Consider the following 57,671-nt stretch of genomic DNA (forward strand, 5'->3'; position numbering starts at 1 on the left):
TAGCTTTGGCGATGAGCATATGTTGGTTGAAAAGTACCTCACTCGCCCTCGCCATGTTGAGATACAAGTTTTCTGTGACACCCATGGTAATGGTGTGTATTTATTTGAACGTGACTGCTCAGTACAGCGACGTCACCAAAAGGTGATAGAAGAAGCACCTGCGCCTAATTTTCCTTCCAATATTCGCCAGCAAATGGGTGAAGCGGCATTGCAAGCAGCCAAAGCGATTAATTATGTAGGTGCAGGAACCGTTGAGTTCTTGTATGACGAAGACGGCTCGTTCTATTTCATGGAAATGAATACTCGATTGCAAGTAGAGCACCCTGTGACGGAAATGATTACCGGTGAAGATTTGGTTCGCTGGCAGCTTGATGTAGCAGAAGGTAAAACGCTACCCAAAACCCAATCAGAATTAACGTTAACGGGACACGCATTCGAAGCCCGCATTTACGCCGAAGATCCCAACAATGATTTTCTGCCCGCCAGCGGCACGCTCTCGCTTATCAAGACACCCATGTTATCAACCTCGACTTCCTATCAAAATAGTCAGTCGCTTAACGAGACGCTTAACGAGACACCCACGTTATCTAGTCAAAATTCAGCGAGTAAAGTGCGTATTGATACCGGCGTGCAGCAAGGTGATGACATCAGTGTTTATTACGATCCGATGATATCTAAACTTGTCGTTTGGGGTGAAAATAGAGAGGCTGCGTTAAAACAACTAGTTAGTGCGCTTAAGCAGTATCATATTGACGGCGTGACCACGAATATAGATTTTCTTATCGACGTGGCTTCAAGTACACCTTTCAGTAAAGCTGAACTCACCACAACGTTTATTGATAAATACGCTGACATTTTGTTCAACAACCAGAGCCAATCAGTAGATGTCGAGCTTCCTGCAATAGCACTTTTGTCTGTACTTTCACGCAATCAAGGTACAGCGAAGATTTATTCACTACCATCACCTTGGGGAATTATAGGCTCATGGCGCCCCAACATGGGATATCAAGAGTCCCTGTCCGTTATGGTGAATGATGAAGTTCACTCACTCACAATAAGACATATTGCCGAATCAGGTAATACTTTGAATCAAAAGGCCATTTCTCTTAAGGTAAATACAGATAGCGAAGATATTGAGGTAACGGGTCATATTGTTGGTGATAAGTTAATTGCTTCTGTAGAGGGTGTAAGGCGTACATATCATTTCTCGAACAATGAAGGGCAATTTGGCTTGTTTGGACAAGATTCGCACTGTCACTTTAAGGTCTTAGCACCTGATATGGGAGATGACGACGACAGCCATAATGCTGCAAGCTTAGATGCGCCCATGAATGGTACCGTAGTGGCTCATTTGGTTGCGGTTGGTGCTAGCGTAAAAAAAGATGCACCGTTACTTATTATGGAAGCCATGAAAATGGAGCACAGTATTACTGCGCCTTGCGACGGTGTAGTGCGTGGCTATTTTTATCAACCTGGTGAATTGGTAGATGGCGGCTCAGTGCTGATTGATTTCGATTCTGACTCAAAAGGTGAATGAGTGTGGAAAAATCTATGAAGACACCCACCATAAATTCGGCCACTAAGCCAACGACTCACTTTCCTTCGAAAGTGAGTATCGTGGAGGTTGGTGCCCGTGACGGGCTACAAAATGAAAAGGCGGTTCTTAGCGCGAAGGACAAAATACGCCTCGTCAATTTGCTCAGTGCCAGTGGTTTGAAACGTATTGAAGCTGGCAGCTTTGTTTCTCCCAAGTGGGTTCCCCAAATGGCAGATTCTGACGAAGTTTTCGAAGGAATTAGTCGGGTAAAAGAGGTTGTTTATTCAGCCTTAACCCCTAACCTAAAAGGGTTTGAAGCTGCGTTAGCTGTGGGCGTAGACGAAGTTGCTATATTTGGCGCTGCGTCTGAGTCTTTTTCCCAAAAGAATATAAACTGCTCAATCAGTGAAAGCTTAAAACGCTTCGAGCCTGTCATTGCAGCTGCAAATACGCATAAAATTCCAGTTAGAGGCTACGTGTCTTGTGTGATGGGCTGCCCTTATGAAGGACAAATCGCCAGCGAGTCGGTAGCGCTAGTTTCAAAGGCGTTACATGACATGGGCTGCTACGAAATTTCACTTGGCGATACCATTGGAACCGGCACTCCTGCATCTACGGCTCGTTTACTCGAACACGTTTGCCAGCATGTACCTGGTGCCGACTTAGCCGTTCATTTTCACGACACTTATGGCCAAGCACTAGTCAATATCTACACCGCATTACAATACGGCATATTGAATATAGACAGCGCGGTTGCAGGGCTTGGTGGCTGCCCATATGCTAAAGGTGCTAGCGGAAATGTGGCGACGGAAGACGTTCTATATATGCTAAATGGACTCGGAATTGAAACTGACGTGAGTATGGATAGGCTGCTTGTTGCTACTGAATTCATCTCTTCTGTTTTGGACAGAAAACCAGTGTCTAAAGTAGCTAATGCATTGCTTGCCAAGAAAAACTAATTTCAGGTTTTGTAGGGCTAGGTGCTAACAAAATGCTAACTAGACGCTGTTAACTAGACACCCATCATTTAGGTGAGGGAGCTAAAGAGAACTATCAAGACCCCCATAGTAAAAGTCCACTAACCAGACACTCACAATAAAATAGAAAGTTAATTCGATTAATTCACGCCTAAAATACAGGTTCATGAATGGTTATTGATTGCTACCATGGTTCTATATGAAATTACTGGATGTTAACCGTGCCGCAATCAAGACGCAGCCAAATTAACCTTGCTGATACACCCTATTATCACTGTGTTTCACGCTGCGTCAGACAATGCTACCTATGCGGTGTTGATCAACACTCAGGAAAGAGCTTTGAACATCGAAGAGGCTGGGTCGAGCGTCGCTTACTAGAGTTAGCTTCGGTGTACTCCATTGATATTTGCGCCTATGCGGTAATGAGCAATCACGTTCATGTGGTACTACACGTTGATAAAAAAAGTGCCAATGCCTGGAGCATAGATCAAGTGCTAACCCAATGGCACCGTATCCATAAAGGCACCCTGCTTACCCAAAGGTATCTTAAGGGTGAGCGCCTCTCTGATGCCGAAATAAAAACAGTAGCCGATACCGCTGAAGTTTACCGCCGTCGCCTGTATGACATTAGTTGGTTTATGCGAAACCTCAATGAATTCATTGCTAGGGCAGCTAATACGGAGGACGAATGCACAGGGCGATTTTGGGAAGGTAGATTTAAATCTCAAGCTTTATTGAATGATAGCGCCCTACTTTCCTGTATGGCCTACGTAGATCTAAACCCCGTTAGAGCCAATATAGCGACAACCCCTGAAAACTCTAGGTACACCAGTATTTACTCACGTTTACAGGCACTGAAAGGCAATTCGAAGATCTCTGCCTTACTACCCTTTTCAGGTGAACGTAATCAACGCGATATTAAAGAAATACCTATTAGACTGACTGATTACCTTGTACTCGTTGATACAACGGGAAGAATCATTCGTGATGACAAACCTGGTTATATTAATAGCAATTACGCCCCAATACTATCTCGGTTAGGGATAAGTCAGGTTCACTGGCAGACACTTACAACCCGCTTTGAAAAGTTGTTTAGTTATGCGGCAGGCTGTGAAACTACAATGAGGGGATTTAAGCAAAATACCAACAGGCAGCGCGCAAGGGGGATAAAAAACGCAAAATTACTTTCCAGCGCCTGTTAATACCCATCTTCTGTTTACGGGTATGAGTTAGGTGGCAAAAAAACCTTATTCATTAACCTATATTTATCTTAAAAAGCCGATACCTAGTCCTTTCTTAGCCATAATACTGCGGCTTTATAATCCACTTTTCAGACCACCTAAGTAGCCTTATCCCAACCAAAATATTTGCAGAGCAAAGCGCCTGGTAAATTTCTAGTTCTGCGCGGCTAATAGAGCTATTAAGACACCCATCGTATCTAATTGAGAGTTATCGAGGCACCCACCATATCTACTTGAGTAAGAATGAGACTCATGTCTATATTAGGGTGGGTGTCCCTCGAATCTCTCGAATCTTTTTGTTTCTCTTACTACTTCAGTTAAAATTTAAATATGGGTGTCTTCGTAAAATCAGTTAAAATTTAAATATGGGTGTCTTCGTAAAATCAGATAGCCTTATAAATTAAAACTACCCTAATCCCGTTCTTATGATGGATGTCCCGTTAATTCTATACTTACTATGATGGGTGTCTTGATAACTCGAGTCTCGTGATAACTAGTAACAACTCTCGACTCAAGCAGGTTCCCGATTACCGCTTAGCGCCAACCATGCCTCGTTAGCTTCCCAGGTAGTTAACCATTGAGAAACTTTATTAGCCGGCATAGGCTTGGCTATGCCATAGCCTTGCGCTAACTCACAACCCAAGCGGACAAGGGCAACGCCATGCTCAACCGACTCTACGCCTTCCGCAATTACTTCTCGTTTAAATGTCTTTGCCAATCCAACCACACCTTCAACAATCGCTAAGTCATCGGTGTCGTCTAACATATCTCGCACGAAGCTCTGGTCAATTTTGATTAAGTAAGCTGGCAAACGTTTCAGATAAGTAAGTGATGAGTAACCAGTACCAAAGTCATCTAAAGCAAAGCTCACCCCTAAATCGTGACACGCATTCATTGTCGAAGATACTTGGAAGGTATCTTGCAACGCACTGGTTTCCAGAATTTCTAGCTCTAAATAACCTGGGTCTACGTCAGGGTGAGCCGCTAACAGTGTTTCTAACCGAGAGGTAAAGTTGTCCTGCTGCAATTGATGTGCGCTAATATTCACACTTACGGGTAATAAAATACCGAGTTTCTGCCAGTGCGAAATTTGTGTTAAAGCGGCATCAATAACCCACTCTCCCACTTGCAAGCTGATACAGTGACCTTCAATAATAGGCAAAAATTCTAGCGGAGGAATTAGACCACTTTCGGGATGCTCCCAGCGAATCAAAGCTTCTACGCCAATGACTTCACCGGAACTCATATTCACCTTAGGCTGGTAGTGTAAGACAAATTCATTTCGATCCAAGGCAACACGCACATTATCAATGCTTTTATTATAAGTGTTAATCGCGTTATCTTGCTCTAAGTCGAACTGATGAAATCGGTTCTTACCTCCTTGCTTTGCAACGTACATGGCTTGGTCCGCATGCCGTATCAACTGATCAGCATCTACGTTATCTTGAGGAAAGACAGTGACTCCAATACTCGCTGATACTTGCATCACCGCATCGGCAACATTGACGGGTGCAGAGGCAGATTTAAGAAGTCGATTTAAAACGTGCTCACAGTCACTGAACTCATTCAGGTTAACCATGATTATAATGAATTCGTCACCACCAATGCGCGCAATTGTGTCACCCGCTCTCAAGCTAGCTTTTAAGCCATTTGAGACCTCAACCAAAAACTGATCACCGATATTGTGTCCGTAGTTATCGTTAATCGCTTTAAAACCATCTAAATCCATAAATGCGACAGCTAAGGAATTTTGTTGTAACTGACTGTGCTTAATGGCTTGATTGAGGCGCTTAGCAAGCAAAACTCTGTTAGGTAAGTTGGTAAGCAGGTCATAATGAGCTATCCGTTCTAACTTGCCTTCATTGAGCTTAATTTCTGATATATCGGTTGAAAGCGACACATAGTGTTGAACCTGTCCCTCCTCGTCTTTAACTGCACTAATTGTGACCATTTCAGGATAAATTTCACCGTCCTTACGACGATTCCAAATCTCCCCTCTCCAGTTTCCATCAGTGTTCAGCGTATCCCACATGTTTTTATAAAACTGTGCAGCGTGACGGCCCGACTGAAGAATTCTAGGGTTTTTCCCCAGCACTTCCAATTTGCTGTAGCCGGTGATACGGCACAGCGTATCATTCACTTCAATAATCGTGGCTGAGGCGTCGGTAATAATTATGCCTTCGTTCGCATGAGTGAATACGCTGGCTGCACGCTTTAATGTCTCTTCGGAACGATTTTTTTCGATAGCGATACTCGCTAAACTGGCAGTCTGCTCAATTAGCGCAAGATCAGCATCAGAAGGGTAATTAATACTAGAGTGATAAATAGCGAAAGTGCCAAGCACTGCGCCCTGTGTAGAACGAATGGGTTCAGACCAACAGGCACCTAAATTAGCCCGTTCAGCTAACGCTTTAAAATTTTTCCAGTAAGGATGAGTTTGAATATCTGCAACGATGACACGTTCGTTAGTAAACGCCGCTGTGCCGCAAGAACCTACGCCACTACCTATTTCAACGCCATCGATAGCGTCGACATAAAAATTTGGAAGGCTTGCTCCAGTTTCACTGCGTAAATGACTCCCAGACTCGTCGAGAAGTAAGATACTGCACATCATTTCCGGATTATTAAGCTCAACCACACTGACAATGGCATTCAAAACCACCTTTAGAGGTTCTCCGTTGGTAATGAGCTCTAAAACTTCACTACGAGTAGTTTCTCTTAACTCATTCTGCCTGCGTTTTGTCACATCACGAATTACACCAACAATAAAGCGCCTGTTGTTACGGTCGATAAATCGGCTTAATTTAACCAGTACTACACTTGCTTTATTGCCTTTTCCTTTCAGGGCTTGCTCTATAACTTTATCTTCCCCAGTTTCTAACACTTGCTTGTCGCTCTGCGCTAGCTTCACCAATTCTTGTGGGTAGATTTTATCGGAGAAAGTTTTTCCAATAAGCTTTTTTCGAGAAACGTTCACAAGCTCACAAAAAGCATTGTTAGCAACTAAAAGCTTACCCTCTCCGTCTTTAATAAATACGGGGTCAACTGATATATCTAAAAACGCGTTAAGATAACCCTCTAATTCCTCAGGATCCTTAACTGGCAAGCCTACCGATTCATTTTGTAGTTGGTGTTTATAAGACATACTTGAAACCAAACTTGATTACTAAAGCCATGTTCGCCCAATATCGACTGAGATATAAACTGGGCTCCAGAAATGCAATCACAGTAATTCGCAAAGCGCTTAACCCCCTCTTCTCTTATTTTTCTTCTGGTAATATAAGCGTAGTACAAATAGCCACGGTCAGCATTGCTGCCATAATATACACCACTGAAAAGTCGATAAACGACGATACAATTGCGTACAACCCACCAAACCCAATCAAGATCAGACCTATAGCTGTGTTTGAAAAACCAACTAATTCAGTCCGGTCTTGACCATCTTTAATATCTAGGCTGTAAGTTTTACGCCCTGTTCGTACGCCGGCATGAGCTATTGAAAGAATAAAAAACAAACCTGCAGACAGCCACAAACTTTCAGGCTCCATAGCAAGTAAGCCAGCACAAGCAATTAACGCCAAGACTCCTGACAACTGAAGGGTGAATCGAGCACTCTTATCTGCAATCTTTCCCCATAGAAACGAAGAAAGCATTGACGCTAGGGCTTGTGCAGCAAGATAAAAAGGAAGCAAAGATTTCGCGTTTTGCGAACTTTCCAACATGAAATATGGCGCGACTAGCGCAGAGTGAACAAACAGCCCCCGAACAAAAACGAATCGATATACTGTGTTGTCAAAACGCCAGTTAAACAACGACTTATTTTGAGACTCTTCTATTTCAACATGGGTTTTTATCGAAAACATTAAAAGTAGCGTGATACAAAATGCAAGTGCTGATGAAGCTAGCAAAATGAAGATTGAATAGCCTTCAAGCTCTTTTTCAAAATACACAAGAGGAACTGCAGCGCATAATGTCATCACACCCGACGCAGTAGATGCTAAACCGACTAACTTGCCTCGTTCACCTTTTTGACTAACATCCGCTTCCATGTCTTTTACGGTAAGCGAACTAGCAGAGCGGCCTAAACTTAGAAACACCAGTGATGCGAGTATAATCAACCCCGCCACAGAACCTTCGGTGACAAGTGCGGCAGCTAACATTGTACATATTGCCGAGATTTGTATGGCCATACCTAGCCGCCAAACATGGTGCCTAGCGCTCTTTTTGCGTAAATACACACCAATTAACGCTTGGGGCAACAATGCGCCAGATTCGCGAATTGGCACAAGCCACATCACCATCCAGCTAGGAGCTCCTAAGGAAATGAGTAGTGCAGGTAATGTGGTTTTTGCAGATGCTAGTAAGTCGGCTAATTTATTAAAAGCTAGACCCACTATTAGGCGGCGTTTATTTCCCGACATGCTCTTTCCCAACATGAATTAACACAATTACGATTGTTGCTATCCAACAAACCAACCGCTGATTACTTTAGCGTTACTTAACGGACTTTGTACGAAATAAACCCAAAACTCGATCACGCTGTGTTCAATGGCAATATATCTTACTAACACACTGAATAACCCTAACAATTAGGCCAATTTAAAATACAAATCTAAACGTGTCAGCCTTAGGACAGACTTAGCGAGACACCCATCATAAACTAACTATTTCACAACTCACTTAACTACAACCATCAGTGTTACTTAGAACTTCACCTTATCTGCTTCACGCTAACATGGGTGTCTCTGTAAAAACATTATCGAGTGAACGATAACGTGGGTGTCCTGGTAACACGCTCAAAATCATGGGTGTCTCGTTTACTCTTGTGAGCCGACCTAATCATGGGTGTCTTCATAACGCCAATAACACCATCTAGCTGCACTTTAAATTCCATTCATCTGATTTCTATCGTCCAAAATGAAAAAAGCCAAGTACGCTTTGGAAAATTTCCATATCAGCAAACTCAGCTTAGTCAGAAGTTAAAATCATTTGACACTTTTGCGCTGCGCAAAAGCTTATCGAGGTTACTAGCCTTTATTCTCTACAACCGTTTTTAAGTTTTCTAATCCCATTTCGAAATCTGGGCCTATCATGCCGTCCATCATCAGTACAAAGTAGCGACTGATGATGTTGTTACCTACGTCACCTGAGTCAACCCAGGTTACTTTAGTAGCCTCGCCCGCAGGTGAAATTACCAATGAGCCTGTTGAACCCATTTCCCATTCTGGAAAAGCCAATGAGTAAACCACCTTTTTATTGTGTTCTAAGTCGGTAATTTTCATTTCCCCATTGCCTTCCGTCACGCTTCTCCACGATGACATCATTCCAATAGCTCTATCTGGCCCAGAGTAATCGATTTCCATACTAGGGTCGCGTTGGAACCACACCCCCCAGTTTTGCCATGCCCGCAAATCGACAACATCAGGATAAATCTCTTCAGGCTGCGCATTAATCAAAATACTTCTTTCTACTTTGTATTGCTGTGGAAGGAACAGCCCAACCACGACTACCAAAGCAATCAGTACGCCCACACCTAAAACTATCTTCTTTAAAACTGCCATCTAAAACTCCATGATAATCACATAGGATTAGAAATATATAACAATTATTTAACAAATGGCACTGGTGATTGACAAAACTCTCCGCTTAAATAGTGAATTACCATTTCGCGCACATAGTCTGCTTCCACATTAGACACCCAAGAAATTTGGCTTCCTGAGTTTGCGCAAAGATAGGTTTGACCGGCATTCGGTGTGGTAGTGCTTACCGCAACCTGACCGGTTTCAATACGTAGCTTGTTATCTGGCAAGGCTAAAACGCAGGTAGAAAGAATGTCCCATAAAAAATACGTAAATTCATAAGATGGGATAGACGTTACCGTAGACGCCCAGAATTGACCAGACAGGTCTGAAACCGGCGTATTTGCTGCAGCAAGTTGCTGCAAAAAATCCCAACTAACTGGCAAATCGTTGGTGGCATCTAAAGGTACTAATAGCAGATTTACGCCACTATCTACCAATGCTTTAGTCGCCCTAGGATCCCAATAAGCATTCCATTCGGCTGAACCGTCATGATCGTGCATCGCCACATTACCTTTGACCTTTACGGCCCCTCCCATCCACACCACTTTTTGTACCTTATCTACAAGATCTGGACTTTGTGTTAACGCGGCGGCTAAGTTTGTAGCCGGGCCTGTCATTAATACAGTGACAGGCTCGGCTGCACGAGTTAATGCGCTTTGCATCCAATCATGTGCGGCCTTGGTTTCTACCTTCACTTCATCATGAGACGTACGCAGCATCGTAGGTGTAGCGTGGCACATTTTAGGTTGAGCACGCCATTCAGGCGGAAATGGGTTGGGGCCTGTTAATTGCCCTACACTCACAGGAATATGGGAATTGCCCGTTAATGTAAGAATTTTGCGAGTACTCAATAAAGCATCATCAGGGTAGCAGTCGGCCGGCGTAATAGTTACACCTACCACATTTATATTAGGCAAACGCAGCAAAAGTATTAGCGATAACAAATCGTCAATACCACCATCGTGGTCAAAAATAACTGGGGTAGTAGAAGACATAAAAAATCCCTTAAGAAAAAATAACGTTTTTTTTACATAGTTCATTAAAACGCCATGGCATTATATTTATTCTTGTGTAATATGAAGTTAGGTTATCACAAAACCTAATTTCCAGGGCAATATTCTACTTACAAAGCCCTAGTGCAATCGGTATGAATTACGGTTTTACACATTCATCGACACCGCAAAATTGTGTCTTAAAAAATGGAGAACGAGGACATGGCAGATCAGAGTTCACGCTATATTAGTAATCTGACTCGCGATACCTACGCACTGATATTAGCTGGAGGACGAGGGTCGCGCTTACATGAATTAACAACATGGCGCGCAAAGCCAGCGCTCTATTTTGGTGGTAAGTTTAGAATTATCGATTTTCCGCTATCTAATTGTATTAATTCAGGCATTAGACGCGTTGGCGTAGTAACCCAGTATAAGTCTCATTCGTTAATAAGACATTTAGTTCGCGGCTGGGGGCATTTCAAGAAGGAACTCGGTGAGTCAGTAGAAATATTACCCGCATCTCAACGATTTTCAGATAGTTGGTATGAAGGTACCGCCGATGCGGTATTCCAAAATATCGACATTATTCGAGACGAACTCCCCAAATACGTAATGATATTATCTGGCGACCACATCTATCGCATGGATTACGGTACTATGCTGGCTCGTCATGTTGAAAGTGGCGCCAAAATGACCGTGTCATGTATGTCGGTTCCTATCGAAGAAGCTGCGGGGTCGTTTGGCGTTATGTCGGTAGACGAAAATTACCGTATTAACGGCTTTGCTGAAAAACCTGAACACCCTGCTCCGTTACCTGGCGACGATACTCGTTGTTTAGCATCTATGGGCAACTATGTTTTCGATACAGAATTTCTTTTCGAACAATTACGAAGAGACGCTGAAACCTCTGGCTCACAGCGTGATTTTGGTAAAGACATTATTCCGTCCATTATTAAAGACAACCCGGTGTATGCGTTTGAATTTGAAAACTCTGAAGGTGGAGATGCCTACTGGCGCGATGTAGGTACCATTGATTCATTTTGGGAAGCCAATATGGAAATGGTGGCGCCGGTGCCACAACTTAATCTGTACGATCAAAAGTGGCCCATCTGGACCTACCAAGAACAGTTGCCCCCTGCAAAATTTGTATGGGAAGACCACGACAGGCGCGGTGAAGCGATTAATTCGGTTGTCTCTGGCGGCTGTATTATTTCGGGTTCAACCCTTCGCGGCACAATTTGCTTCTCGAACGTAAGGGTGCACTCGTACGGGCTTATAGAAGATGCGGTAATTTTGCCAGATGTGGAAATTATGCGTCACTGTAAGTTAAGAAAAGTACTGCTTGATAGAGGCTGTGTTATTCCAGAAGGCACCGTCATTGGTTACAACCATGATGATGACAGAGCTCGAGGATTCCGTGTTTCTGAAAAAGGCGTGGTGTTAGTGACAAGAGAAATGCTAGGCCAACCTGTTGGCGGCCTATCCCCTACCTAAAGCTAGCTATTCCATTTTGAAATAGTGGTTGAAATGAGTTCAGCCACTGCTTCAGGATGTTCTAGAGGGAACATATGCCCACCTTTAAATTCAGTATGATCAATAGCGTTATGCTGAATTAATCTTTCGTACATAGTCGGTCTGCACACCGCGCCATCTTTAGCGGTTACCAGCAATGCTGGGCACTTCAACTTGCCTTTATATTTACCTAGATTATGCGGCACATTGCGAAATAACGACGCTTCTACCTCGGCCTTAAATGTTAAAGATGTCAGCTCACCTTTAGTGTGTGTTACATGCTTAACATAATCACGAATACATCGTTTATCCATATTACGAAACAGCGCCTTTCCTTGAAAATACGCTTCCATATCAGTATGAGATGGCCATTGAGTATTTCGCGTTTCAGCTAACTTCGCTGGCGTTAGTTTATTGATTAACGGTGTCTTTTTCGCGAACCGAAAAAAGTAGCTCATAGGCCCCATCACTAACGGAGGGTCAAGCATAATAAGCCCACGGAACAAACTAGGTTCTTCGCAGGCTGCCATGTAAGAAATTACCGCACCGAAGGAATGCCCTACCGCATAAACGCCTCTACTGTCTGTGTTTTCGGCTTTTACGTGTTTTATAAGCTCATTAACTTGATTGCGCCAGTTAGCATTTACGGGTAACTGAGGATCGTGACCAAACCTGTCCACATGAATACGGTGAAAGTGCTCGGGTAATGAAGAAAAAAGCGCATTATAACTACCAGCAGGAAATCCATTTGCATGGGCAAAGTGAAAACTAATATCGGTTTTCGACAATGAAATACTCCTTCACGAAAAACAGCATCAAAGCTAAATGTAGCAATGGCAAAGAGGGGAAAAATAAGGGCTGGTAAACCAGCCCTTAATTACAACAACATGTTAATTATGAACGAGATAGTACTACAGCCCTCTCGACTCCGCCATCTCCCAATCTTTAACAATCTTAGTACTGGTCCATAAGAACACAATAATAGAAAGCGCGTATGGCACAATCAAATACAGTAAAGACTGACGAAGCGCTTCAACTTCACCCATTGAAGGCACTAATGCTTGGCTAATAATACCAGTAATCGTTGGCCCGCCACCCAATGCAATAATATTCAAAACAAAGAAGAATAATGCAGTAGACATAGCACGAACGTTAATAGGTGCAAGGGTTTGCGCCATGGCAAAGCTTGGGCCTAAATACGAACCACTGGTAAACAGTAAGAAGGTCATTAGCCCTACAGATAGCCATAAGTCGTTAACCTGAAGCGAGAAATACAACGCTGGTACACCAATAATGAGCGCAATAGCAGGTAACAAGGCATACGCTTTCTTGTTTTGTTTACCCCATCTATCAGCGATATAGCCGCCAAGCCACACGCCTAATGCATAAGCAGAACCATTGATAATACCGAACGCAATGAGCAACTGCGTGATATCTAACCCTGCAAAGGCACGTACATAGTAATCGATGATCCAAGTCGAAATGGCATAGTTACCGAACGAGCCAAAAGAAATACCCAACGCCATTCCCCACCACGTGGGTATCTTCAATAAAGTTTTAAGTGAAGCTGACACACTAGCCTTTTCAGTGTCATCAGTTTTTACTGACTCCGTACGTTTCGGCTCTTTTACCGTAAACTTCAGCAATAACGCTAATATTACGCCCGGTAAGCCCACACTTATCATTACGGTGCGCCAATCAGCGGAACCGCCTTGAAGGAAAAATGCAGAAGCAAAGAATGCCAACATTACACCAAACGGAATACCTAAAGAGTAAATAGCCAATGCGCCTGCACGCTTTTCTTTAGGAAACAGGTCGGAAATAATACTGTGTGAAGGTGGGCTGCCTCCAGCTTCACCAATGCCCACACCAATTCTGGCAAGCGCCAGTTGCGTGTAGTTCATGGCAAGCCCTGAGGCGGCGGTAAAGCCACTCCATAGGGTGAGCGAGATAGCAATGATATTCACGCGACTATACCGATCTGCAAGCCACGCAATAGGAATGCCCACCACGGTGTAAAGAATGGCGAAATAAACGCCCTTTAATAAGCCTAACTGCGCATCATCTAAACCCAAATCAGCTTTAATGAAGGGAGAAAGGATGCCTATGATTTGTCTATCTATAAAATTAAATGCATAAACCAGCGTAAGTATCACTAACACATAATTTCTGTAGGCGCGGGAAGTATCCGCTTTCTCTACTGGTGCCGTTTGAACCTGACTATGGGCCATATCATTCCCTTTAAATTCAATGAAAACTTAGTCTACGCGGCAGGTTAAAAGATTGACAACTTATTGTTACTTATTTGTAAATATAAAAAGGAATGTTAGCCTAGGCTTTCTGTTAGCTTGAGCTTAAGGTAGGATATCAACACCTTTACTCATCAGACCAGACAAACAGCATGACGGTAGACGAGCTTTTAACGCTTTCTTCTTTAGAGGCACTTTCTGACAATGAATGGAAAGTAGATAACCTTATTATTCCCAGTACTTGGGCGCAAGGGCGTACAGCATTCGGCGGTATTTCAGCAGGCATGGCGTACAGCGCTATTCGCCAAAAAGTCAGTGAGGAACGCGTGCTGCGTTCATTTACCACTAACTTTGTTGGGCCGCTCTCGCCAGACACCCCATTTTCAATTGAAGTAACCTTGTTGCGTGAAGGCAAAAACGTATCTCAATATACCGCTCATATAAAACAAAATGGGAAAAGCTGCGTGTTTGTGCAGGCGTGCTTTGGTATTGGTAGAAAGTCAGGCATTAAGGTTGAGAACAAAGATACCCACGATATGGCAGTGCCAACTAAAGGCAAGTTTATACCGCAGATTCCAAAGGTTACGCCCAAGTTTTTACGCCATTTCGATTTAGCTATTGATCAAGGGGGTATCCCCTTTACCCGTAAAAAGACCAGCGTTTACCACGGACATATGCGCTTTAAAAAGCCACCAGCGAAAATCACCGACGCACATATCATTACCATGATTGATGCTTGGCCGCCTACGCTATTACAAATGATGAAATTGCCTGCCCCGGCAAGTACTGTTAGTTGGAACTTAGAATTTATCCACCCACATAAGCAAGTTGCCCCCACAGACTGGTTTGCATACCAAGCACATACTCGTCAGGCAGAAGATGGCTATGGTCACACTGAGGCGACTATTTGGGATAAAGACAATGAAGTTATCGCGATCAGTCGTCAAACCGTGGCAATTTTTGATTAATTTGACTGTGAGTGTTGGACTAGAAGATTAGCTAGAAAGGCACTTTGGAATAAATTCTGAAATGAAGGGGCGTACTGCTTAAAGCAGAACGCCCTTTTTTCATTAATAAAGCATAAAGGCGTTTGGATTGAACAGGGAGATAACTGAAATACACTGCAGGTTAGTGATATCTAATGCATCTTCTAAGTCGTCACGATTAAGCGACAGGCTTTCATGCAATTCAGGCTTTAGGTTATTGTAGCTAGGGTAAATTTCTGAATTTACGTTGTCTAGCGCCAAAACGTATGACAACTGAAGTATTTGCTCTTCATATTCTGAAGTGTTGCTACTATCGCCGTGTATTTTTGCAATGGGATTATAAATGCTTTCAGGAATACCCCACTCTTTAATGATGCCCGCAGACACGTTCGTAAAAGTATAACCCAACACACCGGCTTGTAATTCAGCTGGGCTTACTCTTGCGTTAAACGCCTGACAACGTTTTGCGCTATCTGGCAACATGGCCACCACCACCAGCTCACCAATATTATGCAGTAAACCCGCAACAAATAAGCGTTCAGGCTCTCTGATATTTCGCATTTCAGCAAAGTATTTTGCTAGAAGGCCGCAAGAAACACTTTGCTCCCAAAATTTATCTAAGTCGATAACTTGGCCATCGACCTCTTTAAACGCTTGGCTAACACCAAATGCAAGTGCTAGGTCGTACGTAGAGCGCGTACCTACTACTTGTAGCGCTTTAGTGATGGTATCTATTTTATTAGGAAAACGGTACAACGCCGAATTTGCTACTCTTAACAGCTGTGTAGCTAACGATGGGTCAAAAGAAATGATGTCGGCAATGTCGTCTATATTAGATGCGCCGTCATCCATGCAAGCTTTTAAACGCGTTACCGAGTCGGGCAGCACAAACAACGTGCTCGCATTACTAATAATATCTTGTAGGGTCATTTAGGTATACGCTCCTGATATAACCTACTCTATTTAGAAGAGTGGCGTTTAGCAATCACGCCAAGAAATAAAAACTGTAACTATCAAACAAGATTAGCTTTTTCGCTGATAGCTACATTATAGCGCGATTATTTAGCCTAGCTAATCGGAATTCATTATCTTTCGTATAGTATGCAATAAATTAACATACATTTAATGCAGCCCTAATAGGGGTACCCCCCAATATTTGGGTAATTTTTCAAAAATTCCTGTTGATAATAGAGTTTCATTTTCTTTATTTCCCGCTGTGCTACTATTTCGCGCTTTACACATTCAAGCACAGGTAACTATGTTACAGAGAATGTTACAAGGCATGTCAAAAGGCATAATGCAGGTAGTAGTCATTGGCTATGTGTGGCCTGAACCCAACTCCTCCGCCGCTGGCCAAAATATGCTGGCTCTGATTAATCAGTTTCTTAGCCTCGGCCATAGCGTGACTTTTATGACCGCAGCCGCTGACAGTGTTCATAAAGCTGACCTAAGTAATTTGGGCGTAAGCAGCGAAGCGGTAGCACTTAATTGCAGTAGCTTTAATGAGCGCATCGCTCAACTGCAGCCTGATGTGGTTGTTTTCGACCGTTACATGACCGAAGAGCAATTTTCGTGGCGAGTAAAAGACGCCTGCCCTCGTGCTATTCGTATATTAAACACCGAAGATTTACACAGTTTGCGACAAGCTAGGCACGACGCCGTTAAAACACAAGACAATGCACTGCGAGCAAACAAAGAGACCGTGACCTCTCCTCTTTTAACGAACATTGCCAGCGCTGCGAAAGAGGCTGATTACAATACGCCTTTGGCACAACGGGAAATTGCCGCTATTTTACGTTGCGATCTTACGTTGGTCATTTCTCGCACCGAGTATGCTCTGCTGACGAACCATTATCAGGTGCCAGCCAAACAACTTTATTACCATCCGCTCAATGTAGCGACAGTAGATGGCGGGATACCTAATTTTGAAAAACGTACCGACATTGTCACTATTGGCAATTTTCGTCATGCGCCAAATTGGGATTCAGTGCTACAGCTAAAGCAAACCGTATGGCCTGCTATTAAAAAGGCACTCCCTCAGGCTAATTTACATATTTATGGTGCCTACCCGCCAAAAAAAGCAACGCAGTTGCACAACCCAAAGAGTGGATTTTACTTAGATGGCTGGGCCGACAATGCACACGATGTTATTGCTAACGCGCGGCTGCTTATTGCGCCTCTGCGCTTTGGTGCAGGTATTAAAGGCAAAATACTAGAAGCTATGCGATGTGAAACCCCTACCCTTACTACATGGGTAGGCGCTGAAGGTATTGCTGATGTAAATTCATCCGCCGCGCGGTTAACGTCAAATACTTCACTTCATATCACGGAAGAAGCAGCAAATAGCCCTACTCAGCCTGCATGGGGCGGCGCGATTTGCGACACCGCAGAAGATTTTGCCGAGCACGCGGTTAGGCTTTACAACAATGAAGAGGAATGGGCGTTAGCAAGTAAGTTAGGCGTAGCGTTGTTCAACACTTTTGAAGATGACAAAGAAAGCGAAACCTTGGCGGAGCGAGTGTCCATCATGGCTAGCGATGTAGAGGCCCATCGCAAGCACCTGTTTCTACAAGGGCTACTATGGCATCAGACCTTGAATGCGAGCAAGTACATGTCGCAGTGGATTGAAGCTAAAAACCAACACTTATAGCGTATTTAAGCGTCGCAAAACACTTAAGATACCATTGCCCCTAGACTGACTTAAATGACGCTGCAAATTGCACGCGTTCATGTATTGCTCAAAGTCGTAAGCCTTTCTTTGTTCATCGGAAAGGCTATTCGCTTTTTCTAACAGTACCGCCAATACACCGCGAATAATCTTACTGGGTGAATAAGCTGCAATAACAAGGTCGCCAGTGCCTTGTGAAGGCGTACATGCTACCCACACTTTACTTTCACAACCAGGTACCAATGCATCTTCAGTGCGTGACGACTCTGGTAAAGCAATCAATTGCTTACCAGCGAGCATGATGGCGCGAGTTGCGCCATCCCAACCTTTAGCCGCAGCCACAGTTTGCCCCAGCATTAACAGATGCGTAGAGTCTGTCATCGCTTAGATTCTGTCATCGCATAAGCTACAGCGGTGGATGTCATAACTAGGCATTTGTAAAACAGAGCCCAACAGTTAAGCACTTGCATCTGCGCTAAATTCTGCGCTTAGCTCTTCTGCTGTCATGACTAGGTTTTCGGCATCAGCAGAGGTAGGAAACATAACCAACTCCACACCATTTTTAGTTAAGCCTGGTAACCACGTTTCAGTAAACTCATCAAATGGCACTGCCACACACGTACCTGTAATTTGATTATCGTCTAACCAAGCTTGCGCTAAGTTATTGTGAGGAAATACTGGCAGTCGAGTACTATCGTTGTCTTCCAGCATGACAAAGCCTTCTGTACCTTGAATCAACCAAATTTCTTTCGCTTTGGGTACGTAGCTGATCACTAGCATTTGTCGGTCTTCAGCAGACAAACTTTTAGCTTGCGCTAGCACAGTGTCGTTCAGGGTGGCAGTTACAGTATCTGGAAACACAAAAATTTACCTTATTATTTAGGAGGCACCGATAAGAGGCGCCAAGTATACCCTTTGCATGCTGCCGCGCCAAATACCAGAGACGATTTAATCTTATAAAGACAGTGAACATTCAAGTTGAAAACATGGCCCGCGACTAATATTATTGCACGCTATATTATGTAACCTTAGCTTCTGTTTTACGCTTTGGTTGCAAAACGCACTCCACATGCTCCTTGTCAGTTAGCAATCTGCATTTCTTGGTAGTACCGTTCATCCGCCTTTTATTAATAAAAACGCAAAGTTTAGAGCTTCATGCAAAACCTATTTAGTGACCTAAAAGAAAAAACGCATAACAAACATGTCGAATTAGAGCACAGTGCACCCTTTGCACTTTTTCATAACATGATGGGTAATAGCGCCAGTGAAACCCAACACGAACATCGAGAAAATTATCATAATGTGCTCTGCGTTATGCGAGAGTTCCACCAGCATTGCATGTGGGTTATCAACGATGCAGTTAAGAAGTATCCCGCGCTTGTGCCCTTATCGCAGCAGTTCGAAGCCCAAGCAGTTTTAATTGCCCTTGATAACGACTTAACGGTATTGAACTCAAATAGCGCAAAGTGCATAACTGAATTACAAAACGTTGACGTGCCAAGTTTTGAAACCGCACTGTCTGCCGCTATTTCAGCGATGTATGTGTGGCTAGGATCGTCTATGGGCGCTAATATTATTAGCCGCAGGCTAAGTAAAACAGACTACGATTTTCCTACTCATTACTATCAATCGATGGCAATACAAGCCAAAGCGTGGCCCGAATTTAAGCAAGAAGTTGCGCGTTTATTACCCATAATAATTGAAGCCAGCAAAGCAGAAACTTACATTGGCGAAACGCTAAGCGATGCTATTATTAACGATGCTAATCTTTGGTTTGAGCATCTTATTTTATTAGGAAAAAGCACAAGTTTGCCACCACAGACATTAAGTTAAACCCAGCATTCTGTTAGAATTCCTTTAATCCGTATTTTAAGAAGCTCTTATGAAAGTAATCTCATTTAATATCAATGGCATTCGTGCCCGTCTTCACCAACTTCAAGCATTAATAGATGCGCATGAGCCGGATATTATTGGCTTGCAAGAAATTAAAGTTCACAACGAACAATTTCCGGTAGAAGCAGTTGAAGCGATGGGATACCACGTTTATTTTCATGGCCAAAAAAGTCACTACGGCGTGGCATTTTTAGCGAAAAAAGAGCCTGAGTCTGTGCTTATGGGCTTCCCTACCGATGAAGAAGATGCACAGCGTCGCATGATCATCCTGAAAACCACTGACAACGACGGCCAGCCTGTAACCGTATTAAATGGTTACTTCCCACAAGGCGAAAACGAAAAGCACGAAACCAAATATCCAGCAAAACGTAAGTTTTATAAAGATTTGATGACTTATCTGGACACCCACCATACTCCTGATGAGAATGTCATCGTAATGGGTGATGTGAACATCTCGCATACCGATTCAGATATTGGTATTGGCGAAGAAAACAAAAAGCGCTGGTTGCGTACCGGTAAATGCAGTTTTCTACCCGAAGAAAGAGAATGGCTCAACACATTGATGGATTGGGGTTTTGAAGACAGCTTTAGAACGTTAAATCCAGATACAACCGACAGGTATTCGTGGTTCGATTATCGTTCAAAAGGGTTTAATGATAATCGTGGCCTTCGTATTGATCTTATTTTGGCAACTGCACCTATTCATAAACGACTGAATGATGCCGGAATAGATTATGAACTTCGCGGTATTGAAAAGCCGTCGGATCATGCACCAATTTGGGCTACTTACAGTAAATAGTAAATAATAAATGTTCCGTAATTATCAATCGGAGTGTATGTGACAACGCTACAGTGGCTTGGCCTAACTTTATATTGTTTAACCCTAGTTGGGGTTATTAAACAAATTTCTGTTGTAGGCCTAATGGGTGACAAACACCAACAGCACCTGCTGTTTGGTAGTGCTGCTGCGTTGTTCGCGTTCTGGATCTTCAAAGTGGGTATTTTTGAAGGGCTAGATGTTCACTTTGTTGGCTTAAGTGTGGTTACACTTATGCTCGGGTTTAGATACGCAATTCTAGCTGGAACCCTCGCTCTGCTGGGCGCTACCGCCGCTGGTTTTGCGCAGTGGCAAACCTTAGGAATTAATGGCGTATTAGGGGTAATGCTTCCTGTCGCGGTAACCTACTTCGTTTATTTATTGTCGTTTCATCACCTGCCTCGCCAACTTTTCGTTTATATTTTTGTGTGCGCTTTCTTTCCAGGCGCACTTAGCATCGCCCTTAAAACAGGCGCTCTTGCCGGTTATTATTTTGTTGAAGGCATTTACACGTGGGATGTTATTTACGACAACTTCGTACTGCTTATTCCACTATTAGTATTTCCAGAAGCCCTGCTTAACGGTATGGCAATTACGCTACTCGTCATCTATCAGCCCACCTGGGTTTACACCTTCCACGACAAATTTTATTTCGACAATTAAATAAAACCATAAACAAGACACCCATGTTTATCTCACCCTTAATATTATCGAGACACCCATCTTTAGAACCTTGGTAATTTGAAAGAGATTTACATGGACACCCATGCTAACCAACACCCAACTGATGTTAATTACAGACCACCTTATTATTACTAATCATAAGCTTACTAATATTACACTCGTAACTTTTTGGCATTATCATTATAAAGACACCCACGTTTGCAATCTTAAAAATTACCAGGACACCCACCCTATATTGATAAGCATAAAGATGGGCGCCTCATTGATTCTGGTGTTGAATAAACATGGGTGTCTTGATAAGAGAATGCCGAAATAACATGGGTGTATTGATAAGAGAATACCGAAATAACATGGGTGTCCTGATAAGAGGATACCGAAATAACATGGGTGTCTTGATAATTACGGGCACAAAAAAACCGCCTGGTTGGCGGTTTTTTTATGGGTGTCTTTGTAAAAAGCTAGCGCGTAGCCTTACTTTTTATCGAACAAGATATCCATAACATCGGCAAGTTCACCTTTGCCTTCGCGAATTTCTTCTTCGCTTAAACCAGCGATTTCATGTGGGAATACTAACCACTCGTCACTTTCGTTCACATAGTAGTCAGGCACGATGTCGGTCGTGTTGTTCTGAGGCTTGTACCAAGGGCATGCAATACGAATGTCTTTTGGCATGTTTAAACGCATCAATTTGCGAATTTGCTGAATAAGCGCATCAACACTGCGGCCTGAATCAAAAACATCATCAACAATAAGTAGCTTATGTTCTGCGTCAGCGTTTTCTACTAGGTAGTGCAAACCGTGAACACGAATTTCTTTAGATTGCTTATTAATGCCATAGTAAGAAGAAGTACGTACCGCAATGTGGTCGGTAGAATAGTCTTTAAACTCAAAATATTCTTGTACCGCTATGCCGATAGGTGCTCCACCGCGCCAAATACCAATGATGAAATCGGGGCGAAACCCGTCATCATACACCTTTGCTGCTAAACGAAAGGAATCCTGAAGCAACGCTTGCGAGGTGATAAAATTCTTGTTCATGACGTCTCACTGGCCGAAATTTAAAGACCGCGATTATAGTGAATTTCGCCGCAATTTGCACGGCAATTTCACTAACTTATTCGTTTTGAAGTGCTTGCGAAGGTTGCGTTTTCATGGCACGCCTAGCAGGGTAAATACTCGCCACAATACAAAGCAACAGTGAAAATAGCGTGACAGAAACTATTTGCAGCCAGTGCATATCAATGGGTAACCCCTGCCCGTCTGACGACAACGCAATAGGCACATTAAGCAAACTCATGACAGGGTTTAACAGTAAAGTAATAACCACACCTGCAACTAATCCAATACCCGCGCCTTTAACACCATTAAACAGCCCGTTTAAAACAAATACCGTCATAATGGTGCTAGGTAACATGCCTTGGGTTTGTAATACCGCAATATCGCCCTGCTTTTCCGACACCACCATCACCAAAGACGAAACTAAATTAAACGCGGCTACGGCAATAATTAACAACAGCATTAAGAACATCATGTTCTTTTCCATTTTTACTGCATCGAACAAGGGGCCTTGTCGCTCACGCCATGTTCGTACCGTCAAATCCGCGTCAACAATAGGCTTCAGTGTGTCTTGATACAAAAAAGCATCATCTAAAAATAACCTGGTAGCTGTGTTCTTGCCCGATACATCTCGCAATAGCCGGTTCACATCATCAAGCTGCATATAAATAACTTTGTCATCCATTTGCGAGCCCATATCGAACACACCTGAAATAGTCACCAACCGTTGGCTTGGCATACGGCCAAATGGGGTGTACACGCTGGCACCCGCCACCATTACTCGAAGTTTGTCGCCGGCCCGCACATTTAATTGCATAGAAAGGGCACGGCCAATAATAGCGTTGTAACTACCTGCCGTGAGGCTATCAAAACTACCCTGCTGCATCTCGTGAGCTACCATGGTGTGCTGCGTCATGCTATCGGCTTGCACGCCATGTAACTGTACACCACGTAAGTCTGAGCGAGACTGCACTACCGCTTCGGCTTCTCGAAACGGCATGCTTGCCACCACATTGGGCAAACTCATTGCAAAGCTTTCTTCAACAGGCGCATTAATTTCAATATGCGGCACTATGCCCAAAATGCGTTGTTTTAATTGAGCCTCAAAGCCGTTCATTACCGAAAGCACAATAATGAGCGCCGTTAGGCCAAGAGCAATACCGGCTACCGAAAAGCGATTGATAAAGGAAACAAAGCTATTTTGGCTAGACGACTGTGCCGGGCCAGATTTCGCATACCGATAAGCAATAAATGCGGGAAGAGGGAAATACATAATGCGCGCTTAGTCCAAAGGTGTGATGACGGGGCAATCTCAAAATAGTAAAGTGCGTATACTACGTGTAAGCTACTGGCCGTACAAGATAAGTGGCGGGAGATATGATGGAAAACCTAAGCCTAGAAGAAAAAAAAGCCCAGTTCGATGAGTATTTCTCTATTCAACACAGCGTTAATATTAACGTGAAACCACTGGCTGAAGGTGAATCCGTGCCTTCTGAAGCGGGTTTAGAGCAAGCCATGCCCTACGCATTTCGCGTGGCCAGCGAAATGGCTAGCATTGAAGCCCAAGCACTTCGCCCGTTACGCCATTTAAGCGATCACGCTGAATCCTTGGCTGAATATCTAAATCACCAAGCCCGCAAAATAGATTTGATGATGTCATTTATTTTGCACCAACAAGATGAACCAGATCATCGTTTTAGCACAATAAAGCTCGGGGGCGGTGGCGTTATTATTAAAAGCCCAACCACCATGGACATTGGCAGCCAAGCTGAACTGAAATTATTTCTTGATACCGAAGCGGCCGCCATCTTTTGCTATGGGGAAGTTATTACTTGCGAGAATGTCGAGGATAGCTACCATATAGCTTTTGTTTTCAATAGCATCCGAGAGCAAGATCAAGAATTGCTTGTTCGTGCCAGCTTGCATCTGCAAACGCAGCAACTTAAAAAGCGCGCGCAAGATAAGGCTTCGGGAGCCTAACGCTAAAATAAAAGCTAGAAAATAGAAGTCAGAAGACCAAAGCCAGAAAACAAAAGCCCAGCAACACATTTAAATTGAATAAGTAGTTTATAGGACGACATGACAGCAACTCTTTTATCTTTGCCTTTGCCGACCCAGAAAAAATCTGCCTCTGTACAAGACCACAAACATTGGGGTCAGTTACAAGGCAGCAGCGCTGCACTGTGCATTACGCAAGCACAAGCCCAATACAATGGCCCTATTGTGCTGGTGACAGCCGACACACCCTCGGCGCTAAAACTAGAAAAAGAGTTGGCGTTTTTCATGCCTGGTGGCCAAGCAGGTGAATCCAATGTACCTATTACCGTATTCCCCGATTGGGAAACCCTGCCCTACGATTCGTTTTCACCGCACCAAGATATTGTTTCGCAGCGCTTAGAAACCTTATTTCGCTTTACCCAGCAGGTAAACGGTATTTTCATTGTGCCGGTAAACACGTTAATGCAACGGTTGGCACCTACCGATTACCTCGCAAAATACTTGTTGATGCTGAATAAGGGAGACACCCTTGATAGAGACCAATTCAGACGCAACTTAGAGCAAGCTGGCTATTTACACGTTAGTCAGGTTATGAGCCACAGTGAATTTTCAGTGCGTGGCAGTATTATCGACCTATTCCCTATGGGTAGCGATAAGCCGTTTCGAATTGATTTGTTCGATGACGAAGTAGACTCTATTCGTTTTTTCGATACTGAAACCCAGCGTTCGGGCGATGCGGTAGAAAAAATAAAGCTGCTACCTGCTCGTGAATTCCCCACTGACAAAGAATCTATTACGCTTTTCCGTCAGCGCTTTTTAGAAAAGTTTGATGCAAACAACGCCTCAGAGTCGGTGTTTTCACAAGTGACTAAAGGCACCATGCCAAGCGGTGTGGAATACTACTTACCGCTGTTTTTTGATAAAACCGCCACGCTGTTCGATTACTTGCACCCTAAAAGCGTATTGTTATTACACGGCGATGTGCAAGAGGCCAGCGAGTTTTTCTGGGCCGATATTCAAGAGCGTTACGAACAGCACAGATACAACCCCGCTAGGCCTTTGCTGCCACCTGAAGATTTATTTCTACCTATCAATATCCTATTCGGTGAAATTAAACAGTGGCCGCGGGTAACCCTTTCAAAAGAAATCATTGAAGAAAAGCCGGGTAGCTTTAATTTAGGTTGTGACAAGCTTGACGACATTGCCATTAACACCCAAAAGAAAGTACCTGCAGAGCAATTAATTGCCACGGTAAACAATGCCAAAAAGCGCGGCGCTAAAGTGCTCTTTTGCGCAGAAACCCAAGGTCGCCGTGAAGGGCTGCTAACCGTACTGCAAAAGGCGGGCATTAAGCCCAAAGCCGCTGAATCATTTAACACCTTTATTAGTGCCAGCGACAACATAGGCATTACGGTGGGCATGGTTGAAAATAGCTTTAACTGGCGAAGTGATAGTGGCGAGTTGTTGTTTATTACCGAAACCGAGCTATTAGGCCATAAGGTTAGCCAGCGTAGGCTTCGCGATAAACGCACGGCTACCGACGAAAGCGCCATTATTCGTAATTTGGCCGAGCTTACTACTGGCCAACCCGTAGTGCACTTAGATCATGGTGTGGGCCGTTACATTGGCATGCAAACCCTTGATGCTGGCGGCGTGACCACGGAATACTTGTGCATTGAATACGCTAAACAAGCCAAATTATATGTGCCTGTAGCCTCGCTTCACCTAATTTCGAGGTACACGGGCGGCGATGCCGATCATGCTCCGCTTAATTCTCTAGGCTCTGATGCATGGAGCAAAGCAAAACAAAAAGCGGCTGAAAAAGTACGCGACGTAGCCGCTGAATTACTTGATGTATACGCACGCCGTGCCGCCAAGCCAGGTTTTGCCTACAATATTGATTGGGACGACTACCAAAAATTCTCCGACAGCTTCCCGTTTGAAGAAACGCCCGATCAAGCGCAAGCTATTGCGGCGGTTATTCATGACATGGGTAGCCCACAAGCCATGGACAGATTGGTATGTGGTGATGTAGGTTTTGGTAAAACTGAAGTGGCCATGCGCGCAGCGTTTTTAGCCGCGAACCAAGGCAAACAAGTGGCTATTTTGGTGCCCACTACCCTACTTGCTCAACAGCATCATGAAAACTTTAAAGATCGCTTTGCCGCATGGCCGTTTGAAATTGAAGTGATGAGCCGATTTGTTAGCGCCAAAGGTCAGAAAGAAACCATGCAGCGCCTAAGCGAAGGCAAAGTAGATATTGTAGTCGGTACGCATAAGCTATTGTCGAACGACATTAAATTTAGCGATTTGGGCTTAGTAATAATAGACGAAGAGCACCGCTTCGGAGTTCGCCAGAAAGAGAAGCTAAAATCGCTTCGTGCTGATGTAGATATTCTTACTCTTACTGCCACGCCAATTCCTCGTACGTTGAACATGGCCATGTCGGGCATGCGCGATTTATCGATTATTGCTACCGCGCCAGCAAGACGTTTATCAATTAAAACCTTTGTACAACAACGCAATAAAGCCACGATACGTGAAGCGATAATGCGGGAAATTCTACGTGGTGGGCAGGTGTATTTCCTTCACAACGAAGTAGATAGCATTGCCAGAACCGCCGAAGAAATTGCCGAAATTGTACCTGAAGCGCGCATTGCCATGGGCCACGGCCAAATGCGCGAGCGTGAACTTGAAAATGTAATGAGCGACTTCTACCACCAGCGCTACAACGTGTTGGTGTGTACCACCATTATTGAAACTGGTATTGATGTACCCAGTGCTAATACCATCATAATGGACAGGGCCGATCATTTAGGCTTAGCCCAATTACACCAATTACGTGGGCGTGTGGGGCGTTCGCATCATCAAGCTTATGCGTATTTGTTAACACCGCATCCTAAGCGTATGACTAAAGATGCCGCTAAGCGACTAGACGCCATTTCTAAACTTGAAGATTTAGGCGCAGGTTTTGCGCTAGCCACCCACGACCTTGAAATTCGTGGTGCAGGTGAACTACTGGGCGATGACCAATCTGGCCAAATTGCCAGCATTGGCTTTAGCCTTTACATGGACATGCTAGATAGAGCGGTAACATCACTAAAAGAAGGTAAAGAGCCTTCGCTAGACGATGCCATGGCAGGCCACACCGAAGTAGAGCTTCGCATTCCTGCCCTACTGCCCGATGATTATATTGCCGATGTTAATACCAGGCTGTCGCTATATAAACGTTTAGCCAGCTGTAAAAACCAAGACGATATAGACGAATTCCAAGTAGAATGTATCGACCGTTTTGGTTTGCTACCAGAACCCGCTAAAAACTTAGTTGAAGTAGCTGAAATAAAAATAAAAGCAGAAGCTATTGGCGTGCTTAAAGTAGACTTGTCAGCACAAGGCGGTACCATAGAGTTTACAGATACCACCAAGGTTGACCCTGGCTATATTATTCAGCTTGTGCAAACTAAGCCAAATACCTTCAAATTTGAAGGCAGCCAAAAACTACGATTAGTAAAACAGACTGATACTGCAAAAGCGCGCATTGCGTTTATTAGCGATATCATTGCCGACCTTGCAAAGGAGTCGCGATAACATGAGGTTTTTTCGTTGGAGCCCACTACTTGCTGTATTGGCTTCTACCCCGTTGTTGGCAGATGACGACTGGTGGTTTGATGTTGAAGTTATTGTTTTTGACAGAAAGGTGGCAATGTCTGCTCTTGAAGAGCAGTTTGATTTAGCCGACTCTTTAGCCATACCCGCCACAGATGCCGATGTAATAGGTGCGGTTATAACCCCAGATATCAGCATGCTTAAACAAGGCATTGCAGTTTGTGGTGAGACCAACACCCTAAAATGGCCTGAATTTGATTACTTTGCGAGTACCACTAGCGAAGTGAATACGCAATCTGGCCAATTAAATGGCCAATTAGCTGGGCAAGCAACGGGTATTAAGCCAGACACAGCTTATACAAACCAAACCCAAACCACTCAAACTAACTTCGCCGATGAGCTAAACGCACTGTCATCGAAGGGCTCTCAGTCATTCACGGATGCTCAAGCATTAACGGATGACTTATCAAATGATGGCTTATCGCCAGAAGAAATAGCCGCTCATTGGGTCGCGTTTTTAGGGTTAGATGAAACTGAAACTATTAGCGTACCGAACCAGCCGTATTGTGTGGAGCATAAGCCTTGGTTGAGTTATTACGACAGTAAATGGCATATTCATCGACCAGACAACCGCTTACCAGCCCCAAAAGAGCTACCAATTACGCCTGAAGGCAGCGACTGGCCTTTGGCCAGCCATGCCCATTTATTGACGAAGGACGCACAAGAAATGTCGTCGTTGTCGCGTCAAATTAGGCAAAATCGCGACCTAACGCGCTTGCTACACGTTACTTGGCGTCAGCCGGTAAAATTCGGTAAAGACAAAGCCTTTAATGTACGTCTTTTTGCCGGTAACAACTTTTCCGATGAGTTCGATCAAGACGGCGTTCAGCGCCCACCCGAGCCACCTTTGCGCTTTGGTAACTCCGCGTCAATCTCTGACAGCTCTGGCTCAAACCGCTTTGATGAAAACAGCTATCAGAATTTGGAAGACAAAATCCAGCGTCTTGATGCTAGCTCTGGTTCTGGAAACTCTGGTTCTGGAAACTCTAGTTCTGGAAACTTAAGTTATACTCGCTCAGCAGGCGAATTAGATGAAAGCCAAGGTTACACCCAACAGCTTTCATCAAATACCGCTACTACAGACACCATGACCAGTGATTTCTTTTATGATTTAGATGCACGGCTTGCTAGCCCCTCACCTATTTTGTTTGAAGATTTACTGGCGTTAGATAACGCCGATGTGGTGGATGATGCAGATGAAAGCAATATAAGCGCCGCATTTCGTGCGCCTATTTGGAAAGTAGACGGCAACATGAAAGTATTTTTGAAATACATAAACCGCGTGCCCTATTTGCATATTGATAGCGAGCTTTTTTATCGCCAACCTATTCCTATTAATGGGCAAACCGCTACTAGCTTAGCCCCCTCTATTAGCAGTACGGACAATAGCGTAATCAGCGATGCTAATGCTAACAATGCTACCGCCAATGCTTCGCCGGAATATCAATTAGTATCGTTACCCTTTAGTGAGCAACGACGCGTTATCAGTAATCAGCTTCATTACTTTGATCACCCTTTGTTTGGCATGGTAGTGCAAATTCGCCGTTACAAACGCCCTAGCGCGCCCGAAGAGTAAGCTTCAGAAAACATTTCTGAGAGTAAAAAACTAAGGACTACATACCAGCATGAAAATTTATACCCGCTCGGGTGACAAAGGCAGTACCCAAATATATGCCGACAAGCCAGTAAGAGTTGAAAAGGATGATGCAGTAGTACAAAGCTACGGTGATATTGATGAACTTAACAGCCACTTGGGTTTGTTGGCTGCGATGGTAGCGGTGCATTTAAAAGAAGATCTTTACGCTATTCAACGTAACTTGTTTCAAGCAGGCTTTGCTATTTCAGCCAGTTCTACCCTAACGCAAGACGATATTACTAAGCTTGAAAGTGATATTGATAAGATGACAGCCACTTTAGGCCCGCAAACGACATTTGTACTACCGGGTGGCAGTAAAGCCGCTGCGCAAAGCCATGTATGCCGTGCCGTTTGCCGACGCGCAGAACGTGCGGTTATCGTACTGACTAAACATTACGATGTACCCGCTGTAGTACCCGCTTATTTAAACAGGTTGTCTGACTACTTGTTCACCTTCGCCCGCTTTTTAAATGCCGAAGCCGGGTTCGACGAAGTAGCCGTGTAAACACGGCTAACGCTTCACGTTTTTCACGTTTTTCACGTTTTTCACGTTTTTCACGTTTTTCACGTCTGGGATATTAGCGCCAATTAAACGCTAAACAATGGCTAAATAACGCTTATCTGTTCAGATAAGAAAACTAGGTGCGTGTTAATAGCACCCCAGCGGTAACCACAAACGCCACAATAATATTTAGCACTATGCCCTCCCGCACCATGGTTTTCACCGTAAGCTCACCACTGCTATACACAATTGCATTTACCGGCGTTGCTACTGGCATCATAAACGCGCAGCTAGCGCTAATGGCAGCAGGCATCATGAGAATAAGCGGATCGACATCTATTGCCACGGCCGCGCTGGCTAAAATAGGCATTAGTAACGTGGCAGTGGCCGTATTTGAAGTAATTTCGGTTACAAAGCTTACTGATAAACACAGCACTAACACCAATAAGAACAAAGGTAACACCGCTAACCCCGTCAAGCCTTGGCCTAATAACTCGCTTAATCCCGACGCCGAAAAAGCTTGCGCTAAGCAAATCCCCCCAGCAAACACCAACAACATACCCCATGGAATTTGCTGCGCGGTATTCCAATCAAGCAAGTAACCTTGTTTGCTACCCGTAGCAGTAGGTTCGCGCTCGCCATTTGGAATAACACACATTAGCACTACCCCTGCCAAGGCAATGGTGCTGTCGCCCACAAAATCCATACCGAACCATGCTGTCCAATATGGCCTAAATACCCACGCCATCGCCACAAAAGTAAACACACCCAGCACACGGGCCTCTGCACTTCGCCAAGGGCCAACATCGGGTAACCCGCCTGTTTTCTCGCCTTTTAAATGCCGAGTTAACCACAGCGCCATTAACGGCAATGCCACCAACACAATAGGCACACCCGTTTTCATCCAGTTGATAAAACTAATTTCTGTGCCTGTGGTGTGCTGATACACACTCATAAAAATGATATTCGGTGGTGTGCCAATAGGCGTACCCACGCCGCCCACACTGGCCGCATAAGCAATACCCAGTAACACTGCCACACCCAGTTTGGGCGAGTTAGACGCATGAATAATGGCAAGAGCGATAGGAAGAAGCATAAGCGTGGTGGCAGTATTTGAAATCCACATACTTAAAATAGCAGAGGTAAACATAAAGCCAAAAACCAGCCTGCGTGCACTGTTAGCGCCCGTTAACTGAATAAGGTACACCGCTAACCGCTTATGTACCCCCGATTTCTCTAGCGACTTAGACAACATAAACGCCCCCATCAGTAACAAGATAACGTGGTTACCTAGCGCCGATGCTGCGTCTTGATAGCTAATAACCCCCGCCATAGGAAAGGCGAAGAAGGGAATGAGTGCGGGCAGCGCTATGTGCAGCGCTTCGGTAACCCACAACATGGCCACCAGCACGGTAATGGCCGCACTAATGGCCATAATATGTGACAGGCCTACAAACAACAGCACTCCATACAGAGCAACTGCGCTAACCAAGGATATTATTATTAGTTTCGGTTTAACCGATTCCATAGCGCGACAACACCTTTAATGCGTTTTTATAAGCTGCACTGGCATGCACAGCTGGTTTGCGCCCATAAAGTGAGGTTAAAGCCTCGAAAGAATTCGTTGAATGAGGCAACGCATCTACAATAGATTCTGCCCCTTTCGGGTTGTTACATGCCAATACCATATGGCAACCTGCCGACAACGCAGCCATAGCACGGTCGACATAATTTCCGGCAACACTGGCACCATGCATAGATAGGTCGTCAGAGAACACTGCACCGTTAAAACCCAAGTCTTGCTTTAATATTTTTTGTAACCAATGCTCGGAAAAACCGGCTGGCTTGCTATCAACTTGAGAATAAATAACGTGCGCTGGCATTACACCATCTAGCAACTGTTTAGAAATTAATCTTTCAAAAACAACCATATCAGTTTGTTTAATTTCTTCAAGCGCTCTTTCGTCTATAGGTAATGCCACATGAGAATCTGGCGCCACACTGCCATGCCCTGGAAAATGCTTACCAATGGCAGGCATATCGGCCACCTGCAACCCTTCTATTAGCGCGGTGGCTAAGGGAATAACCTTTTCTGCGGTTTCGGCAAATGCTCTATCGCCAATAACTTTCGATACACCATTAATATCAAGCACGGGCGCAAAACTAAAATCGATGCCTATCTGCTTTAGTTCATGCGCCATAATTGTGCCGCAAGCCTTAGCCAATGCTAGCGTGGCGTCGTTTACGTTAGCTTGGTTAGTATTATCCATTGCGGTGCGGTCGTACTCTTTACCTGCCGCATGCGCGTCTACCAACGCGGTTAATTCACCCATAGCAGGCAATGCAGTAAAGCCATTACGAAAGCGTTGTACTCTGCCCCCTTCGTGATCTACCGCTATTAACAAGGGCTTATTCGCACTTTCTCGAATTTCTTTTACCAACTGAGTAAGCTGTTCGCCATCGTAATAATTACGGCTAAATAGTATGACCCCGCCCACTACAGGATGGGCTAGTTTTTCTCTCTCTTCAGGCAATAAACGCTCTGCCTGACAATCTAGCATTAACGGGCCCATCGTGTTTCTCGCAAACGTGTCATAAAACATCACTTCAAATTTGTAGATAGTGTGGTTAGGATAGAGAAAAAAATGGAGTAATACACGTGTTAAATTGGATTAAGTGGTTGGTTTTAGGTGCAATTGCATTAGTCGTTTTAGCACTAGGTGGTGTGTATATGGCGTTGCACTTAAGTTTACCCACATTAGACGGTAACCACGCCACGTCTCGCATTACCGCGCCCGCTACCCTTGCCCGCGACAATATGGGCCATGCAGTAGTAAATGCACAAGATAAATTCGACGCCGCTTATGCCCTAGGCTTTGCCCACGGCCAAGACCGTTTCTTTCAAATGGATTTACAACGACGCAGTGCGTCGGGCCGCTTAGCAGAATGGGTAGGCGATGTGGCGCTAGAGATTGATAAAAACGCCCGCTTCCACCAGTTCTCAACACGGGCTGTAAAAGTTTTCGACAGCCTACCATTAACCCATAAGCAACTGCTGGTTAGTTACTCTCATGGTGTAAATGCTGCGCTTGACGAATATACCGTACCGCCTTTTGAATACATTGCAGCAGGGTTAACACTAACGCCTTGGCAGCCCACCGACAGTATTTTGGTGGCCTACAGCATGTATTTAGATTTACAAGGCGGGCAAATTGAAATTGATTTGGCGCGCACGGCACTAAAAGAAACCTACGGCACGCCCTTATATAACTTCATCACCCAGCCTAGCCGTTATCAAGCGGCATTAGATGGCAGTGAGTTAGCGCTTTACCACGCCGACGTACCGGCTTACCCCATATTGCCAGAGAATACATTACCCAAGCCTGCTTCTACTGAGTCTAATTCGACAGAGCCAAGCCCTTCTGAGTCTAATTCAACGGAGCCAAGTCCTTCTGAGCCAAGCCCTTCTGGGCAGGCCCCAACACCTAGTGGCGATATTGATGATTCGGTGCCACCTATAACAGCAGAAATATCACTACAAACCTACAACGCAGAAGAACTGCCTGACATAGGCAGTAATAACTGGGCAGTTACCGGTAACCTTACCGCTACTGGAAGTGGTTTGCTGGCTAACGATATGCACCTAGGTTTGCGCGTGCCTATTATTTGGTATCGCACTCAACTGAATTACAAAGACACAACACAAGCCACCTCAAACGAAGGTCAAAGCTTTGGTTTGTCGAGCACCAACGCATCGGTTACAAACGTGTCGGTAACTGGCGTATCACTTCCTGGCTTGCCTGGCGTAATCGTTGGTACTAATAACAAAGTGGCTTGGGGCTTCACCAATGCCAACTTAGATAACCTTGATTGGATAGCACTTGCCGACGACACACCTACCCAAATGGTAGATGAAGTCATAGTAAGCAAAGAGGTATCGCATACCTACACCTTAGAGCTTAGCGAGTATGGCCCCGTTAAACACGTTAACGGTAAACGTTACGCATTAAATTGGGTGGCACATCATCCTTTTGCGGTAAACCTTGCCATTGTTGATTTGGGTACAGCCAACAACGTTGATGATGCTATTGCCGTTGGCAAAGACATTGCTATACCTACCCAAAACATGGTGATAGTTGATGATTCTGGCAGCGCAGCATGGTTACCCGGCGGCGCAGTAATGAACAGAGAACAGGCTTCATTTACCGCCATTGACGAAAACACCATTACCCAAACTGCCCCCACTCGCGCCACCAACCTTCCAGTAGTGAAAAACCCAAGCAGTAACAGAATATGGACAGCCAATGCACGGGTGATTTCCGCCGATGATGTAGCAAGGTTAGGTGATGGCGGCTATGCCCTTGGCGCTAGAGGCCAGCAAATAAGAGAGCGTTTATTCGAAAAAGACACATTCAACGAAAACGACTTTTACGCCATTCAGCTAGACAACCATGCGCAATTTTTGCTTCCATGGCAGCAGTTGTTGTCAGGCCTGTTACTTAACGACAACATTGAATTTAAAGCCGATCTTGCCTATTTGCGTAAATGGGGCGAATGCGCGTGCGAAGACTCTGTAGGTTACACTCTGGTAAAACATTTCCGCAAAGAAGTGGTAAGCCAGCTATTTGGAAACATACTCAATAGCATTGATAGCCAAGGCGTACAGAGCCGTTCGTTACTGCGCGGTATAGAGCCTGCGGTATGGCAACTTATTCATACCCAACCCGACAGTTGGCTACCAGAAGGCACCACCTCTTTTGATGACCTACTTGTAGATGCCTATAGGAAAGCCAAACATTCGCTGTTAGATAAATACTCGCCAGTTGAAGCTAATATGGAAGACTTACGTTGGGGCAGCGTCAATGCACTTACTGTGAAGCATCCGTTTTCAAAACAAATTCCCTTTGTGGGGCATAAGTTAAATATGGACACGGTAGAAGGGTTTGGCGATACCTATATGCCAGCGGTACAGTCTGCTACTTTTGGGGCTTCTGAACGCTTTTTTGTAAGTCCAGGTCATTTAGATGATGCTATTTTAACGCTGCCGGGAGCACAGTCTGGCCATCCACTGTCGCCATTTTTTAAAACGGGGTTTAGTGATTACGCCACACAAGCGGCCACCCCATTATTACCGGGCAAACGTGTTCATTTACGCCAATGGTATCCGAAGGACGAAGGGTAAGAAGATAACGAAGAAGGAAAAAGGATAACACCATGACCCCAGCAGTTACCCTATTAAAGAAAAAGCGCATTGCACATACTATTTTAAAATACGATCACGACAGCAATGCGCCCTCTTATGGCCTAGAAGCAGCAGATAAACTAAACCTTGAACCACGTTCGGTATTTAAAACGCTGGTTGTGTGCGATGAAACCAATAAGCTAGCTGTGGCGCTAGTGCCCGTAAACACAACGCTGAGCGAAAAAAAGCTGGCAAAGATATTAGGTGTTAAAAAAATCACTATGGCCCCTAGCGAGACCGTGGTTGCCACTACCGGATATTTATTAGGTGGAGTAAGCCCATTAGGGCAGAAAAAACGCTTGGTAACTGTGTTGCACGAAAGCGCGTTAGCTTTCGACGTAATTTATGTTAGTGCAGGTAAACGGGGGTTAGAGCTAGAAATAGCGCCGCAACACATTATTAGCTTAACGCAAGCCAAAGCCGCAGAGATTGCGGCGGGGTAACAAAGTAAGGTTATCGTTAACCTTACTTTAAACCTTAATTTTCAAAGTTACTTTTAGCCTTCTTTTAGCTTTGTATTTACTTATTTAGGCTCGTCTATGGTGAGCGACAGCGAGTCACCCTCGGCACGTGCTAACCAGCGTTGCTTCGCTTCATTCAATGCCGCTTCACTGGGCGGCGTTGTGCCCGATATAGCAGAGGCCATTTGAACAATAATAGCATCACGCTTTTCAAGCAACGCTTCTGTACGTTCGTATAAATCGTAGGCTTCAGGGTATTCTTCTTTTAAATTACCCATATCTTTCAACGCGTAATAACGCGCTTCAAACGCTTCGTTAAACAGCTGACGTTTAGCGTTAAACACCACGTAATCGTGAGCTTGTTGCGAACCTAAGTATTCAATATGTGTTTGCGCTAAATAGCCTGCTTTGGCAACCACTTGCGCTTGTTCCATCCACGTATTAATGGCTTCTTCGTCGCCATTTTTAACGGCCTCTTTAACCCCAGCTTGTAAATCACTGGCGTGCAGAATTTCCATTAAGGTAATAACAGGAACTTGTGCCGACGCTTGATCGCGCTGATTAGTATCTTCCGCTAAATAAACAAACCAACCTGCAACGGCAAAAACAATACACATGAAAACAGCAACAATAATGAGAAGCGCTTTAACCACACTTTCCTCCAGACATAATGAAAAGAAACGCAGCAACAAGGTTACTGGTTTTTAAAAAGGCAATACAAAAAAGAGCGAGTTGCCCCGCTCTTTCATAAGTATTGTAACGACCGGTAGATTACTGGTCGATAGGTGAAGAGTTTTCTACGCGACTCTTCAATTTCTGACCCGGGCGGAAAGTTACCACCCGACGCGCTTTAATAGGAATGTCTTCACCGGTTTTAGGGTTCCGGCCCGGACGTTCATTTTTATCACGCAAGTCGAAGTTGCCAAAACCTGACAGTTTTACTTGCTCACCAGCTTCTAAAGCGCCTTTTATCTCTTCGAAAAAAAGCTCTACCAGATCTTTAGCATCACGTTTGTTAATGCCTAACTTTTCGAATAGGTGTTCAGCCATCTCGGCTTTGGTCAATGCCATAGTTTACTCTCTTAACGCGGCCTCAAACTCAGATTCCAGACCTTTAACCACAGTATCTACAGCCTGCTGAATTTCAGCTTCTTCCAAGGTTTTTTCCGGATCTTGTAAGTGAAGTGACAATGCAAGGCTCTTGTAACCAGGTTCAATTCCCTTGCCTTTGTACACGTCAAACAAGTTTAAGCCAACTAGTTGATTTACGCCAATTTCTTCTATGTAAGAAAGAATATTTCCTACACTCACTTCATCTTTAACCGTAATAGCAATATCACGGCGGTTCGATGGGAAGCGGGATACAGGCGCAGCAGACGGTAATTTGCGTGCAGTTACAGCTTCAACTTCAAGCTCGAACACAAAAACGCGACCATTAACACCCAATACCTTCGTAAACTGCGGGTGTATAGCACCAATATAGCCAACTTCTTCATCATTAAGCAAAATTTTTGCAGTCATACCCGGATGCAACGCACTATGTTGGGCACTTACAAAACTAAACTCACCCGTTTTACCGGTTAGCGCTAGTAAAGCCTCTACATCTGCCTTTGCATCGAAGAAATCAACTGGGTTGTCGCCTAAATCCCAGTGCTCTTCGTTACGACGCCCTGCTACTACACCACCAATAACCTGCTGTTGCAATACACCATTAGGCGTATCTTGTTGAGGTATAAAGCGTAATCCTGTTTCAAAAAGACGTACTCTGCCCTGTTGACGCTTTTGGTTGTAAGCTGTTGCACCTAATAGGCCAGGCCACAAGCTAACGCGCATCACAGACATGTCTGATGAAATAGGATGCGGCAATACCATGCTCTTCGCATCGGGAAATAGCGCGCTTTGAATTTTAGGGTCGACGAACGAGTATGTAATCGCTTCATTATAGCCACGGCTTAATAATAACGACTTCATCGAGTTAACCGACAACACAGCTTCTTGTGAAGGCAACATAGATAACGCAGCCGTTGGCGCAACATGTGGAATGTTGTTATAGCCATACACACGCGCTACTTCTTCTATCAAGTCTTCTTCAATGGCAATGTCAAAACGATAACTTGGCGCCTTCGCTTCCCAACCTTCATTGGTTTGGACAACGTTTAAGCCAAGACGTTCAAGAATTTCAAGTACTTGAGCGTCGTCTATGGTTATACCCAACACGCGGGCTAAACGATCACGTCGAAGTAAAACACTGGCTTGTTTAGGAAGTTTGTCTTCTTCACACGCTTCAGCCACTGGGCCTGCTTCACCACCGCATATCTCTAAAATAAGGGCTGTTGCGCGCTCCATGGCGTTACGCTGAAGTTGTGAATCTACGCCACGCTCATAGCGGTGCGACGCATCAGTATGCAAACCGTACTGACGTGCGCGGCCCATAATGGCATCGCGGCTGAAAAACGCACTTTCTAGCAAGATATCTTTGGTTTCTGTATTTACACCTGAATGTAAACCACCAAAAATACCTGCCATGGCTAATGCTTTGTTGTCGTCAGCAATCACTAAGGTATCGTCGTTAAGTTTAGCTTCGGTTTCATCTAGCAACGTAAGGGTTTCACCCTTATTCGCCATACGCACGTTTACACTGCCTTCAATTGAAGCAAGGTTAAACGCGTGCATTGGTTGACCAAGCTCTAACAGAATAAAGTTAGTGACATCAACAATAGGGTCGATACTGCGAATACCACAGCGGCGAAGCTTTTCGCTTAACCATAGCGGCGTAGCAGCAGCTACGTTCACATTACGCAGCACTCGGCCTACATAACGTGGGCACGCTTCTGGGGCGCTCAAGTTAATCGTAATGCTGTCGTCAATGGTAGCAGCCACAGGGCTAATAGCCGGTTCGCATACATCTAGGTTGTTTAACACACCCACTTCGCGGGCAATACCACGAATACCCAAGCAGTCTGCTCGGTTCGGGGTTAAATCTACTTCAATAGACGTATCGTCTAGGTCTAGGTAATCACGAATGTTGGTGCCTACTGGGGCATCGGCTGGCAATTCAATAATGCCATCGTGATCGTCGCTAATACCTAGCTCGGAAAAACTACACAACATGCCCATAGAAGGCTCGCCGCGCAATTTCGCTTTTTTAATTTTAAAGTTACCCGGTAGCACCGCGCCTACAACAGCAACGGCTACTTTAATACCTTCACGGCAATTCGGCGCACCACAAACAATATCGCGAAGCTCGCCATCACCTACGTTTACTTTAGTAACACGTAATTTATCGGCATTCGGGTGCTGGCCACATTCAACCACTTCCCCAACCAATACGCCGCTGAATTCACCGGCAACAGGTTCAACACCATCAACTTCAAGGCCAGCCATGCTTAACTGTTCAGACAGTTCGTTAGCCGACAATGCAGGGTTAACCCATTCTCTTAACCACTTTTCACTGAATTTCATGCTTACTCTCTGCCTTAGTTGAACTGTTTAAGGAAACGAAGATCGTTTTCAAAAAACGAACGCAAATCATTCACGCCGTAGCGCAACATGGTTAAACGCTCTACGCCCATACCAAAGGCAAAGCCAGTGTATTGTTCAGGGTCGATGTTTACCGCTTTAAGTACATTAGGATGTACCATGCCGCAGCCTAGTACTTCTAACCACTGGCCGTTTTTACCCATAACATCTACTTCGGCAGATGGCTCGGTAAACGGGAAGTAAGACGGACGAAAACGCACTTCAAGCGACTCTTCAAAAAAGTGATTCAAGAAGTCGTGCAAAATACCTTTAAGGTCGGTAAAGCTTACGTTTTTGTCTACCATCAAACCTTCAACCTGATGGAACATAGGCGTATGGGTTTGGTCGTAATCGTTACGATAAACACGCCCAGGCGAGATGATACGTAATGGCGGCTGTTCAGCTTCCATAGTACGAATTTGCACGCCCGAGGTTTGGGTACGCAGCATCATGTCTGGATTGAAATAGAAGGTGTCGTGGTCGGCACGGGCTGGGTGATTAGCCGGAATGTTCAAAGCGTCGAAGTTATGAAAACCGTCTTCAATTTCAGGGCCGGTTTTAACTGCAAAACCAAGCTCACCAAAGAAAGATTCAATACGCGCGATGGTACGGCTAACCGGATGCAAGTTGCCCGGCGCTTCGGTGCGACCAGGTAACGTAACATCAATGGCTTCTTCAGCAAGCTTCTTGTTTAGCTCTTCGCTGCGCAGGGCTTCACCTTTCGCAGAAATAGCTTGCTGAATTTGCTGTTTGGCCACGTTAATTTTTTGACCAGCCGCTGGGCGTTCTTCGTTAGATAACTTCCCAAGCCCTTTAAGTAAGTCGGTAAGTTTACCTTTCTTACCCATGAATTCGACCCTAACTTGGTCTAGAGTGGCTGCATCTTGTGCAGCGTCAATCAGTTCTTTTGCCTGATTGATAATAGCGTCAAGCTCCATGTTTTCCTCAATTGACATGATGACTGGATAACCACGGTGCACTATGTATAGCTTTACAACATAGTCCTGTAAAAGGCTAACTATAGTGCGTGAATTTGTGGCTTGCCTGAATAAAGGCGACAGTTTACACGACTGATAGACATAACCGCTACCCTATATGGCTGATATTGGCAGATTTTTGTAAAAGATTTCAGGAAGAGTTCTTTAAATTACTTTTATTATCAAAAGAGGAATTGATTTATACTTACTCGTGTCTGTCAATACTACTTAAATCGTCGTAACGATAAAGGACTATCAAAATGATCAAATCCAAAGCTGATTACTTACTATATCTGGAACAAGACCGTTTAGCTCTTGGCATAAAACCAAGTTTAAAAGATAGATTGACCCATGATATTTGGCATTTTCAGAAAGCGTTGAGAAAGCTTGAATACAGAAAGAATACAGCATCTAATATTTTGGTAAAATTATATGCAATATTTTTGCAGCTCAGAGTTCGAAAACTTGGGCGTAAATTAGGTTTTTCTATACCTGCAAATGTTTTTGGTCCAGGCCTGTCTATAGCACACGCTGGTACAATAGTAATTAATGGGCGATGCAAAATTGGGGCTAATTGTCGCCTTCACGTTTGTATTAACATCGGGGGGGGCTTGGCTAAAAAAGCGAATCCGCCTGTAATCGGAAATAATTGCTACATTGGTCCTGGAGCGAAAATTTACGGTAACATAAAAATCGGAAATAATGTTGCAATTGGAGCTAACGCGGTAGTAAATAAATCATGTGGCGACAACCTAACCTTAGGTGGAATTCCAGCCAAAGTTATTTCAGATAAAGGTCCAATAGATATATTACAAAAGCCAAGGGCTTCGATAAACTAAAATCACATATCAAAACCTAAAGACTTTGTAAAAAATGACCTATACATAAGTAACTTACACCTCTAAATAAGTGACTTAGTTTCCATTACTAGCTTGGTGAAAGTCAACAACTCAATAGTTTATAAAATAAGAAATTAAACCTTCAAGATAATATACAGCGTGGAATAGAAATTGAATTTTAGAAAAGATATTAATGGTTTAAGAGCCATTGCAGTAGTTGCTGTAGTGCTTTTTCATTTTAATGATTCGTGGGTGCCTGGAGGTTTCGCAGGGGTAGATGTTTTTTTCGTTATATCTGGCTTTTTAATGACCGGTATCATTTTTAAAAGGCTAGAAAGCGGCAACCTTTCTCTCCTTCAGTTTTATTTGGCTCGCGCAAATAGAATTATCCCTGCGTTAGCATTACTGTGTTTTGTTTTGCTTATTTTGGGTTGGTTCTATTTACTCCCTTACGAATACGAAAAACTTGGTAAACATGTTGCAGGTAGCATAGGTTTTATTTCCAATATCGTGTATTGGAAAGAATCTGGCTATTTCGATGCATCTTCGCATGAAAAATGGTTACTTCACACTTGGTCTCTGTCTGTCGAATGGCAATTCTATATTATTTATCCTGCCTTATTATTATTCCTAAGCAAATTCATAAGCTTAAGCAACCTGAAAAGATGCTTACTCTTGTTAACGGTAATAGGGTTCATTTTATGTATTGTAGTTACGTACCACTCACCGCGCACTTCCTATTTTCTGCTACATACCAGAGCTTGGGAAATGATGTTGGGCGGACTGGCTTTTCTATATCCAATTACGTTGAATAAGACGCATAGCCGACTGCTAGAACTTCTAGGCATTGCTTTAGTTATTTATGCTTATATTTTCTTTTCTGAAAAAACGCCATGGCCTGGGTTCTATGCATTCGTTCCGGTTATCGGCACTTATTTTGTTTTAATGTCGCAACGCGGCAATAGTATTATTACAAGTAACGTGGTTTCTCAGAAGTTGGGCACTTGGTCTTACTCCATATACCTGTGGCATTGGCCCTTAGTTGTCGCGATTTATTATTTTTCTCTGAATGAAAGCTTCATTTTTGTATTCATTGCCTTATCTATAGCCTTAGGCTTTTTGAGCCATAAATACGTTGAACAAATAAACTTCACCAAAAATTTTCCTTCCTCTATATCGTACATAAAGGCTAAGCCCTTATGGATGGTGATGATTGTAGGTTTACTTGCCTCTTTTATATTTTATAAGGAAGGCTTTCTACACTTGGCACCAGAAGATTACAGGTATGCATCAGAACATGCTAAACCCAGCCCCTATCGAGACAAATGCCACCTACATGAATACCAATCACCTGAACATGCATGTGAGTACTTTAATGATAAAAATGTTGAATGGGCCACTTTAGCTGACAGTCACTCTATAGAGATTGCATATGCATTAGCTGAACGGTTACAAAAAGAAGATAGTGGTCTTAAGCACTTTAGTTTTTCTGGATGTGTACCATCTTTCACTGAAAGCGACGATTTCAGTGCCTGTGCAAAGTGGTATAACGAATCTGTCGATTACATCGTAAATGACACCAAGATTCAGAACATTGTTGTTATACACCGATATACAAGCCAGCTAGTTGGAGGCAGCGCAGAGAGTTACCCTAATAATAGTGATACAAAAATTACAGATAAAACCAAAAGAAAGGTAGAAAATATAGACTCTTTGATCATGCACCTTGCTAAACACAAACGTAATGTTTTTGTTTTTTATCCAATTCCAGAATTGCCCCAAGACATAAATAAACTTATTGGTAACAACTACAATAATAAACTCCCATTTGAGCGTATTGAGGGTACAAGTTTTGAATGGTACAAAACTAGAAATGAACACATTATTCAGCATTTTGACAATTCAAATTACCCTGACAATGTACAGTTTATAAAACCCCATGAGGCTTTCTGCGATTCAATAACTTGTTTCGCAATAAAAGATGGAATACCGCTGTACTTTGACGACGACCACGCATCAGTTAAGGGAGCTGAAAAGTTAGTGAAGCTTATGTTCCTCGGCCAGCAATAGGCAATGACAGTGTTTCAACAAGACCAATCTTCGATTGAAAGCAAGAAGCATTTATTAGAGATTTGAAATAGATATATGAACGAAGTTTTGTACTATTAAAGACCAATGAATTTTAGACTAACCAAATTCAGTTCTTCACCAAATAAGTGCAAACAATCTTATTCTTTGGCCCCCAACATTACTGTTATTAACGAAGGGGGAACCGCACATCGAGCGGAAAGCGGCAGTATGCGAAGAAAACTTCAAAGTTGGCTTTAAGTTTGCATTCATTACTAAGCTTCTAATGAAGAAAGCATAGACTAAAGAATAACACTCTCGACTAATTATGATTTCTGTAAGACAATAGTAACCGTGTACAAGTAAGTCGTACTTAACCTTAAAATTTCCACTAAAGAAGTAAATGCAAATGAACTTCAGGGAAGATATTCAAGGCTTCAGAGCTTTGGCAGTTTTAAGCGTAGTAATTTACCACATAAGCCCATTCCATTTGCCTGGCGGGTTTATTGGAGTAGATGTATTTTTTGTTATTTCTGGCTACTTAATTATTGGCCAAATTTACAAAAAAGTTTTGGACAACAGATTTGAATTCAAAGAATTCTATATCAAACGGTTTAAACGATTATTCCCTGCTTATTTCGTAACAATAGCCATATCTTCTATATTTGCATTTATTTACTTTCTTCCCGGTGAGTTCCAAAAATACGCTTGGAGTCTGGTTTCTTCATGCTTATATCTATCTAACTTCTACTTTTACAGTAAATCAGGCTATTTCGACTCTGAACTTCAGGGCTCCCCTCTTCTTCATACATGGTCATTGTCTGTAGAAGAACAATTTTATGCAATAGTTCCAATACTCCTAGCGGTGTGCTACAAGTTTTTCCATAAAAAATCTATGCTAGCGCTAATTTTGGTTGGTGTAGTTAGCTTTATACTGTGTATACATCTTTCAAATACAAACATCAGTTTCGCGTTCTTTTCATCAATTACACGTTTTTGGCAGTTCATCTTAGGTGGCTTAGTTTCGATTTATACTCTTCAACTCACGAAGCAAAAAACGATTCCTGAAATAGTTTCCATTGGTAGTTTAACTGCTTTAGTAGCCTGCTGTTTTCTTATGTCGCATGACGACTTCCCTGGCTACAAGGCGCTAATTCCCACTGTTGCTACTACTTTACTACTCGCTTTTTCAAGCCGTAACCTTTTCACTTACAAGCTATTGGCAGTAAAACCCGCTAAGTTTTTTGGAGACATTTCTTACTCGTTGTATCTATGGCATTGGCCTGTCATCATCTTTTATTCACTTCATTTAGAGAGAGAGCTAACTGCTATTGATAAAATTGCAGTATTCGGGACCTCTATTATATTAGGTGTAGTTTCTTACTACTTCATCGAAGAACGCTTCAGAAGAAGTACTAACTCAAAAAGTAATACATTTTTACGAGTTGCCGTCCTTAGTTCAGCCGTATGTGCAGCATCATTCGCATTCACCCAAGTAAATGACTTCAGGTTTACTGAGCAGCAAAGAAATTATGAACAATTCATGCTCAATTATAAAGCTGACAACTTTAGACCTGGTATATGCTTTTTAACTAAGCAGCAACCAGACATTTCTTATTACAAAAAAGACCTGTGCATTGCCCAATCAGACTCTAAAGAAAACATAGTATTGTTGGGCGATAGTCATGCTGCGCACTGGTATTCTGCAATAAAGGAAGCAATCAACAACGAAACTCAAACCCTTACCCAAATTACTGCTAGTGGGTGCAAGCCAACCTTAGATTACAAAGGTGAAGCCCGTTGTACTGAACTAATGAAATGGGCATTTAGCGATGTTTTATACTCAGAAAGCTACGATAAAGTGATTATTTCTGCACGTTGGGATCTCAACGACCTAAAGCCATTATTGGAAACAATCAAAAATCTTGAATCTAGAGGGTTAACGATTGTAGTTCTAGGCCCAATTCTGGAGTATTCGCAACCACTCCCAAGATTACTAGCACAACCTAATTCTAAAGAAAAAATTATGAATAGTAGTATGTATGATTCTATTGCTAAAATTGACTCTAAGTTCAGTAATGCATTAACTATTGAAGGTGTAGAATACTTTTCCATTTTGAAAACAATATGCACTGATAAAAGCAAGTGCATTACTGTGAGTCAAAATTCCCCCATCCAATTTGACTACGGCCATTTAACTACAAAAGGAGCAGAATTAGTCCTTTTCAAGTCTGGGATAGCTTCTAATTTAAATGATAAATAAAGAGTTATGTGCTTGTAACACTTTAACCTTCACAGTGTAACCAACTGAAAAAATGCTATGGCTAGACAATAGTCATGTGCCAGCAAGGGTGTCGCTATAAATTATTCTACAGGCACTTAGCTTCAATTTTTCGCTAAATTAATAGCTATAAGCCATTTATAACAGATGGGAATTTGGGGCATTTCATGAAGTTTCTTTTTAAGAAAAATTGGCGCCGTAGTGGCGCTATTTAAAGCACCTACCGCTGGTACTAAGCGCCTTAATCCTATGCTAAACATAAAAAAACCTCATCAATTTATTTGCGTAGGCCACCTACAAAGTAAACTCAAAAAGAAAAGTTAGAAACTATTTAAAAAATTGCTTACCGCCTGCCACTTCTCACGTCACTATTTGTTATTAACAAAAAATGCTTTTCAGCGAATGATGGCAACCGTGCTTATTTGAAATTGAAATTCACGCTTGATTGAACTTGACGCTAAATGGATCGTAACAATTTATAACAGCAATAAAATATTCCCCTGCAGTAAAGGGCTCTTTAATTCATGGAAGAGTGAATATGAGCAAAAATTATATATCTGAAATACAAGGTCTTAGAACACTCGCCGCGTTGCTAGTAGCGGTTTATCACATTTGGTTTAGCAGTGTGTCGGGTGGTGTAGACATTTTTTTTGTTGTATCCGCATACTTCATAGCTCATACACTCAATAAATATGAAGAGTTAAGCTGGAAACAGGTTTCTTCTTATTACAGTAAAACCCTTCGACGAATTCTTCCGACCGCAATAACCGTTTTTTGTTTTACTTGCCTAGTAGTCTTAATCGCTACCCCCTTTGTTAGTTATAAAATGGAAATTAAGAATGCATTTTCCACGTTCTTTTTTGTAGAAAATTGGTATCTAGCATCTAGCGGTTCCGACTATCTTAGGCAGGGCGAAAGTAAAAGTCTATTTCAGCAGTTTTGGGCACTTTCTGTTCAAGTTCAACTTTATATCTGCATTCCGATTTTGTACCTTTACGCTAAAAAATTAGAAAGAAGATTAAACCTTAAAAATATAGTCACTACAGTATTAATGGCGGTTTTTGCTTGCTCCTTTACTTATTCCACTTCATGGCACCCTGAGTGGGCTTATTTCGATACTTTAGCCAGAGTTTGGGAATTTACAGCTGGTTTGTTGCTATACCATTTGAGTGGAAAATTAAGAGTCAGTAAACGAAGTGCTACGCTCCTTAATTTTTTAGCGGTAGTTGCAATAATAAGCTTCGGGCTTTATTGGGGCCAAAATTACGCGCTACCTGGCGTAGTGGCGCTAATACCTGTGCTATCAGCTTGTATTATCATCGTAACCAGTAAATCGCTTTATTTCTCTATTTTGAAATGGCGTGGGCTTACCTCACTAGGTGATTATAGCTTTGCGTTTTATCTTTGGCACTGGCCCATCTATCTATTGCTTTTTCAATACACCGATACGAATGTTAATTTTCACCTGTTAGGTTTAGGCGTAATAGTGTCTAGTGCCATACTCGCATTTATCAGTACTAAATATATAGAGGGCCCTCTAAGAAGAAGTAGTACCCTTATAAAAAGTGATAAGAAAACTTACGGTTTTTCAGCAGGAGGCATGATTGCCCCAGGCTTCTTGATTGTATGCATATTTAGTGTTTTTAGTTTTTACGAAAAACCCTCTCTGAAGGCTTTAAGTAGCTTTTACAAAAATAAAGATATTAGTTCAATCTCAAACAATGCCTTGTTTCCACACGGAACCGTTATTAAACAGGACATGCGCGAAAGTTACTTTAACAATTGCGAACAAAACATGCAGAACAGTTCTGTTGTTGAATGTGAATATGGAAATAAAAAAAGTGATTTTACCATTGCACTAGTTGGTGGTTCTCATGCAGCACAATGGCTCTCACCACTAAAGGAAATTGCCCTCGAGCAAGGGTTTAAAATTCATTTAATGATTAAAAGTGCATGTAGTCTAGTTAGCTCCACGGACCGAGATTATAAGCCGACTCAGAGTTGCCTAATTTGGAATAAGAATTTACAAAAACGGCTTATTGAACTTAATCCGAATATAATCATAACCACAGTGACTAGAAATGGTCCTAAAGGTGAGCGAATTCCATACGGATATTTAGAAAGTTGGCAGCATATAAAAGACAATTTACCTAATACGAATATTGTAGGAATTAGAGATAATCCTTGGTTTACGTTCGACCCTCCTTTGTGCCTTGAAGTTAACGGCCCCAAGGAGTGTTCCATATCACGAACAACCTTCTATAATGACGAAAAAGTAATGCCGATTCTAGTTAAGCATATTGATGTGCTATTAGACTTTTCAAAACAGTTTTGCCCAGATGGCAGATGCAGTACTGTATTAGAAAATGGCCTGATCAAGTTTAAAGATAAACACCATTTGACCAAATCGTATGCTTTACTATTAAAACCGATATTGAAAGAAGGTATGCAAATGTAGCCAAAGGTATACTAAATATGCCACTATAAATACAATGAATGGAACCCCCTTAGTACTGAATTAAACGGACCAATAAATGCAAAAAACAGTTTCTGTTATTATTACCACACACAATAGGCCAGACTATTTGAAGGAGTCATTAGCCGCCGTATTAAAACAAACTGTTTTACCCAATGAAGTTTTCGTTATCGACGATGGATCGTCGGTTAGTTATGAAGAGGTCATTAACCTTTTCCCACGAGACAAGTTTGAATATATAAAAGTGCCAGTTGCATCAGGTGCAAATGCCGCTAGAAATTTAGGTATATCTAAATCTCAGTCAGATATTATTGCCTTCTTAGATGACGACGATATATGGGATAAAGACTATCTTGAACAGCATATAAATGCTCACGACAATGCTGATGCAGTAACATGTGGGTATCGCTTTCTAGAAACACCAGAAAAAATTCATATCAATACCACCGAAGTTATTACTACTGATGTTATAAAAAAAGGTAACAAGTTTTGTGGCATGAGTGGCGTTACATGCAAAACGAGCTTAGCTAAGAAGCTGATGTTCGATGAAGAACTAAAAAACAGCCAGGATTGGGACTTTTTTGTTCGTATTACACTGGAAAATGCGAAATTTCATAACATTGCAAAAGATATTTATTTTTATCGTAGAGGGCACAATAGTATTTCTACCGAAGTTGCCAATATGCCGCTTGAAAAGGTTTTTCCGCGATTAAAAGCGTTTAAAAAGCATAAAGAGTTACTTGGAAAACAAGCTTATAACGACCGAGTAGCTAACCAGATACTCAGTCAAATCGGAAAGAAGAAAAGTAAGTTACGCTGGATAGCCCTTTCCGTTAAAGAAGCGGGACTGAAAGCCACTACTAAAGTTATTTTAGGTAAAGACAGAATACGGAAGAAATTAGGCAAGTAATTGAATTTTTTTTGGGGGGGGAATCCCCCCCCCAAAAAAAAAATATTAAAGCATACGATTCGCTACAAGCTATTTATTACTTGCGCATACTGCTCAGCAACACTTTGCCAACTATAGTCAGCAGCTTGAGTTGTAGGTTTATCTTCCCAGTCAGTCGACAATGTTGCCGCTAACGCTGCAGCGTATTCATCAATATTGGTTACGTCGCATACGTTGCCTGCATTACCAACTAAAGTTCTTCTCATTGCGTCATCGGTTGCAATTACAGGCAACCCACTGGCCATTGCTTCTAAATATACTCGTCCAAAAGGTTCGTCTTCGGAGGGTAAAGTAAACGCATCTACAGACCTATATACGTTTGGAATATCTGCAAAGTCTACTTTTACTATCTTGTATCTATCGGAACCCAGTTTGTCTTCACACAAGTCAGTAAAGTAAGCCACATCTGGCCCGTCTCCACAGATAAGTAATGACACATCATTTAGTTTACTTACGGCCTCTATCGCTAACTGTATACGTTTATGATTTTGACGATTCAATGCGCCTACTGTTAGAACCACTTTCCCACCAAGGCCGTGCTCATAACGTTCCCCTTGTGGGCTAAATAACGATAGGTTAACCCCATTAGGAATAATTTCGACCCGTTGGGTTGGCGCAATTTCTTTTACGTAATCTTTAGTCTCTTGATTAAAAACTACTAAACAGTCAGGTTTAAACTTTAAGTTTCTGCGTAATACCTTACCGTTTGAAACCATGCCAGCCCGCTCGGTATACAATATAGGTGTTTTAAACAGCTTTCGAATAACAGCCGCAACTGCTAAGCCGCCATAGTCATTATTTGGATAAACAACATCAGCGCGTTTACATATTAGGTACGGTGTATAGGTTAAAAAGCTAGTTATCGACTCTATTAGCAATGATGGATTAGATACAAAGCGAGTTAATAACCAGTCCATTGTTTTATTACGCTGAAGCTTCTTAACTTTTCCTCGCGGAATGCAAGGGATAACAACGCTGTGCTCGCTGCACTTAGAAGAACTGATTAAACGAACATCAAAAAATGCAGCAAGATGTTCAGCCATCTCATAAGCACTAAGTTGAGAACCGCCGCTAGAAGAGAAACCTGCTTCTGGGTGAATTACTGCGATTTTTTTCTTCATATAACTTCCATTTAAACTTTATCACCCTACTCATTAATGCTCTGCCCCACCTAGAACAGAGGCAATAGGGATAGAATACACTACTACGCCATCGATTAAAGTGCACAGCTGCCTTTTACCAGTAAAAACCTCATTGACAACATAAGCTTAACAATAAAACTCAAGCATTTTCACATTAAAGAGTTTGTGTAAATAAAACCAAGCTAGCTTGCTGTGAGTATACAATACAACTACCCTTTTAATATGTTTCTACATTGCACATCGTCTTCTGCGCTTTATTTCAAGGTTTCACTATGAATTATTATTTCCAAACGCACATTAAGTCTCGATGTATATTCATCGCCTTCTTTACTATTTTTCTATTTTCATGCGCCAGCCACACTACTAAGAAAGCTACTTATAGTGAAGCTAGCCAGCCTGGTTCTGTTATTCAGCTTTATCTGTCAGACAACGACAATAACGGTATTCCCATACAAGAGTCGCTAAAGGCCTACAAAGGCTCATCTAACGTGAAGAAAAGAATAAAAGCTTACAATACTGAGATAGAAAGTTTGTATCTTTCGGGAGTGTTGCAACTAGGAATATCCAAACCTAACCAAGCGAATTATTCTGTCTTGGAAAATTTATCAGTTAATGAAGCAGCAGCACTTTTTTCTCTATTCCCCATTGATACTGCAAAGTGGATGAATTTGGTTTCAACACATTCAAATTTAGACAAAAACGAAACTTATGAAGCTGCAATTACAGCAGGGTTAGATCCGACAGTTGTTTTCGTTGCTGCTGCATCCGGCTTTGCTAATAGCGTTACTCCCCTAATAAACTCGATTGGTTTAGTGTTTTATGGTCAAGATGAATACAGCACCACACAAGTACAATTCAAACCAGAAAGCGAAACCGATTGGACGCAAGGCTTAGAACTTACATGGGAACCTATTTACGGTGCGTTTGCAGGTAGTATTGTATACCTTGAGCCAGATACTATATATGACATAGATGTGGCTATTACTGATTCTTCAGGTAATGTTGAAGAGTATTCATTTCAACAACAAACGCAACCAAACTCCCCACCAATCGACCCAAACAAGATTTATTACCTATCTGATATATATAGCGGCGGGCAATTAGATTTAGAAGCGCTTAATATTCAGGGTAGCAAAGATGGTTACGCAAAAATTATCGGTGATGGCCAAGTAATACAAGCTGATAGTGAAGTACTTTCTGCCGTAAATATTGGTTCGCAAGCATACGTAATGTTAGAAAACCTGACCATTCGAGGTGGGCAAAGGTACGGCATATTCGCTAAAAAAACACACCACATTTGGATAAAAGGCTGTGATATCGCTGAGTACGGTAGGGTAGCAAAAGATATGCGCAATAATATAGCGTATTCAAGTACAACTAATAATTCCCCAATTAATTACGATTCAGGCATATATTTAGAAAGAAGCGGAGTTGCCGTTGTAGAAGAATGCGAAGTACATAGCCCTAATTTAGGCGCTAATTCTTGGGTATATGGTCACCCTAAAGGCCCTAATGCTATGCAAGTTTGGGCATATCATCCTGAAGAGCAATACCGCGGACAAATGATTGTTCGTAATAATCGTTTTTATGGTACTCAAAAGCATAGGTTTAACGACGTAATTGAAGGTAGAAAAAACTTTGAGCGCACAGGTGGATTTGTGCGCGACTCGGCTATTTATGGAAATTACCTAGCTTACGCCAATGATGACTTGATTGAGATAGATGGCGGCCAGCAAAATGTACTTGTGTATGACAATGAGATGACTCAAGGTTATGCGGGAATTAGCATTGCCCCGAATATGTTGGGCCCAAGCTATATTTTTCACAATCATATTTATGATTTAGGTGACGAAACAGGAAAAGAATGGACTGCCATAAAAGCTGGAGGCTTAATAGCCAAACCAGCTGGTCGCACGTACATTTACGAAAACTTTATAGATGTTGAACGTAATGCAATTGCAGCTTCTGGAGTTAATGGTGATACAACATTCTGGGTAACCACTCAAAACAATGTATTTTTAACTCAAAAAACAGGTTATTCGGTCGGCTATTGTATTTTCGACAAAGAAAAATATATTGGTAGTTCTAGTACCAACGATATTTGTTACAACAAGAACACTGTTGATGCTAGATATGAGTTTAATTGGGACAATATTATTGAACACCCTTCTTCTGATGATTTTTCCTACATTGAAAGCCTAAAGTCTAACGGCGATATATTATTAAAGATAAACTCAAATTTTATAATTCCAAATATATCAAAATCGGCTGATGACGTTAATTTACTAACGCCCAATGCCCCTATATCAGATATTGAAGAATATTGGCATCTAGATGCATATCAATTCAATAACAGTGCATTTAGCGACCAACTTAAATATGGTGATACTACTATTGAGAATGAGAGCACTGTCGTGTTAACCGGTAACAATTGGACAAAATTTGAAGTAGATTTTGAAGTAAGTTCAGATACTGTATTAGAGTTAGAGTTACATGTTGAGGGTAGACCAGAAATTGTTGGGGTCGGATTTGAAACTGATAATAGTGTAAGTAGAGATCGCGTAGCAAGATTCTCCGGGAAACAAGATTGGGGCGTTAATGCGACAGAATATTATAATAAAGCAAATCCAACTATCTCATTTCCTATAGGAGAATATATTCAGGGTCAAATTAAGTACCTAGTATTAACGTTGGATAATGATGATATACGGAAATCTAAGAATAAAGATAAAGCTACTTTTAAAAATTTGATACTTCGCAAAGAGAATGACAATTCAACGACACTCTCGAGTGACTTTGCGAACGATGAAGTAGAGATTAGAATATATCAACAGAACTAGCTTTCTTCTAAACTTAGACAAAAAAGATAGTTAAGCCTGTATATAGATGACAGCCCATTTAGTAAATGGGCTGTCAACAGCGCTTAAAAAAATGCTATTAAGGTAGGAAATAGCTATAATACGCCCCAACCAAGCTTATAACCTACTTTTACAACAACATATTTTCATTTTTAATAGAGTACTCAGTTAGCTCGATTTTTCTGATTTCGCTTGTGTTGCCAGTAATAATCTTTTGAAAATTTGCGAAGTTCATAGTAAGCAAAATATAATTTGTCTATTAGTGAATTAGATATTTTTCTACTATTTTTCTCATTGTTATAACTAAATTCTATGAAATCTGCGGCGTAGTGTTCTTTTACCATCGCGATTGCACTATCTGTCCATTCTACTTCTTTTTTTGTACCTACTTTGTGTGAATCTATAGTTGCAGGTGCCGTAACCCCTATATTTTCACTTACACCATCTAATATTCTTTCAAAGCCGTCTTCAAACTTATAAATAGAGACATCTGACGAAGTGAAATAAGTTTGGGGCCTTATATGATTATCCAATACGTGTGGATTACGCTTTGCATTTTTTAAAACACTAACTACCCAACATGAAAATAATCTTTCAGGATACCGACCTAAATCCAAATGCTTTAACTTAATTCTGTAGAAGAACTCACTGACCAGACGTTCATATGGATCTCTCACAATAGCAAACTTAAATAGCTCAGATTCTTCAAAGTCACCTATTAGTTTAGATACGGTCTCATACCCAAAATGTTGAGGTGTTACTGTCGTATCTTCTAGCGGGCGGCCATAAAATAATTGAATTTTAAATTTTTTAGTGGAGCTTAACCAATTTTCAATAGTAGTCCCGCCAGTTTTAGGAATATGTAAAAATAAAACTGATTTCTCTTCGTTCAAAAATAGCGGCATACAAAAACTCTCATCAATTTTAATAATATAGGTTAAAGGCACTAAATAGTTAAATATTGCTTTTGTGAATAACGAACTTATTAGTATTAATCTCTATTTGTTTAACTAAGGACATGCATTGAAAAAGTATTGATGCCATTTTAATAGCTCAACTATAGATTTATCAATATCTTAACGGATAAGTTAAATAATACATCACATCGCAGTACAGTTACAAATCGGGGGAAATATTCGCAGAGTTTAAAAACAAATAAAAAATCCCCGCAAGCATAAGCTAAGCGAGGATTTTGAGGGTAATCTTTTTTCGAAAGAATTTAGTTTCTTCTAAATCTCATCAAAAAAGCTAACCCAGACATAAGAAGTAAAGCAGAAGTGCCTGGAGCTGAAACAGTTGTAGGCGCACCTGGCGAACTTACACTAGTACCGTTAAGAACTAGATTATCAAAGCCTGCATTGTTTCCGCCACCAACTCCTGAAGCAGTTATACGAAAAGTATAGTCTGAACCACCAATAAGAAGAATACTGCTTAGGTCAAACTCTACAGCTTCTGTAGGATTAAAACCAGAGTCGTTATTATCACCCACAAAAACATTGTCGCTGTCGCTAAACAATACAGAAGCCCCATCTAACAACTCAAGCGAAAACGTAAGATCACGTTGAATGCTTTGCAGATTTCCCGAATTATTAAAAATAGAAGCGTCAAATACAAAGCTTGAAAGCTGAATTCCGTCAATTAAAGAACTAACTGATAAAGCGATATCAGCATACCAACTACTTTCGTTATGGATGTTCTGATCTACTGCAAAAACATCATTTAAATCGAATAAACTAAGTAAATTCGCACTTGTATCGAACGGTGAAAGATCAGAAGTTACTGAAACATCGTTTTCAACCCATGACACATTCGAAACATCTCCATCGATTCCTGAAAAGTCAGAAGAGAGTATAACAGCAGCGTGTGAAGACAACGCAAATGTTGACATTGATAAAATGCACAACTTTTTAAACAAATTTTTCATCATGACTTACTCCTAAGTGACGAATTAAAGGATATTACTTTCTGACAATGAATAAGCAAATTTCACACCAACAAAAACAAAGACAACCAAATCAATGACTTAACTGAACTTGGGATTGCTAAAACTGCTATTATGTAAAAAAACACGACACTATTTAGTGCGTACATTATTTCGTGATTAAATTCTAAACCCTTAACATTTGCTCGATTTTATAACGTTTCAGATCTTTCAACGGTTATCACAATTGTTGTTTCAATATTAAGTGTTGATACTTTTAAACCTATTCCGTAGCACCTGTTATAGAAAGTCTTGCAACTTTCCCCTAACTCTATTAGCTACGACTACGAGTAATAGTGCAAGACTACACCTATCTAACGTACCACAAACAAAATTTATCGAAATTGTAGCACTAAAATCAATACATTAAACATTCACTCTACTAAAACCCAAAAGCAATCCGTAGACGTCAACATATATGATGACATCATTTAGGACAGAGTTGCATATAGGCTATACTGCACACTTTCTTGATTGTACCAGCGATTATTATTACATTCTTATTAATCAACAGCCGTCTGTATTGAAGAGTTATAAGAATTGCAATGTGTCAGGGTTTGTATACGGGTAGAAAATTTTTTCTATTCGAAACTTAATCTTTCATAAATTGTTGGCAGCAACCAAAAAATGAACGCTCTTTGTAAAAAATGTATGCCTTGAAAGGAATGTTTACGTGCAAATCCATCTAGTTTTCTTATATCTACGCTAAAAATTTCAGGTATAATCTTTAGGCTTCTATAATTCTGTGCTTATGTGGTATTTGGGCGCGGCGGGTGTTTTATTTCAATCAATGATTGCGAGTTTGATTGCGATGAAGAGGATGCGCTGTGCAATTTTTAAAAAAGAGTTGGTTGGATTGCTTGCTTTAATTAACCATTCGGAAGGTTTTATTCAATGACCCCTGCATCTAAAAGAGAGAATGGCCTCGACGTATTTCGTCTTCTTGCTGCCTTCGCTGTTATCACTGTACATGTAGGCTTCTTCGAAAGCTTCAATTCGGAGGAAGTATCTTCGATACTACGACTATCTGGTCGATGGGCAGTACCCTTCTTTTTTATACTAACTGGCTTTTTAATAAGTAGAAATAACTCATCCACAAGAGCACTTTCACCGTTAGTAAAAGCACTCACAATTTTCTCGATAGCCTTTCTATTGTTAATCCCATTATCTGTTGCCAATTACGGTTTTCATGAAACGCTAGTTCGAGTATTTTCAAGTGGAATTTTTCTTTCTGGCTCATATTTTCATTTGTGGTACCTATCGTCAGTAGTTGTAGGACTGCTAATTTTATTAGCCTTAGAAAAGCAAGAGTTAGGAAGATTAATACCTTACGTTGCTTGCATAAGTATTTTGATGTACCTCGTAATGGGCGCTTACAATCCCCTCACAGAATCCGGCATTAAAGTGGCGCGACATCTGTCGAGTGTAGGCTTTTTGTATATAGGTATTAAGTTAAAAGACATACCAGCGTCAGCCGCAAGAGGCTTAACTTTTGTGATAATTGGCTTTGTTATGCAAATTATTGAAGCTCAAACTTTAACTTACTTTCTTCCTGGTAAAAACATTTTAAAGTTTCAATTCTTAGTTGGAACTGTGTTTTTTGCTATTGGCGCATTTGATTTAGCAAGGTCATTAAATTCTAACTCATTCGATGTATTAGGTAAGCTAGGAGCAAGGCATTCATTATCGATTTATATTTTTCACCCATATTTCATTTTCGCTTTTAAATACCTCCCTATTTCTTCCTATTTATCAGATTTGTTAATTATACCTTCGGTTTTCCTATCCAGCTTATTACTTAGTATGCTTCTCGATACATACACACCAAGATTTTATAAAATTGTTAACGGTAACCTTTCGTTTTTGAAAAATAAATAACTAATATTTTTCAATATGAAAAGCGCTCTAAAATTGAAATGTACATTCTAACTCCTTTAAAGCTCAATAGTTTTCTTTTTATAATCTAATTGTAAAGTATGCTTCATACTTTATAAAGAGTAGACCTGCCCAAAACCAAGGCAGACCTAGTTGGGACTTTCTGCGTTAATAAATGGAGAAAGCATTTATTCATAATGCAACACCTCAAGAAGCCCCGTCGATTCAATCATAGAGAAAAAAACCTATTACAATTGAAATCTACACTTATGATTGTTTATTTACTGGTAAAACTGGACACTAATCGATAGAAATATATAGCAATTAGCGCTAACATCTAAGTAATAAAAATCAAGGGGAATTAAGTTTGAAAAAAGTTGTATTTTTCGTCAGGAAATTTCCAGTACTTTCACAAACTTTTGTTATTGATCAAATCAATGGTTTGATTGAACAAGGTGCTGATGTAGAAATAATTTCATTTTATAGGGAAAATCAGGAAGTTAAACTCGACTCCTTAGAAAAGTATAATTTACTTGATAGAACTAAGTTCATAGCGCCCCCCAACGCAATTAAGGTAAAAAAGCCCCTAAAACTTCTTTTTCTGTTTAAGTTTTTTATCACAGTGAAGGCTTCACAACCTTCAATGAGGCATGCATCCGATTTTGTGATGTATGCATTAAAGAAAAACAATATAAATTTAGCTTATGAAGTGGCAATTACATTAATGAATAATCGGGCTCTAAAAATAGAAGCTGATAGTATCATTGCACACTTTGGAAATAACGGCGTAGTGGCACAAAAGTTCATATCCGCAGGTATTCTAACTGGAAAACTTCACACTGTTTTTCATGGTTACGAAATTAGTGAGTATGAAAGTATTGCTTTTTGGAAGCAGGAATATGTCAAATTGTCTCAGGAAAGTACACTTCTGCCTATAAGTAATTTCTGGAAAAATAGGCTCGAAAGTTGGGGGGCAAAAGGCACCTCGATTTCTGTGCATAGAAT

General features: G+C 42.0%; 43 protein-coding genes (2 of these 43 cut by a window edge). 23 read left to right on the top strand and 20 right to left on the bottom strand.

Going from position 1 to position 57,671, the window contains the following annotated elements; all coding sequences use genetic code 11:
- The 3 genes from R1T43_RS12700 to R1T43_RS12710 all read left to right on the top strand — a co-directional run.
- A protein-coding gene (locus R1T43_RS12700) for an acetyl/propionyl/methylcrotonyl-CoA carboxylase subunit alpha (RefSeq protein WP_317349399.1) crosses the window boundary here: on the top strand, nt 1–1,537 show its 3' portion. It extends 569 nt beyond the left edge of the window; only the last 1,537 of its 2,106 coding nucleotides appear in the window; its start codon lies beyond the left edge, outside the window; its stop codon occupies nt 1,535–1,537.
- 14 nt (nt 1,538–1,551) lie between these two features.
- Nucleotides 1,552–2,496, top strand: a complete 945-nt coding sequence (locus R1T43_RS12705) for a hydroxymethylglutaryl-CoA lyase (protein WP_317349402.1) — start codon at nt 1,552–1,554, stop codon at nt 2,494–2,496.
- Between the two features lie 239 nt (nt 2,497–2,735).
- Nucleotides 2,736–3,716: a transposase gene (locus R1T43_RS12710; protein ID WP_317349404.1), complete on the top strand. Its 981-nt coding sequence runs from the start codon at nt 2,736–2,738 to the stop codon at nt 3,714–3,716.
- Nucleotides 3,717–4,266: 550 nt separating this feature from the next.
- Here R1T43_RS12710 and R1T43_RS12715 read toward each other — a convergent pair.
- The 4 genes from R1T43_RS12715 to R1T43_RS12730 all read right to left on the bottom strand — a co-directional run bounded on the left by R1T43_RS12715 (nt 4,267) and on the right by R1T43_RS12730 (nt 10,332).
- On the bottom strand, nt 4,267–6,900 hold the full coding sequence (locus R1T43_RS12715) for an EAL domain-containing protein (RefSeq protein ID WP_317349406.1): 2,634 nt from the start codon (nt 6,898–6,900) through the stop codon (nt 4,267–4,269).
- Between the two features lie 115 nt (nt 6,901–7,015).
- On the bottom strand, nt 7,016–8,176 hold the full coding sequence (locus R1T43_RS12720; protein WP_211070675.1) for an MFS transporter: 1,161 nt from the start codon (nt 8,174–8,176) through the stop codon (nt 7,016–7,018).
- Nucleotides 8,177–8,782: 606 nt separating this feature from the next.
- Nucleotides 8,783–9,316: an SRPBCC family protein gene (locus tag R1T43_RS12725; protein WP_317349409.1), complete on the bottom strand. Its 534-nt coding sequence runs from the start codon at nt 9,314–9,316 to the stop codon at nt 8,783–8,785.
- Between the two features lie 44 nt (nt 9,317–9,360).
- Nucleotides 9,361–10,332 (bottom strand): nucleoside hydrolase, encoded by a 972-nt coding sequence (locus R1T43_RS12730; RefSeq protein WP_317349412.1) that lies wholly within the window; start codon nt 10,330–10,332, stop codon nt 9,361–9,363.
- Nucleotides 10,333–10,551: 219 nt separating this feature from the next.
- Between R1T43_RS12730 and glgC the strand changes: the two genes are divergently transcribed.
- Nucleotides 10,552–11,826 (top strand): glucose-1-phosphate adenylyltransferase, encoded by a 1,275-nt coding sequence (gene glgC, locus R1T43_RS12735; RefSeq protein WP_211070672.1) that lies wholly within the window; start codon nt 10,552–10,554, stop codon nt 11,824–11,826.
- Nucleotides 11,827–11,828: 2 nt separating this feature from the next.
- Here glgC and R1T43_RS12740 read toward each other — a convergent pair whose 3' ends face one another.
- Nucleotides 11,829–12,632 carry an alpha/beta hydrolase gene (locus R1T43_RS12740; protein WP_317349415.1) on the bottom strand — a complete coding sequence of 268 codons (804 nt, stop codon included), beginning with the start codon at nt 12,630–12,632 and terminating at the stop codon, nt 11,829–11,831.
- Nucleotides 12,633–12,755: 123 nt separating this feature from the next.
- The gene (locus R1T43_RS12745) at nt 12,756–14,075 is read right to left on the bottom strand and encodes a spinster family MFS transporter (protein WP_211070670.1); all 1,320 of its coding nucleotides are present in this window, start codon (nt 14,073–14,075) and stop codon (nt 12,756–12,758) included.
- Nucleotides 14,076–14,245: 170 nt separating this feature from the next.
- On the opposite strand from R1T43_RS12745, the gene R1T43_RS12750 reads away from it, so the two are divergent.
- Nucleotides 14,246–15,061, top strand: a complete 816-nt coding sequence (locus tag R1T43_RS12750) for a thioesterase family protein (RefSeq protein ID WP_317349418.1) — start codon at nt 14,246–14,248, stop codon at nt 15,059–15,061.
- A 102-nt stretch (nt 15,062–15,163) separates the two neighbouring features.
- On the opposite strand, the gene R1T43_RS12755 is transcribed toward R1T43_RS12750, so the two are convergent.
- On the bottom strand, nt 15,164–16,009 hold the full coding sequence (locus R1T43_RS12755) for an HDOD domain-containing protein (protein ID WP_317349421.1): 846 nt from the start codon (nt 16,007–16,009) through the stop codon (nt 15,164–15,166).
- 364 nt (nt 16,010–16,373) lie between these two features.
- Here R1T43_RS12755 and R1T43_RS12760 point away from each other — a divergent pair, with 364 nt between their 5' ends.
- Entirely contained in the window at nt 16,374–17,729 is a 1,356-nt protein-coding gene (locus R1T43_RS12760) for a glycosyltransferase (RefSeq protein ID WP_317355814.1), read from the top strand.
- Here R1T43_RS12760 and R1T43_RS12765 read toward each other — a convergent pair.
- Together R1T43_RS12765 and R1T43_RS12770 are read right to left on the bottom strand one after the other, a co-directional pair.
- Nucleotides 17,724–18,128, bottom strand: a complete 405-nt coding sequence (locus R1T43_RS12765) for a SufE family protein (RefSeq protein WP_317349424.1) — start codon at nt 18,126–18,128, stop codon at nt 17,724–17,726. The genes R1T43_RS12760 and R1T43_RS12765 overlap by 6 nt on opposite strands.
- 75 nt (nt 18,129–18,203) lie before the next feature.
- Nucleotides 18,204–18,608: a DUF2750 domain-containing protein gene (locus tag R1T43_RS12770; RefSeq protein ID WP_317349427.1), complete on the bottom strand. Its 405-nt coding sequence runs from the start codon at nt 18,606–18,608 to the stop codon at nt 18,204–18,206.
- Between the two features lie 294 nt (nt 18,609–18,902).
- Between R1T43_RS12770 and R1T43_RS12775 the strand changes: the two genes are divergently transcribed.
- The 3 genes from R1T43_RS12775 to R1T43_RS12785 are packed head-to-tail and all read left to right on the top strand — an operon-like array spanning nt 18,903 to nt 21,120.
- Nucleotides 18,903–19,580 (top strand): hypothetical protein, encoded by a 678-nt coding sequence (locus R1T43_RS12775; protein WP_317349430.1) that lies wholly within the window; start codon nt 18,903–18,905, stop codon nt 19,578–19,580.
- A 49-nt stretch (nt 19,581–19,629) separates the two neighbouring features.
- Nucleotides 19,630–20,439 carry an exodeoxyribonuclease III gene (xthA, locus tag R1T43_RS12780; protein ID WP_317349433.1) on the top strand — a complete coding sequence of 270 codons (810 nt, stop codon included), beginning with the start codon at nt 19,630–19,632 and terminating at the stop codon, nt 20,437–20,439.
- Nucleotides 20,440–20,478: 39 nt separating this feature from the next.
- Entirely contained in the window at nt 20,479–21,120 is a 642-nt protein-coding gene (locus R1T43_RS12785) for an energy-coupling factor ABC transporter permease (protein WP_317349436.1), read from the top strand.
- Nucleotides 21,121–21,612: 492 nt separating this feature from the next.
- Here the strand turns inward: R1T43_RS12785 and R1T43_RS12790 are convergent, their stop codons facing one another.
- Nucleotides 21,613–22,179 carry a phosphoribosyltransferase gene (locus tag R1T43_RS12790; protein WP_208805016.1) on the bottom strand — a complete coding sequence of 189 codons (567 nt, stop codon included), beginning with the start codon at nt 22,177–22,179 and terminating at the stop codon, nt 21,613–21,615.
- 76 nt (nt 22,180–22,255) lie between these two features.
- Entirely contained in the window at nt 22,256–23,470 is a 1,215-nt protein-coding gene (locus R1T43_RS12795; protein WP_317349439.1) for a lipoprotein-releasing ABC transporter permease subunit, read from the bottom strand.
- Between the two features lie 107 nt (nt 23,471–23,577).
- Here R1T43_RS12795 and R1T43_RS12800 point away from each other — a divergent pair, with 107 nt between their 5' ends.
- The 4 genes from R1T43_RS12800 (at nt 23,578) to R1T43_RS12815 (ending at nt 30,002) form a co-directional block, all read left to right on the top strand.
- Nucleotides 23,578–24,177, top strand: coding sequence for a PilZ domain-containing protein (locus tag R1T43_RS12800; protein WP_317355817.1), 600 nt, complete (start codon nt 23,578–23,580; stop codon nt 24,175–24,177).
- A gap of 99 nt (nt 24,178–24,276) precedes the next feature.
- The gene (gene mfd / locus R1T43_RS12805) at nt 24,277–27,783 is read left to right on the top strand and encodes a transcription-repair coupling factor (RefSeq protein ID WP_317349441.1); all 3,507 of its coding nucleotides are present in this window, start codon (nt 24,277–24,279) and stop codon (nt 27,781–27,783) included.
- A gap of 1 nt (nt 27,784) precedes the next feature.
- Nucleotides 27,785–29,437 (top strand): CsiV family protein, encoded by a 1,653-nt coding sequence (locus R1T43_RS12810; RefSeq protein ID WP_317349443.1) that lies wholly within the window; start codon nt 27,785–27,787, stop codon nt 29,435–29,437.
- Between the two features lie 49 nt (nt 29,438–29,486).
- Complete coding sequence (locus R1T43_RS12815; protein WP_317349445.1) at nt 29,487–30,002, top strand: cob(I)yrinic acid a,c-diamide adenosyltransferase; 516 nt, start codon at nt 29,487–29,489, stop codon at nt 30,000–30,002.
- Between the two features lie 133 nt (nt 30,003–30,135).
- Here R1T43_RS12815 and R1T43_RS12820 read toward each other — a convergent pair whose 3' ends face one another.
- Together R1T43_RS12820 and nagZ are read right to left on the bottom strand one after the other, a co-directional pair.
- Nucleotides 30,136–31,527, bottom strand: a complete 1,392-nt coding sequence (locus R1T43_RS12820; RefSeq protein WP_317349448.1) for an SLC13 family permease — start codon at nt 31,525–31,527, stop codon at nt 30,136–30,138.
- On the bottom strand, nt 31,514–32,560 hold the full coding sequence (gene nagZ / locus R1T43_RS12825; RefSeq protein WP_410549019.1) for a beta-N-acetylhexosaminidase: 1,047 nt from the start codon (nt 32,558–32,560) through the stop codon (nt 31,514–31,516). The genes R1T43_RS12820 and nagZ overlap by 14 nt, the downstream gene beginning before the upstream one ends.
- A gap of 98 nt (nt 32,561–32,658) precedes the next feature.
- On the opposite strand from nagZ, the gene R1T43_RS12830 reads away from it, so the two are divergent.
- Both R1T43_RS12830 and ybaK read left to right on the top strand, forming a co-directional pair.
- On the top strand, nt 32,659–35,181 hold the full coding sequence (locus R1T43_RS12830; RefSeq protein ID WP_317349452.1) for a penicillin acylase family protein: 2,523 nt from the start codon (nt 32,659–32,661) through the stop codon (nt 35,179–35,181).
- A gap of 32 nt (nt 35,182–35,213) precedes the next feature.
- A complete protein-coding gene (gene ybaK / locus R1T43_RS12835) occupies nt 35,214–35,684 on the top strand; it encodes a Cys-tRNA(Pro) deacylase (RefSeq protein ID WP_317349454.1) in 471 nt (156 codons plus the stop codon).
- Nucleotides 35,685–35,764: 80 nt separating this feature from the next.
- On the opposite strand, the gene R1T43_RS12840 is transcribed toward ybaK, so the two are convergent.
- From R1T43_RS12840 to pheS, 4 genes are all read right to left on the bottom strand, one after another.
- Nucleotides 35,765–36,355, bottom strand: a complete 591-nt coding sequence (locus tag R1T43_RS12840; protein WP_317349457.1) for a hypothetical protein — start codon at nt 36,353–36,355, stop codon at nt 35,765–35,767.
- A 118-nt stretch (nt 36,356–36,473) separates the two neighbouring features.
- Nucleotides 36,474–36,773 carry an integration host factor subunit alpha gene (gene ihfA, locus R1T43_RS12845; RefSeq protein WP_013784550.1) on the bottom strand — a complete coding sequence of 100 codons (300 nt, stop codon included), beginning with the start codon at nt 36,771–36,773 and terminating at the stop codon, nt 36,474–36,476.
- A gap of 3 nt (nt 36,774–36,776) precedes the next feature.
- Nucleotides 36,777–39,164, bottom strand: a complete 2,388-nt coding sequence (pheT, locus tag R1T43_RS12850) for a phenylalanine--tRNA ligase subunit beta (RefSeq protein ID WP_317349462.1) — start codon at nt 39,162–39,164, stop codon at nt 36,777–36,779.
- 14 nt (nt 39,165–39,178) lie between these two features.
- Nucleotides 39,179–40,159: a phenylalanine--tRNA ligase subunit alpha gene (gene pheS, locus R1T43_RS12855; protein ID WP_211069673.1), complete on the bottom strand. Its 981-nt coding sequence runs from the start codon at nt 40,157–40,159 to the stop codon at nt 39,179–39,181.
- Between the two features lie 299 nt (nt 40,160–40,458).
- Here pheS and R1T43_RS12860 point away from each other — a divergent pair, with 299 nt between their 5' ends.
- The 5 genes from R1T43_RS12860 to R1T43_RS12880 all read left to right on the top strand — a co-directional run bounded on the left by R1T43_RS12860 (nt 40,459) and on the right by R1T43_RS12880 (nt 48,771).
- Nucleotides 40,459–41,037, top strand: a complete 579-nt coding sequence (locus tag R1T43_RS12860) for a serine O-acetyltransferase (protein ID WP_063458406.1) — start codon at nt 40,459–40,461, stop codon at nt 41,035–41,037.
- Nucleotides 41,038–41,208: 171 nt separating this feature from the next.
- Entirely contained in the window at nt 41,209–43,107 is a 1,899-nt protein-coding gene (locus R1T43_RS12865; protein ID WP_317349466.1) for an acyltransferase family protein, read from the top strand.
- 400 nt (nt 43,108–43,507) lie between these two features.
- Nucleotides 43,508–45,367, top strand: a complete 1,860-nt coding sequence (locus R1T43_RS12870; RefSeq protein WP_317349468.1) for an acyltransferase family protein — start codon at nt 43,508–43,510, stop codon at nt 45,365–45,367.
- Nucleotides 45,368–45,923: 556 nt separating this feature from the next.
- A complete protein-coding gene (locus R1T43_RS12875; RefSeq protein ID WP_317349471.1) occupies nt 45,924–47,843 on the top strand; it encodes an acyltransferase family protein in 1,920 nt (639 codons plus the stop codon).
- Between the two features lie 76 nt (nt 47,844–47,919).
- Nucleotides 47,920–48,771 (top strand): glycosyltransferase family 2 protein, encoded by an 852-nt coding sequence (locus R1T43_RS12880; protein WP_317349473.1) that lies wholly within the window; start codon nt 47,920–47,922, stop codon nt 48,769–48,771.
- Nucleotides 48,772–48,833: 62 nt separating this feature from the next.
- Here the strand turns inward: R1T43_RS12880 and R1T43_RS12885 are convergent, their stop codons facing one another.
- Nucleotides 48,834–49,931 (bottom strand): glycosyltransferase, encoded by a 1,098-nt coding sequence (locus R1T43_RS12885; protein WP_317349476.1) that lies wholly within the window; start codon nt 49,929–49,931, stop codon nt 48,834–48,836.
- 293 nt (nt 49,932–50,224) lie between these two features.
- Here R1T43_RS12885 and R1T43_RS12890 point away from each other — a divergent pair, with 293 nt between their 5' ends.
- Nucleotides 50,225–52,792 (top strand): right-handed parallel beta-helix repeat-containing protein, encoded by a 2,568-nt coding sequence (locus R1T43_RS12890; RefSeq protein ID WP_317349478.1) that lies wholly within the window; start codon nt 50,225–50,227, stop codon nt 52,790–52,792.
- Nucleotides 52,793–52,974: 182 nt separating this feature from the next.
- Here R1T43_RS12890 and R1T43_RS12895 read toward each other — a convergent pair whose 3' ends face one another.
- Nucleotides 52,975–53,715 carry a sulfotransferase family 2 domain-containing protein gene (locus tag R1T43_RS12895; RefSeq protein ID WP_317349481.1) on the bottom strand — a complete coding sequence of 247 codons (741 nt, stop codon included), beginning with the start codon at nt 53,713–53,715 and terminating at the stop codon, nt 52,975–52,977.
- Nucleotides 53,716–54,029: 314 nt separating this feature from the next.
- Entirely contained in the window at nt 54,030–54,737 is a 708-nt protein-coding gene (locus tag R1T43_RS12900; RefSeq protein ID WP_062086634.1) for a hypothetical protein, read from the bottom strand.
- Nucleotides 54,738–55,685: 948 nt separating this feature from the next.
- Here R1T43_RS12900 and R1T43_RS12905 point away from each other — a divergent pair.
- Both R1T43_RS12905 and R1T43_RS12910 read left to right on the top strand, forming a co-directional pair.
- Nucleotides 55,686–56,669, top strand: coding sequence for an acyltransferase (locus R1T43_RS12905; RefSeq protein ID WP_317349488.1), 984 nt, complete (start codon nt 55,686–55,688; stop codon nt 56,667–56,669).
- Between the two features lie 364 nt (nt 56,670–57,033).
- A protein-coding gene (locus tag R1T43_RS12910; protein WP_317349490.1) for a glycosyltransferase crosses the window boundary here: on the top strand, nt 57,034–57,671 show its 5' portion. 583 nt of this gene lie beyond the right edge of the window; only the first 638 of its 1,221 coding nucleotides appear in the window; the start codon lies at nt 57,034–57,036; its stop codon lies off the right edge, out of view.

It is taken from the genome of Alteromonas sp. CI.11.F.A3 (genome assembly GCF_032925565.1).
Taxonomy (GTDB): Bacteria; Pseudomonadota; Gammaproteobacteria; order Enterobacterales; family Alteromonadaceae; genus Alteromonas.

What these genes read in the sequence shown, in the direction of transcription:
- R1T43_RS12815 (WP_317349445.1), top strand. Translation starts at nt 29,487, where the DNA reads ATGAAAATTTATACCCGCTCGGGTGACAAAGGCAGTACCCAAATATAT.
- ihfA (WP_013784550.1), bottom strand. Translation starts at nt 36,773, where the DNA reads ATGGCATTGACCAAAGCCGAGATGGCTGAACACCTATTCGAAAAGTTA.
- pheT (WP_317349462.1), bottom strand. Translation starts at nt 39,164, where the DNA reads ATGAAATTCAGTGAAAAGTGGTTAAGAGAATGGGTTAACCCTGCATTG.
- R1T43_RS12765 (WP_317349424.1), bottom strand. Translation starts at nt 18,128, where the DNA reads ATGACAGACTCTACGCATCTGTTAATGCTGGGGCAAACTGTGGCTGCG.
- R1T43_RS12880 (WP_317349473.1), top strand. Translation starts at nt 47,920, where the DNA reads ATGCAAAAAACAGTTTCTGTTATTATTACCACACACAATAGGCCAGAC.
- R1T43_RS12870 (WP_317349468.1), top strand. Translation starts at nt 43,508, where the DNA reads ATGCAAATGAACTTCAGGGAAGATATTCAAGGCTTCAGAGCTTTGGCA.
- R1T43_RS12810 (WP_317349443.1), top strand. Translation starts at nt 27,785, where the DNA reads ATGAGGTTTTTTCGTTGGAGCCCACTACTTGCTGTATTGGCTTCTACC.
- R1T43_RS12800 (WP_317355817.1), top strand. Translation starts at nt 23,578, where the DNA reads ATGGAAAACCTAAGCCTAGAAGAAAAAAAAGCCCAGTTCGATGAGTAT.
- R1T43_RS12900 (WP_062086634.1), bottom strand. Translation starts at nt 54,737, where the DNA reads ATGATGAAAAATTTGTTTAAAAAGTTGTGCATTTTATCAATGTCAACA.
- pheS (WP_211069673.1), bottom strand. Translation starts at nt 40,159, where the DNA reads ATGGAGCTTGACGCTATTATCAATCAGGCAAAAGAACTGATTGACGCT.
- R1T43_RS12755 (WP_317349421.1), bottom strand. Translation starts at nt 16,009, where the DNA reads ATGACCCTACAAGATATTATTAGTAATGCGAGCACGTTGTTTGTGCTG.
- glgC (WP_211070672.1), top strand. Translation starts at nt 10,552, where the DNA reads ATGGCAGATCAGAGTTCACGCTATATTAGTAATCTGACTCGCGATACC.
- nagZ (WP_410549019.1), bottom strand. Translation starts at nt 32,560, where the DNA reads ATGCTAGATTGTCAGGCAGAGCGTTTATTGCCTGAAGAGAGAGAAAAA.
- R1T43_RS12720 (WP_211070675.1), bottom strand. Translation starts at nt 8,176, where the DNA reads ATGTCGGGAAATAAACGCCGCCTAATAGTGGGTCTAGCTTTTAATAAA.
- R1T43_RS12725 (WP_317349409.1), bottom strand. Translation starts at nt 9,316, where the DNA reads ATGGCAGTTTTAAAGAAGATAGTTTTAGGTGTGGGCGTACTGATTGCT.
- R1T43_RS12790 (WP_208805016.1), bottom strand. Translation starts at nt 22,179, where the DNA reads ATGAACAAGAATTTTATCACCTCGCAAGCGTTGCTTCAGGATTCCTTT.
- xthA (WP_317349433.1), top strand. Translation starts at nt 19,630, where the DNA reads ATGAAAGTAATCTCATTTAATATCAATGGCATTCGTGCCCGTCTTCAC.
- R1T43_RS12885 (WP_317349476.1), bottom strand. Translation starts at nt 49,931, where the DNA reads ATGAAGAAAAAAATCGCAGTAATTCACCCAGAAGCAGGTTTCTCTTCT.
- ybaK (WP_317349454.1), top strand. Translation starts at nt 35,214, where the DNA reads ATGACCCCAGCAGTTACCCTATTAAAGAAAAAGCGCATTGCACATACT.
- R1T43_RS12750 (WP_317349418.1), top strand. Translation starts at nt 14,246, where the DNA reads ATGACGGTAGACGAGCTTTTAACGCTTTCTTCTTTAGAGGCACTTTCT.
- R1T43_RS12745 (WP_211070670.1), bottom strand. Translation starts at nt 14,075, where the DNA reads ATGGCCCATAGTCAGGTTCAAACGGCACCAGTAGAGAAAGCGGATACT.
- R1T43_RS12860 (WP_063458406.1), top strand. Translation starts at nt 40,459, where the DNA reads ATGATCAAATCCAAAGCTGATTACTTACTATATCTGGAACAAGACCGT.
- R1T43_RS12795 (WP_317349439.1), bottom strand. Translation starts at nt 23,470, where the DNA reads ATGTATTTCCCTCTTCCCGCATTTATTGCTTATCGGTATGCGAAATCT.
- R1T43_RS12775 (WP_317349430.1), top strand. Translation starts at nt 18,903, where the DNA reads ATGCAAAACCTATTTAGTGACCTAAAAGAAAAAACGCATAACAAACAT.
- R1T43_RS12705 (WP_317349402.1), top strand. Translation starts at nt 1,552, where the DNA reads ATGAAGACACCCACCATAAATTCGGCCACTAAGCCAACGACTCACTTT.
- R1T43_RS12820 (WP_317349448.1), bottom strand. Translation starts at nt 31,527, where the DNA reads ATGGAATCGGTTAAACCGAAACTAATAATAATATCCTTGGTTAGCGCA.
- R1T43_RS12730 (WP_317349412.1), bottom strand. Translation starts at nt 10,332, where the DNA reads ATGTCTTCTACTACCCCAGTTATTTTTGACCACGATGGTGGTATTGAC.
- mfd (WP_317349441.1), top strand. Translation starts at nt 24,277, where the DNA reads ATGACAGCAACTCTTTTATCTTTGCCTTTGCCGACCCAGAAAAAATCT.
- R1T43_RS12905 (WP_317349488.1), top strand. Translation starts at nt 55,686, where the DNA reads ATGACCCCTGCATCTAAAAGAGAGAATGGCCTCGACGTATTTCGTCTT.
- R1T43_RS12715 (WP_317349406.1), bottom strand. Translation starts at nt 6,900, where the DNA reads ATGTCTTATAAACACCAACTACAAAATGAATCGGTAGGCTTGCCAGTT.
- R1T43_RS12890 (WP_317349478.1), top strand. Translation starts at nt 50,225, where the DNA reads ATGAATTATTATTTCCAAACGCACATTAAGTCTCGATGTATATTCATC.
- R1T43_RS12875 (WP_317349471.1), top strand. Translation starts at nt 45,924, where the DNA reads ATGAGCAAAAATTATATATCTGAAATACAAGGTCTTAGAACACTCGCC.
- R1T43_RS12895 (WP_317349481.1), bottom strand. Translation starts at nt 53,715, where the DNA reads ATGCCGCTATTTTTGAACGAAGAGAAATCAGTTTTATTTTTACATATT.